The organism is uncultured Sphaerotilus sp. (assembly GCF_963924895.1).
Taxonomy (GTDB): Bacteria; Pseudomonadota; Gammaproteobacteria; order Burkholderiales; family Burkholderiaceae_C; genus Sphaerotilus.
The window spans coordinates 1-44,080 of record NZ_CAWURG010000011.1 but is presented as its reverse complement, the minus strand read 5'-3'; the positions used below and the strand labels follow the sequence as shown (position 1 = coordinate 44,080).

Below are 44,080 nucleotides of genomic sequence, written 5' to 3'. Positions count from 1 at the left end.
CGATCATCGGCGACAACAGCCAGCCGGTGAACGGGAACAGTACACCGGCGGCCAGCGGTACACCGAGCATGTTGTAGAGGAAGGCAAAGCCGAGGTTTTGCTTCATGTTGCGCACCGTGGCCACAGACAACTCACGTGCGGTAGCAATGCCGCGCAGATCGCCCTTGACCAGGGTGAGCTGCGCGCTGTTCATCGCCACGTCGGTGCCGGTGCCCATGGCGATGCCAACATTGGCCTTGGCCAGCGCCGGTGCATCGTTGATGCCGTCCCCCACCATCGCCACGATTCGCCCCTCTTTTTGCAGGTGCTCGACCAGCTGCAACTTGTCTGCCGGTTTGACCTCGCCATGCACCTCCTCGATGCCCAAACGCTTACCCACGGCCTGCGCCGTAGTCAGGCCATCGCCGGTGGCCATGATGATGCGCAGCCCCGACTTGCGCAGCGAATCCAAGGCATCTGCGGTGGTCGCCTTGATCGGATCGGAAACCGCCAACAGCCCCGCCAATTTGCCATCCACGGCCAGGTGCATGACGCTGGCGCCCTGCCCGCGCAATTCTTCGGCCTGGCTCGCCAATGACGTCACATCGATATCCAGCTGCTGCATCAGCGCCGGGTTGCCAATAGCCAGGGATTTACCAGCCACCACCCCCTTAACGCCGATACCCGATGCGGAGTCGAATTCTTCGGCTTTTTCCAGCTCCAGTTTGCGCTCTCGCGCCGCGCTGACAATAGCGGCAGCCAAGGGATGCTCACTGCCCTGATCGAGGCTGGCAGCCAGCCGTAGCACCTCGTCGTCGCTAAAGCCATTGACGCCTAGCGAGCGCTCAAATGCTGGTTTGCCCTCGGTCAACGTGCCGGTCTTGTCGACGATTAGCGTATCAACCTTGCACAGGTTCTCGATGGCCGCCGCATCGCGAAACAACACGCCATGCGTGGCGCCTCGACCCGTGGCGACCATAATCGACATCGGCGTGGCCAGCCCCAGCGCGCAAGGGCAGGCCACGATGAGGACCGCAACCGCGTTGATCAGCCCATGGACCCAGCTCGACTCGCCGGCGGACGAGGGACCGAAGAGCCCCCAGGCGAAGAAGGTCAGGAGCGCGATGCCGACGACGCTGAGGACAAAGTAGCCCGCCACCTGATCGGCCATGCGCTGCATCGGCGCGCGCGAGCGCTGGGCTTGCGCCACCATCTGCACGATGCCTGCCAGCACGGTCTGCGCCCCCACCTTGTCGGCGCGCATCAACAGCGCGCCCGTGGTGTTGAGCGTGGCGCCGATGACCGAGTCGCCCACGGTCTTGCTGACCGGCATGGGTTCGCCCGTGAGCATCGACTCGTCGACCGCGCTGCCACCTTCGAGCACCTCCCCGTCCACGGGCACCTTCTCGCCCGGACGTACACGCAGCTTGTCGCCGGCATGGACGTCGGCCAAGGGGACATCCTGCTCGGTGCCGTCGTCGGCCAGGCGGCGTGCGGTCTTCGGCGCCAGCCCGAGCAGCGATTTGATGGCCGCCGAAGTCTGCGACCGGGCCTTGCCTTCGAGCATCTGCCCGAGCAGCGTCAGCGAGATGATCACGGCCGCAGCCTCGAAGTAGACCGCCACATGCCCCATGGTGACGAACGAGGCCGGGAACACCTGGGGCGCGATGGTGGCGACGGCGCTGTAGAGAAAGGCCGAGCCCGTGCCCAGGCTGATCAGCGTCCACATGTTGGGGCTGCGGTGGACGATGGACTGCGCGCCCCGCACGAATAAGGGCCAGCCGGCCCACAGCACCACGGGCAAGGTCACGGCGAACTCGATCCAGTTTTGCGTGCCCCTGTCGAACAGGGCCAGGCGGTGCCCGAACATGGCCAGCACGAAGACGACCACGGTCAGCGGCAGGGTCCAGTAGAAGCGGCGCTGGAAGTCCAGGAGTTCCTTGTTCTCGTCCTCGTCCACGGCCGGCAACACCGGCTCCAGCGTCATGCCGCACTTCGGGCAATTGCCGGGTTGGTCCTGCCGGATTTCGGGGTGCATCGGGCAGGTGTAGGTGCGCCCGGGCTGGGCCGCAGCGTTCGTTGTGCCGGGCACAGGCTGCGGAGCGGGCTTGCCATGCCGGTGGGGCGGGTCGGGGTGCATGGAACTGTGGGTTTGCATGGTGGTCACTTGCGCCGTTGCATGACGATCCAAACCACCAGCCCGACGATGACGACCAGCAGGATCGGAACCCACATGCCACCGTACCCGCCCATCCAGCCGCCATACCAGCCACCCCCATTCATCATTGATCCGCCCTGCCCGTGAACAAGGCCGGTGCCAAGGGCCAGCGCCGCCACAGCGGCCATGTTGGATTTGAACTTCATGATGTCTCCTGCTTCGGACCGGGGGGCGTCGGACCCGACGCCACGGACATCACGCTGCGCCACGAAACCGGCCCTGTCTGTGCGCAGGCGAACGCAGCAGGAACTCGGTGACTTCCCGATCGACCGAGGGCAAGGACCGCCTCAGCCCGCGACCGCCGGATACGCCACATACGCAAACCGCTCGCTGTCCGGCGCCCAGCCGTTGACATTGAGCGTGCCCTGGCCACCAAACAGGTGAACAAGGTCGTTCGCTGGCCCACCCTGGGCGGGCGCGATGCGGATGATCACCTCCCGGTTCGCCGGGTGCCCGAGCGTGCCAGGCGGGTAGCTCAGGTAGAGCATCCAGCGGCCATCCGGTGACAGGTGCGGGAACCAGTTGACGCGCGCGTCGTGGGTCAGCTGCTCGACGCCCTGGCCGTCCGGGCGCATGCGGAACAGTTGCGAGTGTCCGGGGGTGCGGGCGCCGATCTCGCCGTTGAAGTAGATCCACGCGCCGTCGGGCGAATACTCCGGGCCGTCGACCGGCACGCCCGGCAGCAGCAGCGCCCGGTCTTGTCCCCCTTGCGTGGGCACGGTGTAGAGGCCATACGCGTACCCGACACCGTCGGTTGCAGCACGCAATCCGACGTAGGCGAGCAGCGCGTCATCGGGCGAGACGCCGTGCAGGTAGTAGTGGAACCCCGTCTCGACCAGCGCCTCGCTAGACACGCGCCGCGGCACGCCCCCTTCGAAGGGCACCGCCAGCAGCCGGCAGTCGTTGGTCGAGAAGTACACCGTGCACCCGTCCGGCGAGAGCACGTGGTCGTTGTTCGCGGCCGCGTGCGTGCCGGTGTCGATGCGCTCGGGCGCGGCCGAGCCATCGGCGCGGACCCGGAACAGCGCGCTCTCGCTGTTGAACAGCAGCCACTGGCCGTCCGGCGACCAGTTGGGCGCCTCGATCAGGTGTTCGGTCTCCAGGACGACGCGGCGGTGGCGCCCGTGGCGGTCGGCGGTGGTGAGCTGGGAACGCTGGCGGCCGGGGACAAACGCCGGGGTGCCGATGAGGTCGAGGGGCTGGTCCTGCATGGGGAGGGCCTTCGTGGACGGAGGAGGCCGCCAGTCTCGCAGACCCGGTGCCAGAATCCGCAGCCCCGCTGACAAGACACCGCCCGTGACTCCCCTGCTCCACACCCTCGCGTCGATGCCCCTGCCCACCGACGCCGCGCGCCTCTTCCACGGCCGCGGCGGCCTGCACGCCGGCTGCGAACACTGGACACTCGATTTCTACCCGCCCGTCTGGGTGCTGACCAGCTTCCAGCCGGTGCCGGACGAGGAACTGGCCACCATCGGCGCCACGCTGGCGGCCCGCTGGGAACAACTGGCGCCGGGACAGCCGCTGAACTGGGTCTTCCAGACGCGACTCGACGGCCGCGCCGACACGCGGCTGATGGCCGGTAGCGTGCCCGACCAGCACGCCGTGAGCGAGGACGGCACGCGCTACTTCGTCCACGTCCTGCGCGGCCAGAACCACGGCCTCTTCCTTGACATGGCGGAGGGCCGCCGCTGGGTGCGGGCGTTGGCGACGGAGAAACCGCGGCTGAAGGTGCTGAACCTGTTCGCCTACACCTGCGCGTTCTCGGTGGTGGCGCTGCAGGCGGGTGCGCGCCAGGTGGTCAATGTCGACATGAGCCACGGCGCGCTCGCCATCGGCCAGCAGAACCACCGGCTCAACGGCGTGGCGACGGGGGCGAGTTTCCTGCCGCACGACATCTTCAGCTCCTGGGGCAAGATCAACCGCAGCGGCCCCTACGACCTCGTCATCGTCGATCCGCCCAGCTACCAGAAGGGCAGCTTCGTGGCGGGCAAGGACTACGCCCGGCTGCTGCGCCGCCTGCCCGACCTGCTCGCACCGGGTGGCCACGCGCTGCTCTGCCTGAATGCGCCGGAACTCGGCACCGACTTCCTCACCGAGCCGATGCAGACGCTGGCGCCCGAGCTGACCCTGGTGCAGCGCCTGCCGAATCCGCCCGCCTTCGCCGACGTGGCCCCCGAGCGGGCGCTCAAGGTGCTGGTCTACAAGGCGCCGGGCTGAGGGGCGGCCTTGGGCTTGCGCGTGCGGCGCACCGGCTCGTCGCGGAGTTCGGTGTAGTCAGGCTCCACCAGCGGACCACGCGTGCGGGGTTCGGACAGCGCCAGCGCGGCGGCGGCGGTGAGCTTGGGGTAGCTGACCTTGCCGTCGGGGCCGAACTTGCCGAGCAGGATCTCGCCCTTGTTGGCGCCGGTCGTGTGCGAGATGTGCACCCACTTCGCCGCGCCGTTCACCTCGTAGATGATCTGGTCGAAGGGCAGCTGGAGCCGGATCGCCAACTGGAACAGCGCCAGCACCGAGAGGCCCGGCGACTGCAGATCGGCCGCTTCGCCGGTCAGGTGCTGGCTCTTGGCCGCGCCCTTGACGCGCCGGTTCAGTGCCGGGCCGCGGTAGCCCGAGGTCACCTTGATCGGCTGGCCGAGCGCATCCCGCAAGGGGTCGAGCACGGTGGTGCAGAGTGCCCGCAGCGCGGCGATCTCGGCCGGGGTGGGCTGGTTGTCGATGTGCTCGGCCTGGGCGGTCGTCGACGCGGTCAGCTCTTCCAGCGTGAAGTGGCGGGACAGGTTCATGCGCGGCTCCTCGGTTGAAACCACTGTAGAACGCCGCTGCGCCGACCGGGCCGCCGCCCGGACAATCCGTCCATCAAACGAAGGATGCCGAGGCCCCTGATGCAATTGACCGTGAACGGCCAGACCCACACCCTGGACCTGGAACCCGAGATGCCGCTGCTCTGGGTGCTGCGCGATGCGCTGAACTTGCCCGGCACCAAGTTCGGCTGCGGCATGGCGCTGTGCGGCGCCTGCACGGTCCATGTCGACGGGGCGCCGGTGCGGTCCTGCGTGACGCCGGTGGGCAGCGTGACGGGCCAGGTGACCACGATCGAGGGACTGGGCACGCCCGCAGCGCTGCACGCGGTGCAGGCGGCCTGGATCGCGCACCAGGTGGCGCAGTGCGGCTACTGCCAGTCGGGCCAGATCATGGCGGCGGCGGCGTTGCTGCAACAGAACTCCGCGCCGACCGACGCCGACATCGACGCCGCCCTGTCCGGCAACCTCTGCCGCTGCGGGGCCTACCCGCGCATCCGCGCCGCCATCCACGACGCGGCCAAGCGCCTGCAGGGAGCCGCCGCATGAGCCGGCTAACGACCATCGCCCGCCGCAGCTTCCTGGTCGGCTCGGTCGCCATGCTCGGCGGCGCTGCCTTCGGCGTCTGGCGCTACCGCCAGCCACACCCCAATCCGCTGCTGGACACCCTGCCCGAGGGCAGCAGCGCGATCACGCCCTATGTGCGCATCGACGCGCAGGGCGTGACCGTCATCACCCCGCGCGCCGAGATGGGCCAGGGCATCCACACCACGCTGGCCGCGCTGGTGGCCGAGGAGCTGGACGTCGACTGGGACCAGCTGCGTGTCGAACACGGCCCGCCCGGCGCGGCCTACTACAACCGGGCGATGCTGGCGGAGGCGGTGCCCTTCGGCGCGCTCGACCACAGCGCCCTCGCCGACACGATGCGCGGCACGATGGGCGTGCTGGCGAAGTTCGTGGGGCTGCAGGGCACGGGCGGCTCGTCCAGCGTGCCGGATGCCTTCGACAAGATGCGCGTGGCGGGTGCAGCGGCGCGCTTCGCGCTGGTGGCGGCGGCGGCGCAGCGGCTGGGCGTGCCGGCATCCACGCTGAAGACAGCGTCCGGTGCCGTGGTCGCGCCCGACGGCCGCCGTCTGCCCTACCGCGAACTCGCCGCAGACGCCGCCAAGGTGGCGCTGCCGGACGATCCGCCGCTCAAGCCGCGGGCGCAGTGGCGCTACCTGGGCCAGTCCATGCCGCGGGTGGACATGGTGGGCAAGTGCACCGGCACCGCCACCTTCGGCATCGACGTGCGCCTGCCCGGCATGGTGTTCGCCACCGTGCGCATGAACCCGGCGCTCGACGCCCCGCTGCAGTCCTTCGACGCCACCGCGGCCCGGGCGATGCGCGGCGTGCTGCAGGTGGTCGCGCTGCCCGGCGGCGTGGGCGTGGTCGCCGACAACACCTGGCGCGCCTTCCAGGCGGCGCAGGCCGTCCGGTGCGAGTGGGGCGCCCCGGTCTACCCGTTGACGACCGTGGCGCTGATGGAGGCGGTCGCCGCGTCCTTCGACCCAAAACACCAGGACAAGCAGTGGCGCAATGACGGTGATGCGGAGCAGGCGTTGACGCTGGCCAGGTCGGCCGGCCAGGTGCTGGAGGCCGAGTACCGCGTGCCCTACCTCGCCCACGCCACGATGGAGCCGATGAACGCCGTGGCCTGGCTGCACGACGGCCAGCTCGACCTCTGGACCGGCACCCAGGTTCCGACCATCGCCCGCGACCAGGCGGCGAAGCTGGCGGGCCTCGACGCCAGCCGGGTCCATGTCCACACCACGCTGATGGGCGGCGGCTTCGGGCGGCGGGCCGAGTCGGACTATGTGCTGCAGGCGGTGCGGCTGGCGATGGCGCGGCCGGGCCAGCCGGTCCAGCTCACCTGGCGCCGCGAAGAGGATCTGGGCCACGACTTCTACCGCCCGCCCGCCATCGCCCGCTTCCGTGGCACCACCGGGCAGGGCACGGTGCAGGCGCTGGACCTGCGCGTGGCGAGCCCCTCGGTGCTGGAGTCCCAGGTCGGGCGCATCGGCCTGGCGCCGCCGGGGCCGGACAAGCTGATCGCCGACGGCCTGCACGACCAGCCCTACGGCGTGCCGCACTGGCGCGCCACCACCTTCCGCACGCCGGCGAGCGTGCCGGTCGGCTCCTGGCGCTCGGTGGGCCACTCGTTCAACGGCTTCTTCGTGGAGAGCTTCCTCGACGAGCTGGCGCACCAGGCCGGCGCCGATCCGGTGGCGCTGCGGCGCACGCTGCTGACGCACGCGCCGTCACGCGCCGTGCTGGACGCGGTGGCGGCGCTCTCCGGCTGGGAGACGCCGCTGGAGCAGGGCCGTGGCCGCGGCGTGGCCTTCCACCTGTCCTTCGGCGTGCCGGTGGCGGAGGTGGTCGAGGTCACCGCGACGCCGGACGGCATCCGCATCGACCGGCTCAGCATCGCCGCCGACGTGGGCACCGCGCTGGACCCGCGCAACGTCGAAGCGCAGTTGCAGTCGGGCGCGCTCTTCGGGCTGAGCGCGGCCATGTTCGGCGAGATCACCTTCGCGGATGGCGCGGTGGAGCAGGGCAACTTCCACCAGTACGCCTCGCTGCGCATGGCCCAGGTGCCGCGCATCCAGGTGCAGGTGCTGGAGAGCGGCGGCCCGGTCCGCGGCATCGGCGAGCCCGGCACGCCGCCGGCCGCGCCCGCGCTGGCCAACGCGATCTTCCGCGCCACCGGCCAGCGCATCCGGGAGCTGCCGCTGCGCAAGCACATCGCCTTTGTCTGAACGCAGGCGGCGTGCGGGTGCGCAGGGGGTTCAGACCTCGGTGATGAACTCCGCGCGCGGGCGGCGCACCTTCTGCAGCTTCACCAGCCAGTCGCCTTCCGGCTGGCGGTAGCCCAGCGGCAGGATCACGGCGCTGCGCAGACCGCGCGCGCGCAGGCCCAGGATCTCGTCCAGCGCGGCGGGATCGAAACCCTCCATCGGCGTGCAATCCACTTCCTCGAAGGCGGCGGCGACCATCGCAGCCGACAGGCCGATGTAGGCCTGGCGCGCGGCGTGCTGGAAGCTCACCTCCGGGTCGCGCTGCGGGTAGTTGGCCAGCAGCATGTTGCGGTAGTTCTCCCAGCCTTCGCTGCGGAAGCCGCGGACCTCGTTGGTCAGGTCGAACATGTGGTTGATGCGCTCGGCCGTGTAGTGGTCCCAGGCGGCGAAGACCAGCAGGTGCGAGCCCTCGGTGATCTGGGCCTGGTTCCACGCGATCGGCTGGATGCGGGCGCGCACGGCCGGGTCGGTGACGACGAAGATCTCGTAGGGCTGCAGGCCGCTGGACGTGGGCGCCAGACGGGCGGCTTCGAGGATGCGCTCGACCTTGTCCTGCGGCACGACCATGGCCGGGTCCATCTTCTTGGCGGCGTAGCGCCAGTTCAGGCGCTCGATCAGCTCGGACGCCGGGGCGGTGACGGTGGGGTGCGGAATGGGTTGGTTCATGCGCGGACTGTAGAGAGTCTTCCGTTGCAGACAAAGCCTCAATCCAGGAATATATAGTTGCCTCAAACGGGACAATCCACCGAACCATCCGCCAATGCCCTCCCCCGATCCCCAGCTCCTGACCACGTTTTCCGCCATCGTCGGCGCCGGCAGCATCAGCGCGGCGGCCGTGCGGCTGGGCTGCGGCAAGTCGGTCGTCTCGCGCCAGCTCGCGCGGCTGGAGGCGGACCTCGGCGCCCGCCTGCTACAGCGCACCACCCGCCGGCTGACGCTGACCGAGGTCGGCAAGGTCGTGCTGCAGCAGGCGCAGCAGATCGATCGCGCGCTCGACAACGTCGCGCAGATCTCCGGCCAGTTCCAGCAGGAGGTGCGCGGGCCGCTGCGGGTGTCCTGCCCGCGCCCGCTCGGCCAGCGCCACCTGGTGCCGCTGCTCACCGCGTTCACGCGCCAGTACCCGCAGGTCGAGGTGACGCTGCAGGTGGACGACCGGCTGAGCGACCTGGTGGCCGAGCAGATCGACGTGGCCATCCGCGTCGCGCACCTGGAGGATTCGACCCTGGTCGCGCGCCGGCTGGCCGACAACCCGCGCGTGCTGGTGGCCTCGCCCGCCTACCTCGACCGCGCCGGCCGGCCCGACACGCCCGAAGCCCTCGCCGCCCACGAGAGCCTGCTGTGGACCCGCGACGGGCGGGTCTATGACGAATGGAGCTTCACCGCCGACACCAACGGCACCGGCACCAGCGCCACCCGGGTGCGCATGCAGGGCCGCCTCCGCGTCAACGATGGCCTGTCGCTGGTGGCCTTCGCCTGTGCCGGCGCGGGCGTCGCGGTGATCGACCGGCTGCTGGTGGAGGACGAACTCGCCCGCGGCACGCTGGTCGAACTGCTGCCCGACTGGCGCCTGCCGGCCGGCCCGCCGCTTTACGCCGTCTACCCGGCGCGCCAGTGGCTGGCGCTGAACACGGCCACCTTCGTCGAATTCCTGCTGTCCCGGTGCTTCACCGGGCACGCCTGAACCCGCCACCCCCTCCAACCTGTCTGGGAATCCTGCCCATGGACCTGCTGCGCATCCACCACGCCGCGATCATCGCGTCCGATTACACCCGCTCGCGGCACTTCTACGTCGACCTGCTCGGCCTGCACGTGCTGGCCGAGAACCACCGCGCCCAGCGCGACTCGTGGAAACTCGACCTCGCGCTGCCGGATGGCTCGCAGCTGGAGCTGTTCTCGTTTCCCGCGCCGCCGCCGCGGCCCTCGCGCCCGGAAGCCTGCGGGCTGCGGCACCTGGCCTTCTCGGTGCACGACGTGGCGGCTTGGAAGGCACGACTGGAAGCGCAGGGCATCGCCGTCGAGGACATCCGCCTCGACGAGTTCACCGGCCACCGCTTCGTGTTCTTCGCCGATCCGGACGGGCTGCCGCTGGAGCTGTACGAGTCCGCGCCCGCGACCTGACGGCCTGAAACCTGATCACCCGCTGCGGCGGGTTTTTTTGTGCCCGCAAACCCGTACTGAACATTTCATGTCGGGTCACGTAATGCTTTGCCAATATTTGGTAGCACTCTTCATGCAACATTAGTGAATGGTGCCAAAAATCACCTTGACTTTTTGCATGAATATCAATCTTGGAGGATTGAGCCCGGTGAACCTCGCAGTCTGGCATGGATGGGGGGGCGCGCGGCTATACGTTGGCTTACGCCGGTCGTGGCTAGTGGGTCTGCTGGCGGTGCTCAGTCTGTGGCTGGCGGCCATTCCCGTGGCGCGGGCCGCTGCGGTGTCCGGCCCGAGCGTGGCCTTGCACTACGGCGCGAAGCCACCGTGGAACGAGCTGTCGGCGTTCGACTGGGTCGTCCTGGAACCCGGCCACCACGGCAGCATCGCTGCACGCGCCCAGGCCGCACCGCACACCCGCTTCATGGCCTACCTGTCGGTCGGCGAGGTCAACCGCCAGCATCCGCAGCACGACGCCGTGCCGCCCAGATGGATGCTGGGCAGCAACAAGCCCTGGAACAGCACGGTGATCGACCAGCGCACGCCCGAGTGGCCGGCGTGGTTCGTCGAGCACGTCGCCCGGCCGCAATGGAACCTGGGCTACCGCGGCTTCTTCCTCGACACGCTCGACTCCTACCAGACCGTGGCGAAGACCCCCGAGGATCGCGCTGCGCAGGAGGCCGGTCTGGTGCGCGTGGTCAAGGCGGTCAAGGCGGCGTTTCCGCAGGCCAAGGTGATCGTCAACCGCGGCTTCGAGATCCTGCCGCAGGTGGCGCAGGACGTCGACATGGTCGCCGCCGAGTCGCTCTACCGCGGCTGGGACCAGGCCGCGATGCGCTACCAGGCCGTCAGTGATCCGGACCGCGCCTGGCTGCTGGGCAAGCTCACGGAGGTACGCACCCAGCACCGCCTGCCTGTGCTGGCGATCGACTACGTGGCACCCGCCGAACGGGCGCTGGCCCGCGAGACCGCCCAGCGCATCCGCACACACGGCTTCGTGCCCTGGGTGACGACGCCGGAACTGGACGCGATGGGCGTGGGGTCGGTCGAGGTGCTGCCGAGGCGGCTCCTCATCCTGCACGACGCACCCGTCGGCACCGCCACGGCGGAGCTGACCTACGCCGGCGCGCTGCGTTTTCTCGGCACGCCGGCGTACTACCTCGGTCTGGTGCCGGAGTACATCAACCCCGACGAGGGCGAACTGCCGCCGGTGCGCGCCGGGGAAGTCGCCGGCATCGTCACGCAGTTCAGCAATGACCGCACGCGCCCGCTGCTGGCGGCCTGGCTGCAAGCGGCGATCGCCGCGGGGGTGAAGGTGGTCAGCTTCGACCAACCGGGGGTGGGTGGCCCGGCCGTGTTGCGGGCGACGTTCGGACTGCAGCGCCGCGAGGAGAGCGTGCCGGCCCAGGCGCCGGTGGTGTTCTCGAAGCGCGATGCCGCCATCGGCTTCGAGACCGTGCCCGTGCCCGGCAAGCTCGACTTCAATGCACTCGGCGCGCCCGCCGGCTCCGATGTGCTGCTGCAGGCCCGCGACGGGCGCGGTGCCACGATGGACGCCGTGGCGATCACGCCCTGGGGCGGTTACGCGATAGCCGGCTACAGCCTGGTGCGCATGGCCGCCGGCGAGGACGAGTACCGCTGGGTCTTCGACCCGATCGCCTTCCTGCGCCGCGCGCTGGCGCTGCCGGCCATGCCGGTGCCGGACACGACGACCGAGACCGGCCGGCGCCTGCTGATGGTCCACATCGACGGCGACGGCTTCGCCAACCGCAGCGATCTGGTGCGTTCGCCGCTGGCCAGCGAGGTGCTGCTGCGCGACGTGCTGCAGCGCTACCGCCTGCCCACCGCGATGTCCATCATCGAGGGCGAGACCTCGCCACAGGGCCTCTACCCGAAGCTGTCGGCCGAGATGGAGGGCATCGCGCGGCGCATGTTCGCGCTGCCCTATGTCGAGATTGCCTCGCACACCTACTCGCACCCCTTCAACTGGGGCGATGTCGAGGGCGGCGCCTTTGGCAAGGGCTATGCGCTGGAACTGCCCGGCTACCACTTCGACGCCGAGCGCGAGATCCAGGGCTCGATCCAGTACATCCAGACCCGGCTCGCCCCGGCCGGCAAACCGGTGGTGCTGCTGCAGTGGAGCGGCGACACCAACCCGAACGAGAAGACGCTGGCCGCACTGGCCAAGTCGGGTGTGCTGGCGATCAACGGCGGCGAGACGCTCAGAACCAATGCGCTGAACTCGATGACACACGTCGCGCCGCTGGGCATCCAGAAGGGCCCGTACTTCCAGGTCTACGCGCCCAACCAGAACGAGAACGTCTACACCAACCACTTCACCGGCCCGCTCTACGGCTACGAGCGGGTGATCGAGACCTATCAGCTCACCGAGCGACCCTACCGCCTCAAGCCGGTCAACATCTACTACCACACGTATTCGGCCTCGCGGCGCGCCTCGCTGGAGGCCCTGCACCGCATCTACCGCTGGGCCCTGGCGCAGCCGCTGCACCCGGTCTACACCTCGGACTACGTGCGCAAGGCGATGAACTACGCGCAGATCGTCATCGCCCGCAGCGACGACGGTTTCCTGGTGCGCGGTGCCGGCCCGCTGCGCGAACTGCGTGCACCGCGCGCGATGGGCGTGCCGCAGATCCAGGGCAGCCGCGGCCTGGCCGGCTTCACCGCCGGCGAGCAGGAGCAGTACCTCCACCTGAGCGGCAGCGAGGCCTGGCTGGCCTTCGCCCCGAAAGCCGACAACGCCGCCTATCTGGTCGACGCCAACGCGCGGGTCGTCTCGATGGACCGCACCCCCGCCGGCACGCGCCTGCAGCTGTACAGCCATGTACCGCTGCGCCTGTCGATCCGTCACCCTGCCGGCTGTGCCATCAGCCTGGACGGGCGGCGTCTGAGTCCGACCGGCGGCGCCGACGGACTCTTTCACTACGCCAGCGACAAAGATGGAACAGAAACGCTCACGATTGGTTGCCCCTGACGCGACGGGACTGCGCGCACGCATCCTGTCCACGGGCGGCCTGCTCGTGGTGGCCGCGATGGTGCTGGTGCTGCTGGCGACGCTGTATCCGCGCCAGCAGCTGATCGACCGCCTGCGGGCCGAGCCGCGCAATGACGAACTCAGCGTCAGCTACCTCTCCAACCTGCTGGGCAGCGAGCCGGACAACGACGATCTGCGCATCCTGCTGGCCGAGCGCCATTTCGCGCTCGGCCAGACCGCGCGCACCGAGGCGACGCTGGAGCCGATGCTGCACAAGGCCATCGCCAGCGAGGACAACCGCCGGCGCCTGTACCGCCTCACCTACAACCTGCTGGAGCAGCGCGCCAACGCCGCCCGCCCCGGCAGCCCGGAAGCGCTCGCCCTGCGCACCCAGCTGATCGAGGCCCTCCAGGCCCGCCTGTCCATGGACTGGACGACCCCGCAGCTGCTGGAATTCGCCCGCAAGGCCACCGCGCTGGAGCAGCTCGGCCTGGCCCAGCGTTTCCACGCCCTGATCCGCTTCGACAGCGCGGGCGACCAGGCCCCCTGGTTCGAGGAAGCCGTGCGCACCGCCATCTGGGCGCAGGACTACACCGGCGCGGCCACGCTGCACCTGCGTGCGCTGCAGATCAGCCCGACACCGGAAGGCAAGCGCAAGCACCTGCACGAGGCGCTGCGCATCCTGCAGTCGGGCAACCTGCTCGACCAGGCCCTCACCGTGGCCGAACAGCACGCCAGCGTCGTCGGCAACGACCGCGGCCTGCTCGACTACCTGACCCGGCTGTCGCTGGCCGCCAACCGCCCGGCCGAGGCGCAGACCTATGCCAAGCGCCTGCTCCAGATGAGCCAGCGGTCCACGCCGCCCGGGCGCGACGCCGGCCTGCCCGCACCGGTGCGCTGGCTCGCACGCACGGTCGATCTGCTGGTCTCGCCCGCGCAGGCCGCCGAGCCGGAGGCGGCCAGTCCGGCGGCGTCGGCCGCAGGTGCCCCCGCGGCCGGCGATCCCAGGCTGCCCTTCGACGACGGCGCCTACCTGCTCGCCTTCCAGACCTTCCTGGCCAACCGCAACCAGTCGGACGCGTGGCGCGTCGCGGCCTCCGCCGTCCGCCAGGCGCCGACCAACATCGCCTGGCGCGAGCGGCTGGCGCAGGTCAGCGAGTGGGTCGGCAAGCCCGAGGACGCGCTGGAACACTGGCGCACCCTGGCCACGCTCACGGCCGGGCCGGGCGGTGACCGCACCATCCTGAACCGGGCGCTGCAGTCGGTGCTGCGCCTGGCGCCCAGCCTCAACGACGACGAGGTCATGCTGGCGACCTGGACCCAGGTCGGCACGATGCGCAAGCTGACGGTGGACGAGACCCTCGGCATCGTGGCGCTGACCGAACGCCTGGGCCGGCCGGAAGAGGGCATGCAGTGGCTGCTCGAGAGCGACCGCCGCCAGCCCGACCGCCGCTTGCTGGAAACCCGGGTCGATCTGGCCGAGCGCATGGGCGACCTGCCGGCCGCCATCGACGCGCTGCGCCAGCTGATCCAGCGCGACGGGACCACCATCCCCCGCGCGATGCGGCTGGCCCGGATGCACGGCGTGCGCGGCGAACACGCCATGGCCTACGAAGCGCTGGCCCCGCTGGCCGGCAAGGCCGCAGAGACCGACCTCGACTACTGGCGCCTGCTGGCCAATCTGGCCTGGACGCTGCAGATCGAATCGCAGGCGCTGGCCGCGCTCACCATCACGACCCGGCAAGGCGAACTCGACCCGATCGAAGCGGACCGCCTTGTGCAGCTGCTGCGCACCCGCAGCCCGCAGGAGGCCGCCCGTTTCGCCGAGACCGCCTGGGTCAAGCTGAAACAGCCGTCCTACCTGATCGCCGCGCTCGACCTGTGGTGGAACGCCCGGGAGATGAAGGAACTCGATCGCCTGTTCGGCAGCCTCGATGCCGAGACCGAGAAGGGGATGGCCTCGGAGTCCTATTTCTGGCTGCTGCGCGCCCAGTGGCACCAGTCCCGCAACGAGATGGCGGCCGCCATGGCGGACATGCGCCGCGCGCTGGCCGCCGTGCCCGACAGCGTCGACACCCGTGTCGCCTACCTGTTCATGCTGATCGACGCCGGCGAACGCGTCGAGTTGCAGCGCATGCTGTCCAGCTGGCACCAGCAGGCGGTGCAGAACCCGGCCTACGACCCGGCCTACGCCGCGGGCTACATGGTGCTGGAACAGCCCAAGGAAGCCTTGCCGTTCTGGCGCCGCCAGGCCCCGCTGCACCCGAACGACCCGATGTGGTCGGCCAGCTATGCCGATGTGCTGGAAGCCGCCGGCCTGCTGCGGTCGGCGCAGCAGGTCCGGATACAGGCGCTGGCACTGACCCGCCAGCGCCTGAACGACCCGGCGCTGCGCGACAAGATTCCGCCAGACCTGCTGCAGTCGCTGCAACTGCAGCTGGCCCGCCTGGATCTGGCCACCACGCAGGGCGACGACCAGTTGCGCGCCATCACCGTGCTCGCCGGCCGGCAAGGCCTGCTGGCCGATCCGGCGGTGTCGCCCGCGAACCGGGCCGCCGCCCTGGAGCTGGTGCTGGGCTGGATGCTCTCGACCGAGCAGCACGACCAGGCCCGTGTGTGGCTGTGGCGCCGCTATGCCACGACCGTCAGCAAGCCGGACTGGGCCGAGATGTCCCTGGCGCTGCACGACGGTGACCTCGCCCGCATCAGCGAGCTGTTCCGCCGTCCGGAAGCGGACCGCCTGCCGGACGGCCTGCGCATCGAGGCGCTGCAGGCACTCGGTCAGACGGCGCGCGCCCAGGCGCTGCGCATCGCCCTGCTCCAGCGCCACGACGACGACGGCCAGCACGAGGCCTACACCGACACCGCGTGGCGCCAGTCGCGCCGGGTCGAATACGGTGTGGACCTCGGCCGCGACGCGGTGCACGCCAACCGCCAGTCGCTGGCCCTGTGGCTGCCGCTGTCGCAGACGCTGCGGCTGCGCGTCGGCGCGGAGCAGTCCAGCCAGCGGGCCGGCCTCTCGCGCAGCACCGGCACGCCGGAACTCGGCCTCATCGCCACGCAGGACCGCGCGCTGTCGGCCCTGCTGCAGTTCGAGCCGGACCGCGCGCTGCAGTTCGAAGCCGCGCTGGGCCACCGCGCGGCCGAGCGTTCGTTTGTCACCGGCACGCTGTCGGCCACCGCGCAGCCGACCGCCCGGCTGCAGCTGCGCGCCGACCTGGGCTTCAACGCCCGCGCCACCGACACGGCGCCACTGTCGGTGGCCGGCCGCCAGCAGGAAGCCCGCCTGAGCGGCGACCTGCGCCTGACGCAGACCAACCCGGTGCGGGTCACGCTGCGCGCCGCACAGCTGGGCCTGCAGAGCGGCGAGCACCTGGGCTCGGCGCTCGGGCTGGACTGGGAAATCGGCCAGGTGCTGCGCGGCGCCACGCCCGACCTGAGCGTGCGCGCCTTCGGCAACTACACGCGCTACAGCCGCACCGGCAGTGCGCTGCCCGGCTGGACCGCCCGCCTGACGCCGGATGGCAGCCAGCCGGACGCGGCCTTCTTCGTGCCCGACAGCTTTGCGCTGCACGGCGTCGGCCTGAGCGCCGGCCTGGCCGCGCGCGACAGCTACACCCGCGCCTGGCGCCCCTTCCTCGACCTGAGCCTGACCCACCACAGCCGGCTGGGCGCCGGCTACGGCGCCACCGTCGGTGCCGCGGGCCGACTGCTGGGCAGCGACCAGCTGCTGGTCCAGTTCAGCACGTCGCGGTCCGGCTCCGGCAGCGATGCCCGTGCGCTGGGGCTGCGCTACGTCCTCCCGTTCTGACCCGATCTGACCCGGAACCCGCCAAGGAACCCACCATGCTCCCGTTCACCCCCTTCCCGAAACTCTTCAAGCTGCTGGCCCTGCTGCTGCTGGCGATCGCCGCCACCGGCTGCTCCGTGATGGACAAGACCCGCACGCCGGTCCAGCTCGACGCGGGCGCCAAGTGGGTCATCCTGCCCATGGCCAACCACACCGAGACGCCACAGGCCGGCCTGCGCGCCGAGGTGATCCTCGAATCGCTGCTGCGCCAGCGCGGCCTGCAGACGCTGGTGCGTCCGCCGACCCTGCAGACCGGCGACCTGATGGCCGACCTGCCTGACCGCAAGGTGCAGCAGGACGCCCAGCGCTGGGCCGCCGAGCAGGGCATCCGCTATGCGATGACCGGCGCGGTGGACGAGTGGCGCTACAAGGTCGGCGTGGACGGCGAGCCGGCCGTCGGCCTGGTGCTGCAGGTCATCGACCTCGGCTCGGGCAATGTGGTCTGGACGGCCACCGGCGCCAAGTCCGGCTGGAGCCGCGAAGCCCTGTCCGCCGTGGGCCAGAAGCTCATGCGCGACATGCTCGGCGATCTCTCGCTGCGCTGAGATCCGGGGTCCGCCATGCTGGTTTCCAAGTTCACGGCCGACGCGACCGCCCAGGACGGGCTGCATGCGCTCGCGTCCCCCCGGGTCCGGATGGGCTGGATCGCGCTCGAGATCGTCGTGATGACGCTGGGTGTCATCGCCATCGGCCACTGGGTCTCGCCCGACGATCCGCTGTTCACCCGCGCGCCGATTCCGTGGACCTGGTTCGCGCCGATCCTGGTCGGGCTGCGCTATGGCGTGCTGGCGGGCCTCAGCTCCATGGCGATGGTGCTGGTGGCGTGGCGGCTGCTGCAGGGGGCCGATCCCTCGGTGGCCTTCCCGGTGCTCTACTTCCTCGGCGGCCTGCTGCTGACCATGGTCTGCGGTGAGTTCAGCGGCCTGTGGCGCTCGCGCATCCGCCGCCTGTCGCAGGCCAACGCCTACCTCGAAGACCGCATCGAGCGTGTCACCAACCGCCTGTTCATGGTCCAGCGCTCGCACGACGTGCTGGAGCAGGACCTGCTGCTGCAGCCCTCGACGCTGCGCCAGGCGCTCGGCGACATGCGCGCCCGCTCGCTCGCCGGCCAGCTCGCTGCGCCGGCCGCGGCCAAGGCCTTCCTCGATTTTCTCGGCGTGCACTGCCAGATCGAGAGCGCGCAGGTCCTCACGCTCACCCCCGGCGCCGCGCACGGCACGACGCTGGCCAGCGTCGGCCAGCCGGTGCCGGTGAAGCTGGACGACCCGCTGGTCCAGTACGCGCTCGACCAGCGCCGCCTGGCCCACGTGCAGGCCGGCTTCCCGATCCACGAGGCCGCCACCAGCCACCTTGTCGCCGCGCCGCTGGTGCTCGGCACGCACCGCGAGCAGGCGCTGCTGGTGGTGAGCCGCATGCCCTTCCTCGCGCTGCACGACGAGGCGCTGGAGCTGATGGCCGTGCTGTGTTCGTCGTTCTCGGACGCCGCGCTGGTCAGCGACGAGGTGCCGGGCCTGCTGGCCCACCTGCCGAACTGCCCGGTCGAGTTCGCGGAAGAGGCCAGCCGCCTCGACCGCATCGCCCGCGAGTTCCGGCTGCCCAGCCAGGTGGTGGTACTGACCTTCAACGACCCGGTGCACGCCGCCAGCCAGCGCCGGCTGGCCGAGCAGCGCGCCCGCTCGCCCGACGTCGTCTGGCCCTATGCCCTGGAAGGTGAACGCGAACGCCTCGTCACCCTGATGCCGCTGGTCGGCCGCACGGCGGTCGACGGCTACCTGCTCAGCCTGGCGAGCTATGTCGCCGAACGGCAGGGACTCGCGCCGCACCAGGCCGATCTGGCCGTGCTCGGCATCCAGCACCGCGTGATGACCCTGGGCCAGGCAGCGCTGGCGCCGGCGCTCATCGGCATCCTCGGAGGCACCAGCGCATGAACCCGCTGCAGTTCCTGCTCGCGCTGGGGCTGGAGTTCGGCGCCGCGCTGCTGCTGTGGACCGGCGACCGCGACGTCCTGCAGCTGGGCGCCTACATCGGCGTGCATGCGCTGGCCTGTGCGGTGCTGGCCGTGACGCTGTTCCCGCTGCTGCCCGGGCGGCTGCGCCAGCCGCCGCTGGCGGTGCTGGCGCTGCTGTTCAGCCTGGCGTTCTTCATCCCCTTCCTCGGGCTGGTGGCGCTGCTGCTGGCGGTGGTGGTGATGCGGCTGATGCCGGTGCGCACACTCGACTCCCACTTCCGGCTGGCCGCGCCGCCGGAGTTCCTGCTCTCGGTGCGCGAGCCGGCGCGGCTGTTCCGCGGCCTGAGCATCCGGCAGCTGCTCACCGACGTGCACGCCGCCGCCCCGCTGCGCACCCGCGCCCTCAACGCCATCGCCAGCAAGCCCGCGCGCATCGCCGGCGACCTGCTGCGCAAGCTGCTGAGCGACCCGGTGGAAGACCTGCGCCTGGTCGCCTACGGCCTGCTCGACACGCAGGAAAAGGCGCTGCGCACCCGCATCTCCGAACAGGCCGCGCTGCTGGAGCAGTTCACCACCGAGCCGCACCGCCACAGCGCGAGCCGCATCGAGGTGCTCCGCCACCTGGCGGAGCTGAACTTCGAGCTGGTCTACCAGTCGCTGGTGCAGGGCGACGTGCGCGAGCACACGCTGGCCCGCGCCATCGAACACGCGCAGGCGGCCATCGCGCTCGACCCGGGCGACGGCGGTCTGCGCCAGCTGCTCGCGCGCATGCACCTGGAGCAGGGCGACATCGACCGCGCCTGCGACGACCTGGTCCGCGCCACCGAGGACGGCCTGCCCGACAACCGCGTGCTGCCCTATCTGGCCGAGATGGCCTACCGCCGCGGCGACTGGCGCAGCGTGCGCGCCCTGATGCTGCGCATCGACCCGCTGACCGTGACCCCGCGCATGGCCGCGCTGGTGCGCTACTGGCAAACCGCAGGAGAGCGGACTTGACTGAATTGCCCCGTGCCCAATCGGCCGACATCGCGCTGCTGCTCGAAGGCACCTATCCCTACATCTCGGGCGGCGTGTCGAGCTGGGTGCACCAGATCATCACCGGCTTTCCCGACCTGACCTTCGCGGTGGTGTTCCTGGGGTCGCGGCCCGAGGACTATGGCCCGATCCGCTACAAGCTCCCGCCGAATCTGGTCCACGTCGAGGCGCACTACATCTTCGACGCCGAGGACCGCCCCGCCCAGCGCACGCTGCGCACCGACCCGGCTGCCTTCGCCCACGTCAAGGCGCTGCACCGCTACTGGCAGGACCCCGAGAACACGCCCGCCGGCACCAACCCGCAGGCCCTGTTCGGCGCGGTGATCGACCGCTTCGACGACCAGCTCGGCGAGGCGCACTTCCTGCGCGGCGACCAGGCCTGGGAGCACCTCTGCGCGCAGTACGAGGAGCGCTGCACCGACCCGTCCTTCGTCGACTACTTCTGGACCGTGCGCACCATGCACGCGCCGCTGTGGAAGCTCAAGCGCATTGCCGACAGGCTGATCCCGGTGAAGGCCTTCCACACCGTCTCGACCGGCTACGCCGGGCTGCTGGGCGCCATGTGCAAGCGCAAGCATGGCCGCTCGCTGGTGCTCTCGGAACACGGCATCTACACCAAGGAACGCAAGATCGACCTGTTCGGCGCCCACTGGATCGCCGACAACCGCTCGGTGCTGCAGCGCGACCTGACCGAGCTGAGCTACTTCCGCGACCTGTGGATCCGCTTCTTCCAGGGCATCGGCAAGGCCTGCTACGAGTCGAGCGACCAGATCATCGCGCTGTACGAGGCCAACCGCCGCCGCCAGGTCGCCGACGGCGCCCGCGGCGAGCGCACCAGCACGGTCCCCAACGGCATCGACATCGCCCGCTTCGCGCCCCTGCGCGCGCTGCGGCCGGCCAAGGTGCCCCAGGTGCTGTGCCTGATCGGGCGCGTGGTGCCGATCAAGGACGTCAAGACCTACATCCGCGCGCTGCGCAGCGTCGTCAACCAGCTGCCCGAGGCCGAAGGCTGGATCGCCGGCCCCGAGAACGAGGACCCCGCCTACGCCGAGGAATGCAAGCTGCTGATCGCCAGCCTCGGCCTGCAGGACCGGGTGCGCTTCCTCGGCTTCCAGCAGCTCACCGAGCTGCTGCCGAAGGTGGGGCTGGTCGTGCTGTCCTCGATCAGCGAGGCGCTGCCGCTGGTGCTGCTCGAAGGCTTCGCCGCGGGCGTGCCGGCGGTGAGCACCGACGTCGGCTCGTGCCGCCAGCTCATCGAGGGGCTGGACGACGAGGACCGCGCGCTCGGCCCGTCCGGCCGCGTGGTCGGGCTGGCCGATCCGAAGGCGCTGGCGGATGCCGCCGTCGAGCTGCTGTCCGACTCCGCCGCCTGGCAGCGCGCCAGCGATGCCGGCGTGGAGCGGGTGCAGCGCTACTACTCGCTTGAACGCATGCTCGGGCGCTACCGCGCGATCTACGAAAGGGCCCTGACGTGGCAGGCATCGGTTTCGAGCTGAGAAAGCTCCTTCGGCGCGACAGCTTCGCCGGACTGTTCAAGGCCTACGCCTACGCGGGCATCATCAGCTCCGGGCCGTGGGTGCTGTCCATCCTGGGCATCCTGGTGATCGGCCTGGTCTCGGCGCTGACCGTGCCGGACCGCCAGATCACCCAGTTCCAGGTCTCGGTGACCTACCTGATCATGCTGTCGCTGGTGCTCACCGGGCCGATCCAGCTCTCCTTCACCCGCTGGGTGGCGGACCGGCTGTTCGAGAAGCGCCAGGCGATGATCGCGCCGAACTTTCTCGGCGCGCTGCTGATCGTCATCGTCGGCTCGGGCCTGCTGGGGCTGCTGGCGGTGGCCACGCTGTTTCCGGGGCAGACCAACCTGTTCCGGGTCTCCTTCGCCAGCGGGCTGGTGGTGATGAGCGGCATCTGGCTGGCGACGATCTTCCTGTCGGGCATGAAGCAGTACAAGACCATCGTGCTGCTGTTCGGCCTGGGCTACGGCGTGAGCGTGACCGGCGCGCTGCTGCTGAGCCGGATGGGCATGGAAGGCCTGCTGCTGGGCTTCGTGGTCGGGCAGTTCGTGCTGCTGGCCGGCATGCTGGTGATGGTGCTGCGCACGCTGCCGACCGAGCGGCTGATCAGCTTCGATTTCCTGAAGCGCGGGGCGATGTTCACCTCGCTGGTCTGGGTCGGGCTGTTCTACAACCTCGGCGTCTGGGCCGACAAGCTGGTGTTCTGGGCCGCGCCGGAAGTCAGCCAGGCCATCATCGGCCCGCTGCGTGCGTCGATCATCTACGACATGCCCGCCTTCCTCGCCTATCTGGCGATCATCCCCGGCATGGCGGTGTTCCTGGTGCGCATCGAGACCGACTTCGTCGAGTACTACGAGCGCTTCTACGACGCGGTGCGCGAGGGCGGCTCGCTGGGCAACATCCAGCGCCTGCGCGACGAGATGGTCTTCACCATCCGGCAGGGGCTGTACGAGATCCTGAAGATCCAGGGCATCACGGTGCTGCTGGTGATCCTGGCCGCGCCGACGGTGCTGGACTGGCTCGGCATCTCGCACCTCTACCTGCCGCTGCTCTACCTCGACGTGGTGGCCGCCAGCCTGCAGGTGGTGCTGCTGGGCCTGCTCAACATCTTCTTCTACCTCGACCGGCGGCGCGTCGTGTTCGGGCTGACCGCGCTGCTGCTGGTGCTCAACGTCGGGCTGTCGCTGGTGACGCTGCGCCTGGGCGCCTCGTTCTACGGCTACGGCGTGGCGCTGGCGATGATGATCACGGTGTTCGTGGCCATGCTCGCGCTGGAGAGCAAGCTGCACCGGCTGGAGTACGAGACCTTCATGCTGCAGTGAGGCGCACTGCGGCTGGAACCCGCTCGGCCAGCGTTCGGGCGATGGCGAAGGCCGCCCTCAGCGCGGCTCGCTGCGGTTCGAGCCCGCCACCAGATCAAACCGGAACAGCCGGCACTCGATCGGCCCGTTCCACATCGGCACGCGGCGCGACTCCTTCAAGCGCATCGCCTGCGGCAGCTTGGCGTCCGGGCTGAGCACCCAGGCGGTCCAGCCGGCGTACTGGCGTTTCCAGTGCGTGGCGAGCGCGGCGAAGAAGGCCTGCGACGTGCCGCCACCTTCAAAGGTTTCCCGCGAATCGCGGTAGCCGCCGGGGGCGGAGCCGGTGCCCTTGGCGTCGATGCGCTCGCCGTAGGGCGGGTTGAGCATCAGCACGCCGTGGGCGGTCGGGGCGTTGCGCTGCAGGGCGTCGACGGTCTTGAAATCGATGACGTGGGCGACCCCCGCGCGCTCGGCGTTGCGGGTGGCGAAGTCGGTCATGCGGAAGGAGACATCACCCGCGTAGACCCGCACGGCCGGTGCATGGACCCGTGCCCGCGCCTCGGCCTTCATCGACTGCCACGCCACCACCTCGGCGCGGAAGGGCGCGAGCTTCTCGAAGGCGAAGCTGCGCTGCAGGCCCGGCGCCATGCCGCAGGCGATCTGCGCGGCCTCGATGGCGATGGTGCCGGCGCCGCAGCAGGGGTCGAGCAGGTCGCCGTCCTCGGCGCGGCCGTGCCAGCCCGCGGCGGCCAGCATCGCGGCGGCCAGGGTTTCCTTCAGCGGCGCCTCGCCCTGCACCTCGCGCCAGCCGCGCTTGAACAGGGCCTCGCCGCTCAGGTCGACGTAGATCTGCGCGTAGTCCTCGCCCACGTGCAGTTGCACCGACAGGTCGGCGAAGCGCGGATCGACATCCGGGCGCTCGCCGGTCTGCTCGCGCATCACGTCGCAGATCGCGTCCTTGATGCGCAGCGAGGCGAAGTGCAGGCTCTGCAGCGGCGAGCGCACCGCCGAGGTGTCCACGCGCAGCGTCTGGCGCGACGTGATCCAGTCGGTCCACGGCACCGTGCGGGCGATGTCGTACAGATCCTCCTCGTCGCGGTAACGGCCTTCGGCGACCTGCCACAGCACGCGCGGGGCCAGCCGGCTCTCCAGGTTGAGGCGCATCGCGGTGTGGACACTGCCGATCAGCGAGATGCCGCCGCGGCCGAGCTGCACCGACTCGGCCGCGCGCGGCGCACCGGCTGCGGTCAGGATGGCGCGCACTTCGTCGGCCAGCAGGGGCTCGACGCCAGCGGCGCAGGGCAGGAACAGGGGGGTCGGGTTCAAGGCAGTGGTCCGTCGTCTTCGTGGTCAGGGGCCGGCAGGCGTCAGGCGCGATTGTCGCCCCGGATGCCCCGCCGATACAGCCGCACACGCACAGGCACCGCTCGTCACCTGAACGGCGTCATCGACACACCGCTTTCAAACGTTCAATACATCCGGACACTGTCTTAATGGATGGTGTGCATTCCGGTGCACTGGGCAGACTACGCTGGGTGCACCTCGACAACGGAGCTTTCCCACCATGATGCAATTCACCCCCACCCGTCCCCTGGTCCTGGCCCTGACGTCCGCTGCACTGCTCCTCGGCGGCTGCGCCGACATGAGCGCCCGCCAGAAGGGCACGGCGACCGGGGCCGCGGCAGGTGCTGCGGTCGGCGCAGTGCTGAGCAAGGTCACCGGAGGCAAGGCCGGTTCGGGCGCGGTCATCGGCGGCGCGGTCGGTGCGGTCGCGGGCAACCTGTGGTCCAAGAAGATGGAAGACAAGCAGCGCGCGATGGAGCAGGCCACCCAGGGCACCGGCATCGACGTGAGCCGCACGGCCGACAACCAGCTCAAGGTGAACGTGCCGAGCGACCTGTCCTTCGACAGCGGTCGCTCGAACATCCGCCCGGAACTGGCGCCGATCCTGACCAAGTTCTCGCAGGGTCTGGACGCGACGATGCACGTGCAGATCATCGGCCACACCGACAGCCAGGGCAGCGACGCGGTCAACAACCCGCTGTCGGTCGACCGTGCCGCCTCGGTGCGCGACTACATGGTGTCGCAGGGCGTCTCGGCCACGCGCATCTCGATCGAAGGCAAGGGCGAGCACCAGCCGGTGGCGGACAACAGCACCACCGACGGCCGCGCCAAGAACCGCCGCGTCGAGATCTTCCTGCGCGAGCCGGAAAAAGCCGGCTCCTGAGCCCGCGCAGCGTCCGCGGTCAGGCCGGCTGCCAGAAGATGTAGTCGGCCTGGTACTTGACGATCAGGCGCTGGCCGGCATTGCTCGGCGCGCAGATCTGGGACGGCGCCACGCCGCCCTTGGTCGCCGTGCGCTGGATGTAGCTCACGCCGGTCATCGCGCCAGCACCCATCGCCGGGTTGGCCTTGACGAGCTGGTGCGGGATGTTGCCCGCGCCGGCCGGTGCCACCGCCACCTGCGTGCCGGTCAGCTTCGAGCCATCGGCCGACTGCCACGTGGCGGGCGGGCCGAAGTACTTGCCGACCATCCGGCCGCCGCGGTCATTCAGCGCCGCATCCGGGCCGACGAAGACCCATTCCATCTGGTCCACCGCGCCAGTGCCCGCCTTGACGCGGCACTCGTAGGTGATCTCGCCCACGCCCACGGTTTCCATGGCCACCTTGTGCCCGTCCGGCACCTTGACGGCGTCCGGCAGCGCCATCTGGCTGTAGGGCGTCATCGGCGCCATCGTGGTCACGGAACTGGCGCAGGCCGACAGGAGGGCCACCGCAGCAGTCGACAGGATGAGCTTGGTATTCATGGACATCTCCAGCGAGGTTGATTGGGAAGTGGACCGTCTGATGCATCAACACAAGCGGTCCTGTCCTTCTCTACGCAGTCCATGCGGATCTGGATGCACTTTCGATGCAACCGGTAACAATTAACGTTTTTGCCGGTTTCGGCCGAGGCCGAGGCTCAGTCCCAGAGCAGCAGTTCGGCCAGCCGCCGCGTCACCCACACCGCCTCATCCGGCGTGAAGCCGGATTCGGGCGTCTGCAGCCCCGCCTCCATGCGCGTCAGCACCTCGTCCTCGGACACGCCCAGGTCGAAGTGGATGTGCTGCGCCTGCGCGACGAGCTGCTGCGCGAGGTCCTCGCACGCCTCGTAGCGCGCGCGCACCTCGGCGATGGGCGTGCGCAGCCGCGTGCGGTGGCGGTCGCGGTGCAGGTCGAGGAAGGACTCGGGGAGGAGGATCTGGTTCTCGTGGTCGTCGGACATGGTGGGGGTGCGTGCGGTCAGTGGGCCGGCGCCGACGACGCATGGGCCGCCTTCGCCAGGGTGAACCAGGTCAGCAGGCCGGCGACCAGCGCGCAGCCGCCGATGCCGCTGACCATGGGCATCGGCGAGCCGTCGACGAACTGCGAGATCACGCCCATCACGACGGCGCCGGTGACCATCTGCGTGGTGCCCAGCAGCGCGGACGCCGTGCCGGCGATCTCGCCATGCGTCTCCAGCGCCAGCACGGCCGTGGTCGGCACCACCAGCCCGAGGCAGCCGAAGCTGCAGAACACCAGCGCGCTCAGCACGTCCAGCCGGTCCACCCCGAGCGCGAACAATGCCCACAGCAGCAGCGCGATCGACGCGAAACCGGCGACACCCGCCTCCACCACGCGCACCAGCCCGTAGCGGGCGCAGAGCCGGCCGTTGAACTGCGCGACGCCGATGAAGGCCGCGGCGTTGACCGAGAAGAGGAAGCCGTACTGCATCGGCGTCACGCCGTAGTGGCCGATCAGCAGGAAGGACGAGTTGCCCAGGTAGGCGAAGAAGGCCGACATGCCGAAGGCGCCGATCAGCGTCAGCGCCATGAAGTGGCGGTCGCGCAGCAGCGTCCAGTAGGTCCCCAGCACACCGCCCAGCGTCGAGGCGGTGCGCGAGGCGGCGGGGCGGCTTTCCTCCAGTTGCGACGCCAGCAGCGCGATGCCCAGCACGCCCAGCGCCGACACGGTCCAGAAGATCCACCGCCAGCTCGCCACCGAGATCACCAGGCTGCCCGCCAGCGGCGCCAGGATCGGCGAGACGCTGAACACGAGCATCAGCATCGAGGTGAGCTTCGTCGCCTCCACGCCGGTGTGCAGGTCGCGCACGACGGCGCGCGGGATCACCGTGCCCGCGCAGGCGCCGACGCCGGCGATGAAGCGCAGCACGATCAGCGTCTGGATGTCCGGCGCGAGTGCGCAGCCGATGCTGCCGGCGACGAACAGCGCGAGTCCGAAGTACAGCGGCGGCTTGCGGCCGAAGTGGTCCGACAGCGGGCCGTAGAGCAGCTGGCACAGGCCGAGCGCCAGGAAGAACACCGTCAGGCTGAGCTGCACCTGGGCGACATCGGCGTGCAGGCTGTGGCCGATCTCGGGCAGCGCGGGCAGGTACATGTCGATCGCGAACGGGCCGATCGCGGAGACCAGGCCGAGCACGAGGGCGTGGCGGAAGAGGGAGGACTGCATGGGGGTGCGCCCCGGGGGGACGCGAGCGGGCAAGCGGATGATGGTAGCCGGTGTGGGTTGCAGGTGCAGCGGGGCAGTTTGTCTTGCATTCTGGACAATCTGCCTGAAAAGCCGGACTATGTCTTCCATGCAAGACAAAATCTACACCCTCTCCGATCTCGGCCAGCAGATCAAGGCCGTGCGCCAAGCCTCAGGCTTGGGCACCGTCGAGATCGCCGACCGCTCCGGCCGCAGCCGCGACGTGCTGTACCGGCTGGAGCAGGGGCGCGACGTGTCGGTGAGTTCGCTGCTGGCGCTGCTGCAGGTGCTGGGGCACGCCATCGAGATCGTGCCGGCGGGGCGGCCGACGCTGGAGGAGATGCGGCGGCGCTTTGCGTTCGACGAGGAGGATGAGGCGGAGGGTGGCGCATGACCACGGACATGGACACGCCAGGGCTGCCGGAGCGCATCAAGCGGCTCGATGTGACGCTGTCCAGCGCAGTGGCGGGCGAGCTGATCCGCGAATCGACCTACGTCTTCCGCTATGCACGCGACGACGAGGCGCAGCCCGCCGTGAGCCTGCTGTTGCCGGCGAGCCGGGCGCTGCACGAGGACGGCGACCTCTTCCCGTCAATGGAGATGAACCTGCCGGAAGGCTTCCTGTTCCAGCAGATCATCGAGTGGTTCCGCAAGGCGCAGATCACCAAGATGCACCTGCTGGCGCTGATGGGCGACGGCGGCATCGGGCGGGTCGGTTTCCGTCTGCCGGGCCGCGAGCCACCCACCACGCCCGCGCCGATGGAGCGCGCCACACTGCTGCGGGCAGACCCGGACCAGACGCTGTTCGGCGAACTCGTCCACACCTACCTGGCCACCGGCATGGGCGTGTCCGGCGTGCAGCCCAAGATCCTGGTGCCGAGCCGGGCGACGCTGGCGATCCCGGATCTGATCGTCAAGAAGGCGGGCGCGGCTTTTCCGGATCTGGCGGCGAACGAGTTCCTGTGCCTGAGCGCAGCGCGGCGGGCGGGAATCGAGGTGCCGGGGTTCGCGCTGTCCGAGGATGCGGGGCTGCTGGTGGTGGACCGCTTCGACCTCGGTAACCACGGCGAGCGGCTCGGCTTCGAGGACATCGCGGCGCTGATGGGCCTGCGGGTGCATGACAAGCTCTCGAACCGCAAGTACCACGGCAGCTACGAGCGGGTGGCCGAGGTGATCGGGCTGCTGTCCTCGAACCGGGCGCGGGATCTGGCGGCGTTCTTCGCACAGTTGACGCTGTCGGTGATGGTGCGCAATGGGGACGCGCATCTGAAGAACTTCGGGCTGCTCTACCGCGACGAGCGGGATGTGCGGCTGGCGCCGCTGTACGACGTGGTGACGACGACGGTCTACACCTACGAACGCCCCGGCGGATTCGAGGACATCGACCGCACCCTCGCGCTGAAGTGGCGCCACGGCCGGCACAGCAGCCGCGCTTACCCGACCACCGATGCGTTGATCCGCTTCGGGCGAGAGGTCTGTGGTGTCGCGCGGCCGCAGCAGGTGATCGAGCGGATCGCCGACGCGATGACCGAGACGCTGGCCGAGGCGCGGGGGGATGGGCGGATCGCGGCGGGGTTGCTGGAGAAGATCGGGCCGCAGTGGGCCGAGGGGCTGGCGCATGCAGGGCGGCGCTGAGTTGGGCTTGTTGGTATATCCCATACCGAAACCAGCCCGTGCTGACCATCCGGCAGAGTCACACCGAACGCATCGACATCACACAAGTGCGACGCGGTGAATCACAGCGGGCCTGGGCACAGCGGCTGGGCGTGTCGGTGCCGACGCTGATCTGGCTGGAGCAGGGAGATCCGGGCGTCGGCCTGGGCATCGTCGCCACGGCGCTGTGGCTGATGGGCCGGGCCGAGGCGCTGGGTGAGCTGGCCGCACCGCAGCATGACCGCGGCGGCGGTCGCGCTCACGGATCCGTTCCGCCGCGGCGGGCAAGGCGGATGACCCGACATGAACCCACCCCGTCATGCCCGCGAAGGCGGGCACCCATGCATGGAGAGGCCGGTCATGTGCTGGCGTGGGTCCTCGCGTTCGCGAGGATGACGAGAAGGTGATCGAGGGATAACGGGAAGGTGGCCGCGGGATGACGGCCGGGGCGATCAGGCGGCGCCACGCGCCCGCCGCGCCCGCACCGCCTCCGCCAGCCTCCGCAGCACCGGCTCCGTCTGCGCAAAACTGATGCACGCATCCGTGATCGACACCCCATGCCGCAGCGGCTCGCCCGGCCGCAGGTCCTGCCGGCCTTCCTCCAGATGGCTCTCGATCATCACGCCCGTGATGCGCCGCTCGCCGCCCGCGATCTGGCCCGCGATGTCCTCGGCGACCTCGATCTGGCGGCGGTGCTGCTTGCTGCTGTTGGCGTGGGACAGGTCGATCATCACCTGCTCGCGCAAGCCCGCGCCGCGCAGCATCGCGCACGCCGCTTCCACGTCCGCCGCGCTGTAGTTCGGCGCCTTGCCGCCGCGCAGGATGACGTGGCAGTCGGCGTTCCCCGTCGTCTCGAACACGGCGGCCACGCCCATCTTGGTCATGCCCATGAAGGCGTGCGGCGCGCTCGCGGCCAGGATCGCGTCGGTCGCCACGCGCACGCCTCCATCGGTCCCATTCTTGAAACCGACCGGGCAACTCAGGCCCGAGGCGAGCTGGCGGTGGCTCTGGCTCTCGGTGGTGCGCGCGCCGATCGCCCCCCACGAGATCAGCTCGGCGATGTACTGCGGGCTGAGCAGGTCGAGGAACTCGCTGCCCGCCGTCAGGCCCAGGCCGAGGATGTCGATCAGCAGCGCGCGGGCACGCTCCAGCCCCTCGTTGATGGCGAAGCTACCGTCCAGGTGCGGGTCGTTGATGTAGCCCTTCCAGCCGACCGTCGTGCGCGGCTTCTCGAAGTACACGCGCATCACGGTGACCAGCTCGCCGCGCAGCTCGTCCGCGAGCGGCTTCAGGCGCGCGGCGTATTCCATCGCCTGCGCATGGTCGTGGATCGAGCACGGCCCGACGACGACCACCAGCCGGTCATCGCGGCCGTGCAGCACGTCGGCGATCTCGCCGCGCACCTGCTCCACCAGCGCCTGCGCCGGCTCGCTCACCGGCAGCCGCTCGTGCAGCAGCGCGGGGGTGATCAGCGGGCGCACGGCGTCGATGCGGGTGTCGTCGGTGCGGGTGGTGTCGCGGGTGGAGCGGCGGGAGCCGGTCTCGCGGTCGTGGAGGGGGGTGTCGATCGTGCTCATGGCGCGATTGTCGCGCCGCTCATGATCTCACCGGTTCGCACCTTCCGCGACCTGCTCGCACGCCAGACAGCGCAGCGCCTGCGGCATGACCTCCAGGCGCGCCAGCGGGATGTCCGCGCTGCAGTCGAGGCAGACGCCATAGGTGCCGTGGTCCATGCGCTGCAGCGCCAGCCCGATGTCGGCCAGCTCCTGGCGCTCGTGGTCGGTGAAGACGAGGTCGATCTCGCGGTCGGAGTCGCGGGCGGGGGCATCGTCGCCGTCCTGGAGCAGCACCTCGCGGGCGTGCTGGACACGGGTGCCGCCGTCGGTGTGCAGGGCTTGCGAGGCCAGCAGGGCTTCCTGCCGCTGCATCAGGGCGGTGCGCAGGGCGGCGCGGCGGGGCAGGTCGAACTTCTGGGCGGTGGTCATGGTCTTCTCCAGACACAGGGGGAACCGGAACATCGTGGCACCCGCAGGGTCGGTCTGGCTTGACTGGCGTCAACCAGCGCCCCGGCATGACCCGACTGGCCGCCACCGCCCGCCGCAGGCACACTGCCGCGATGGACGACACCGACCGCCACCTGATCTCGCTGCTGCGCCAGGACGCGCGGCTGACCGTCGCCGCGCTGGCCACCAGGCTCGGCGTCTCGCGCGGCACCGTCACCAACCGGCTGCGCAAGCTCGAAGACGAGCAGGTGATCGTCGGCTACACGCTGCGCCTGCGCCCGGATGCCGAGCCGGACCAGATCCGCGCCTGGATGGGCGTGCTGGTCGAGGGCAACCAGACCCGCGAGGTCATCGCCAACCTGCTGGGCGAGCCGGGGGTGCAGGCCCTGCACGACACCAACGGCCGCTGGGACCTGCTGGCCGAGCTGCGCGCCGATTCGATGGCCGAGCTGTCGCGGGTGCTGGAGCGGGTGCGGCTGATCAAGGGGATCCGCACGACGGAGACGAGCATCCTGCTGGCGAGCTACCGCTGAGTCTGTCTGCGCGTCAGGCGGCGATCCGCAGCGCGTCCACCGGCGCCCGCAGCAGCCCGAACAGGTCCTTCGGATCCACCGCCTGCGGCACCAGATCGATCTCCCGGCCCAGGCCGAGCGCCCGCGCCGTGTCGTGCACGAAGCACAGTGCGGCGTAGTCCTCCAGCGCGAAGCCGACCGAGTCGAACACTGTCACCTGCTCGGCCGAGGTGCGCCCCGGTGCCTGTCCGGCGAGCACCTGCCAGAACTCGGTCACGGGGAAGTCCGCGGGCATCTGCTGCACGTCGCCCTCGATGCGGCTTTGCGGCGCGTATTCGACGAATACCGGGCCGCAGCGCAGCACGTCGGCGTGCAGTTCGGTCTTGCCGGGGCAGTCGCCGCCGACGGCGTTCAGGTGCATGCCCGGCGCGATCAGGTCCGGCGTCAGGATGGTGGCGTTGGTCTTGTCCGCGGTCACCGTGGTGACGATGTCGGCACCCTGCACGGCCTCGCGGATGCTGGCGCAGACCGTCACCGACAGGCCCTGTCCGTCGAGGTTCGCGGCGAGGTTCGCGGCCAGCTTGGCCGTGGCGGCGGGATCGGTGTCGAACAGGCGCAGCTCGCGGATGCCGACGAGGTCGCGGAAGGCGATCGCCTGGAACTCGCTCTGCGCGCCGTTGCCGATCAGCGCCATCACGCGGCTGCCCGGGCGGGCCAGGTGGCGCGCGGCAGTGGCAGACATGGCGGCGGTGCGGATCGCGGTGGTCAGCGTCAGCTCGGACAGCAGCCGCGGCACGCCGGTGGCGACATCGGCCAGCACGCCGAAGGCCATCACGGTGGGCAGGCCGGCGCGGGTGTTCTTGGGGTGGCCGTTGACGTACTTGAAGGTGAAATGCTCGGCGTCGGCGATCGGCATCAGCTCGATCACGCCGTCAGCGGAATGGCAGGCCAGGCGCGCACGCTTGTCGAAGTCGTTCCAGCGCAGGAAGGCGGCTTCGATGCGCTCGGCCACGCCCGCGATGCAGGCGGGCAGGCCGACACGCTGGACGAGCCGGACCATGTCCTCGACGCCGACGTACAGGGTGGGGGACAAGGTAGATGCTGTGATGGTGGTGTCCATGGACGTCTCCGGAAGTGCTGGGCTTGGGTAGAGTCTCCCGAAGGTCGGCGTCAGGCGGAAGCGCATGAACTGCCGCGTTTCGCTGCCAACCCTGCCGAAATGACAGTCTCCACTGCCACATTGCTGCACCACCCCACAGGACCATGCCCATGACCACGCACCCCATGCTCACCGCACTGCAGGCGCAGGCCAGTGAGTTCATCGCGCTGCGCCGCGACCTGCACCGCCACCCCGAACTCGGCCTGTCCGAACACCGCACGGCGCAACTCGTCGCCGAGCGGCTCGAAGCCTGGGGCTACACCGTGCACCGCGGACTGGCGACCACAGGCGTCGTCGGCCAGCTGAAGCGCGGCAATGGCCCGCGCCGGCTCGGCCTGCGCGCCGACATGGACGCGCTGCCGATCCAGGAAACCAGCGGCAAGCCGTGGGCCAGCGCGCACGACGGCGTCATGCACGCCTGCGGCCACGATGGCCACACGGCGATGCTGCTCGCCGCGGCGCACCACCTCGCGCACCACGTCGATTTCTCCGGCACGCTGAACCTGATCTTCCAGCCCGCCGAGGAATACCCCGGCGGCGCAAAGCTGATGATCGAGCAGGGCCTGTTCGCGCGCTTCCCCTGCGACGCCGTCTTCGCGATGCACAACATGCCCGGCATCCCGCAGGGCCGGCTCGTGCTGCGCGACGGCGCGGCGCTGGCCTCCAGCGACGACGTGACGATCACGCTGCACGCCACCGGCGGCCACGGCGCGGCGCCGCAGCTCGCCACCGACCCGGTCGTCGCCGCAGCCAGTCTGGTGATGGCGCTGCAGACCGTCGTATCGCGCAATGTCGATCCGCAGCAGATGGCGGTGGTCACCGTCGGCGCGCTGCACGCCGGCCGCGCCAGCAACGTGATCCCGGACCGGGCAACGCTGGAGCTGAGCGTGCGCTCGCTCGACCCAGGCGTGCGCGACCTGCTGGAGCGGCGCATCCGCGCGCTGGCGGTGGCGCAGGCGGAGAGCTTCGGCGTGCGCGCCGAGGTGGACTACAAGCGCGACTACCCGGTGCTGGTCAACACCCTGGCCGAGACCGACTTCGCCCGCCGCGTGGCGCTGGAGCTGCTCGGCCCGGACCACGTCACGCTGAACGGCCCCGCGCTCAACGGCAGCGAGGACTTCGCCGTGATGCTGGAACACTGCCCCGGCAGCTACCTGCTGATCGGCAACGGCGACGGGGAGGGCGGCTGCATGGTCCACAACCCTGGCTACGATTTCCACGACGACAACGTCGGGGTCGGCGCGGCGTACTGGGCACTGCTGGCAGAGCGGTTTCTGGTCGACGCCGCCCCCGGCCTTTGAGCCATCCACCAACTCCCTCACCCCACCATGCGCCTTCCCATACTCGCACTCTGCGCCCTGACCCTGCTGACCGCCTGCAGCACCGACCAGTTCTGGAACATCGGCCAGGCCTGGCAACGCGACCACTGCATGAAGCTGCAGGACCATCAGGACCGCTCGCGCTGTCTGGCCGACATGACCCGGTCGCGCGAAGACTATGACCGGCAGGCGGAGGGGCTGCGGCGGGCGAAGCCGTAGTGCACCAGACGTGCTCACTCAGAGCGTCTCGACCCGGATCCCCTTGAACTGCCCGGCCACCGGCACGCCCGTCCCCGCAGGCGGCGGATAGGCCACAGGATCGAAGCGGTGCAGCAGCTCCGCCTCCCGCACCTGCGCCAGCGCGAGGTTGGCGAGTTTCACGTGGCCGAAGCCGCGCACCGTGTGCGGCACGCTGGAGATCTGCATGGCCAGCGCACGCCGCCGGGGGGAGGCGTCCACCGCCAGCGCGGCGAGCAGCTCGCGCACGCGGGCCTCGTAGCGCCCGATCAGTGCGCGCTCCGTGCGGCGCTCGTCGGTGCGGCCGAACGGGTCGAGCGCGGTGCCGCGCAGCGCCTTGCCCTTGGCGAGCCAGCGCATCGCCGGCAGCAGCCACGCGCCGAGCCGCAGCTTGCGCGGCGGCTGACCGTCCTTCGGGCGGGCGAGCAGCGGCGGGGCCATGTGGAATTCGAGCTGGAAGTCACCTTCGAACTGGGCATCGAGGCTGCGGCGGAAGGTGGGGTCGGTGTAGAGCCGGGCGACTTCGTACTCGTCCTTGTACGCCATCAGCCGCAGCATTTGCGTCGCCACCGCGCGGGTCAGCGGCCGGTCGGCGCCGTCCGGCAGACCCGCTTCCACCACACCCACCTCATCCACCAGCGCCCGCCACCGCTGCGCCCACGCGGCGTCCTGATACGCCGTCAGGTGCGTCATGCCGCGGGCGATCAGGGCGTCCAGCGGCTCGACCGCAGGCGCGTCCTCCGCCGGCTCGTCCAGCAGCGCCCGGCACGCCGTCGGGTCCGCCGCCGCCAGCCGCCCGAGCGCGAAGGCGTTCTGGTTGTTCTCCACCGCCACGCCGTTCAGCGCGATCGCCCGCTGCATCGCCGCCAGGCTGACCGGCACCAGCCCCGCCTGCCACGCGAAGCCGAGCGCCACGATGTTCGACACGATCGCGTCGCCGAGGAAGTCCTCCGCCAGCCGCTGTGCATCGAGCGTGCGCACCTGCCCGGCGCCGGCGGCGTGCTCGATCTTCTGCAGCAGCAGCGGCGCCTTCAGGCTCGCGTCCGGGTTGCGCAGCGACTCGGCCACCGGCGTCTCGTGCGTGTTCGCCAGCACGCGGGTGCGGCCGTGGCGCACGGTCTGTAGCGCGTCGGCGGACGCGCCCACCACGAGGTCACAGGCCAGCAGCGCGTCCGCCTGCTGCGCGTCGATGCGCACCTGATGCAGCCGCTCCGGCCGGTCCGCCAGCCGCACGAAGCTCAGCACCGCGCCGCCCTTCTGCGCGAAGCCCATGAAGTCGAGCACGCTGGCGGCCTTGCCTTCGAGGTGCGCGGCCATCGCGATCAGCGCGCCGACCGTGACCACGCCCGTGCCGCCGACGCCGGTGACGAGCAGGTCGTAGGGCGCCGTCCAGACATGCGCGGCGGGCAGCGGCAGCGCGTCGATGCGGCGGCGGAACGGGCTGTCCGCACCCGCGGCGCCGACCAGCGCGCCGACGTGTTTTTTCAGCCGCCCGCCGACCACGCCGACAAAGCTCGGGCAGAAACCCTTGGCGCAGGAATAGTCCTTGTTGCAGCTCGACTGGTCGATGCGCCGCTTGCGGCCGAACGGCGTTTCCTCGGGCAGCACGGCGACGCAGTTCGATTGCACCGTGCAGTCGCCGCAGCCCTCGCACACCGACTGGTGGATGAACAAGCGCTTCGGCGGATCGACCAGCTCCTTCTTCTTGCGCCGCCGCCGCTTTTCCGCCGCGCAGGTCTGCTCGTAGATCAGCACCGTGACGCCGGGCACTTCGCGCAGGCGGCGCTGCACGGCGTCGAGTTCGCTGCGGTCATGGAAGGTGGTGCCGGGCGGGAACTGGGCGTGCTGGCCGTCGTACTTGCGGATGTCGTCGCTGAGGACCACGACCTGCCGCACGCCCTCGGCCTCGACCTGCCGCGCGATGCGGTCCACGCTGGTGACGCCGTCCACCGGCTGGCCGCCGGTCATCGCAACCGCGTCGTTGAACAGGATCTTGTAGGTCAACGTCGCTTTGGCTGCCACCGCCTGCCGGATCGCGAGGTAGCCGGAGTGGTAGTAGGTGCCGTCGCCGAGGTTCTGGAAGACGTGCGGCTCGCGGGTGAACATCGCGTGCGAGACCCAGTCCACGCCCTCGCCGCCCATCTGGATCAGGCCCTCGGTGTCGCGGTTCATCCACGTCGCCATGAAGTGGCAGCCGATGCCCGCCTGGGCGCGCGAGCCGTCGGGCACCTTGGTGGACGTGTTGTGCGGACAGCCGGCGCAGAAATACGGCGCCCGCCGCACGCCGTCCGCGTCGTTGTGCAGCAGCGCCGGCAGCGTGAAATCGACGACGAGGTGCCGCCGGTCCAGCGCCGGAAACCGCGCCGCCACCCAAGCGGCCACCAGCGCGATCAGCCGCGACGGCCGCAGCTCGCCGAGCGCCGACACCAGCGGCTGGCCGGCCGCGTCGCGCTTGCCGAGCAGGGTGGGGCGCTGGTCGGCGGGGGCGTTGTAGAACAGCTCGCGCAACTGCGTCTCCACCACCGGCCCCTTTTCCTCGATGACGAGGATCTCGCGCAGCCCGGCCGCGAAGTCGGTCAGCCGCGTCGGCTCCACGGGGAACGTCAGCCCCACCTTGTAGAGCCGCAGACCGGCCGCGGCGAGGTCGTCCGGCGACAGGTCGAGCCGGCGGAAGACCTCCATCAGGTCGACGTGCGCCTTGCCCGCGGTGACGATGCCGAACGTGGCGCGCTCGGACGCGATCACCGTGCGGTCGATCGGGTTGACGCGGGCGAAGGCGCGCACCGCGTCGAGCTTGGCGTGCAGCCGCGCCTCGATGGTCAGCGAGGGCAGGTCGGGCCAGCGGTAGTGCAGCCCGTCGGCGGGGGGTGTGTAGCCGGTGCGGGTGCGCACGGTGTCGGCGTCGTGCCAGGCGGACACGCGCTGCGCAAGTGGGTCGAGGTCGACGGTGGTGCCGCTTTCGACCACCTCCGACAGCGCCGTGAACCCGACCCACGCGCCCGAGAACCGCGACAGCGCCCAACCGTAGAGCCCGAACTCCAGCATCTCCGCCGCCGTCGCGGGCGACACGGTCGGCACGCTCCACGCCTGGAACGCCTGGTCGCTCTGGTGCGGCGTCGAGGACGAGACGCAGCCGTGGTCATCGCCCGCGACGACCAGCACGCCGCCGTGCGGGGAGGAGCCGTAGGCGTTGCCGTGCTTGAGCGCGTCGCCCGCGCGGTCCACGCCCGGCCCCTTGCCATACCAGAGCGCGAACACGCCTTCGACCGTGCGCTGCGGGTCGGATTCGACGCGCTGCGTGCCGAGCACGGCGGTGGCGGCCAGTTCTTCGTTGATCGCGGGCAGGAAGCGGATGCCGAGTTCGTCGAGCCGCGGCTGCGCCTTCCACACCTGCTGGTCGACCATGCCGAGCGGGGAGCCACGGTAGCCGCTGATGAAGCCGGCGGTGTGCAGGCCGCGCTGCGTGTCGAGCGCTTGCTGCATCGCCATCAGGCGGATCAGCGCCTGCGTGCCGGTGAGGAAGACCGTACCCGCCGTGGCCCACAGGTTGTCGGACAGGCGGTAGTCGGTGCGCAGGGCTGGGGCGGTGTTCATGCCGGAAACTTTAGGTGCCGGCGTGGAGTGATCGGTTCTTTTCTTCCCTCTGTTTGGCTGAAAATTGGAATGAACCAACCAAATGCTGCGGAGACACGCGAATGCATGAACTTGACCGCCGGGACGCCCTGATCCTGACCGAACTGCAGCGCGACTCGCGCCAGTCCATCGCCCAGATCGCCGAGCGCACGGGCCTGTCCACGACGCCGTGCTGGAAGCGGCTGCGCGAGCTGGAGGCGCGGGGTGTCATCACCGCCTACACCGCGCTGGTGGACCGCGAGCAGGTGGGGCTCGGCCTGTGCGTGATCGCCGAGGTGAACCTGTCGCCACACACCGAGGACACGGTGCAGCGCTTCGAGCGCGAGGTCGCCGCCTGCCCGCCGATCGTCAGCTGCTACAGCACGACGGGGCAGAGCGACTACGTGATGCGCGTGCTGGTGCGCGACATCAAGGCGTATGACCGCTTCCTGCACGACACCGTGTTCAAGCTGCCGGGGGTGACGCATGTGCGGTCGAGCATGGTGCTGCGGGAGGTGAAGGCGCAGGGGCGGTTGCCGATCGAGGTGCCGGCGGGTGGAACGGGAGGTTGATGGCGTAGCACTATTGTTAGCAATATGCGAACATCAGGCCATGCACTCGATCGAATTCACCCGCGAAGCCGCCAAGGCGCTGGACAAGATGCCGCGCAACATGCGTGATCTGGTGATGGGCAAGATCGAGGCAGTGGCGGGCAACCCTTACGCGGCACACCAGAACGTGACGCGGCTGCAGGGGCGCCCGGAGTTCCGGTTGCGCGTGCAGGACTGGCGGGTGATCTACCGTCTGCTCGATGACCGGGTCGTGATGCTGGTCATCAAGATCGGCGGAAGGGGTCAGGTGTACGAATGAGCAACCATGTTCAGGTGATCGAGCAGGACGGCAAGCCAGCGTTCTATGTGGTGCCGGCGGCGCTGTGGGAGCGCATGCGCGAGGCCGCAGAGGACGCGGAGGACATCGCAGACCTGGAGCGTTTCGAGCGCGAAGACGACGGCGTGCGCTACCCCGCCGCCGTGGCGCTGGCGATGGCCGACGGCGCCAGTCCGCTGCGTGCCTGGCGCGAGCACAGGGGCCTGACCCTGCAGGCGCTGGCCGAAACCGCGGGCTTGAGCCGCGCCTATGTCAGCCAGATCGAGGGGGCCAAGCGCACCGGCAGCGCCGCCACGCTGGCGAAGCTGGCGCAGGCGCTGGGGATCTCCGTGGCGGCGCTGATCCGGTAGGGTATTTCCAAACGCCGGCCCTGCTGTCCTAAACCCGGCCTGAGCTTGACCAATTCCAGCGCACACGAGCCGCTAATGACGACTGTCCGCAGTGCCCCGCGACGGGGTTTTGCTGCGCGTGCGGCCGCGCGGACGCACCTGCGCTCTTGATTGCGCCGGTCTGCACGAAGAGGGCAAGCCGTGTCCACCGCCCCGAACTCTTCGCCCACCTGATGCACAAGGCCGGACGGTGAACAACACCACCTCATCGAACTCGACCCCGGTCCTGGACGCCCAGCAACTGCCCGCCGCCCTGCAAGCGACCGCCACCAGCACCCTGGAGCGCAAGCGCCGCCTCGGACACTACGCCGTGGTCTGGCAGGACGGTCGACCAGTGGCGATCGGAGAAGACCGGCCCGACACGGATGCCGCACCGAGCGACAAGCCGGATCAATCTCCGTGACACCTGCCTGCAGCGCCAGCCCTGGGGCGGCAGCGTGAACAGGCCAACACCGCCGACGTACTGTGCTGTCGCCGATGGCTGGTGACTGGTGATACCAAAGGGCCATCTCACACACCTTGCGCAAGATCATCCTCCGCCCCACGCCAGTTCCCAGAATGGACCTCGCACAGGGAGATCTCGCATGTACAGGTGGCTGGTCGGAGGATTGGGCGTGCTCGCCGTGCTGACGGCGGTGGGCGTGGCGGCGGTGGCCGGGCTGTCGCGGATCGGCGCCACGCGCTGGGCAGAGGCCACGGCGGCGCTGCACCAGCAACTCGATGCCGCGCAGGTGGCGCCCGCCGCCGGCCGCCATTTCAACGCGGCCCGCGACCTCGACGGCCTGCCTCCGCCCGTGCAACGCTACCTGCGCGCCGCGCTGACCGACGGCCAGCGGCGGGTCAGCAGCGTGGACATGGCGCAGGTCGGCACCATGGACCTCGGCGAACGCACGCCCCGCTGGAAACCCTTTCACGCCACCGAGCGGTTCGCCGTCGACCGGCCCGGCTTCGTCTGGGATGCGGCCATCGCGATGTTCCCGGGCGTGCCGGTGCGGGTACACGACGCCTATGTGGCGGGTGAGGGCAGGCTCCATCCTGCGGTGTTCGGGCTGTTCACGCTCACCGACCAGCGCGACACCGGCGGCGAGCTGGCGCAGGGCGAGTTGTTGCGCTTCCTGGCCGAGGCGCCTTGGTACCCGACCCTGCTGCTGCCCGGCCCGCACCTGCGCTGGGAGCCGGTGGACGACCGCAGCGCGCGGGTCACGCTGCGCGATGGCGCAACCACTGTGGCGATGACCTTCCGCTTCGGCGACGACGCGATGGTCGAAACGATGCGGGCCGAGGCGCGAGGCCGCATGGTGGACGGGCGCAGTGTGCCGACCGTGTGGGAAGGCCGCTGGACGGACTACGCGGTGCGCGACGGGATGCGCGTCCCGCTGGCGGGCGAGGTGGCGTGGCGGCTGCCCGAAGGATTGAAACCCTACTGGCGCGGGCGGGTCACCCGGCTGCACTACACCTTCGGTGACTGACGGTGACGGAAACCGGGGCCAAAGTTCGCTACCGTACGGGGTTTGATTCCACCGAAGGAAGCCGCCCATGCTGATCCGACCCGCCCGCCCCGAGGACCACGCCCAGTGGCTCCCGCTCTGGAAGGGCTACCAGACCTTCTACCGCGCCGACCTCCCGGACGAGGTCACCGCCACGACCTGGCAGCGCTTCCACACGCCGGACGAGCCGATGCACTGCGCGGTCGCCGAGGTCGATGGGCAGCTGGTCGGGATCGTCCACTACCTCTTCCACCGCAGTTGCTGGACCACCGGCGACTACTGCTACCTGCAGGATCTCTACGCCGCGCCCGATCACCGCGGCCAGGGCATCGGCCGGGCGCTGATCGAACACGTCTACGCCGCGGCGACGCAAGCCGGAGCGTCGCGTGTCCACTGGCTGACCCACGAGACCAACCTCGACGCGATGCAGCTCTACGACCGGATCGCCGACAAGAGCGGCTTCGTGCAATACCGCAAGCTGCTGGGCTGAGCCGCTGAAGGACGTCCTGTGCGCGCGTAATCACGGGCTCGCCAAGCGGGGAGGGCTCCGGCACAGTGCAAGGCTGCCCCTGCGCCTCCGGAGCCTGCCATGTCGCCCTATGTCCCGGCCCCCATTCCGTCACGACGCGCCCACATCGCCACGGTGATGCAGGTGGCCGACACCGGCCTCGCAGCACCCGCCGCCGCCCGCCACGACGCCGTCATCCGCGCGAGCTGGCAGCGCTGCGTCCACGAACACCGGCTCGACCCGACGCGGATGCAGGAGGCCGTCATCCTGCCGCAGGCCCGCCTGCGTGAACACCAGGACCAGATGGACGCCTTCCTGCACATCGCCCGCCACGGGCTGGAGGCGCTGTATCAACAGGTCGCTGGGCTGGGCTATGTCGTGCTGCTGACGGACGCGCGCGGGGTGACGGTGGACTTCCTGGGCGACCTCGTGCTGGAGCCGAGCCTGCGCAAGGCGGGGCTCTACCTCGGCGCCGACTGGAGCGAGGCGCACGCGGGCACCTGCGGCGTCGGCACCTGCCTGAGCACGGGCGAGGCGCTCACCGTCCACCTCGACGACCACTTCGACGCCACGCACATCCCGCTGACCTGCACCAGCGCGCCGGTCTACGACGCCCGCGGCCAGCTCAACGCCGTGCTCGACATCTCGCAGCTCAGCAGCCACCAGCCCAAGGAGAGCCAGCACCTGGCGCTGCAACTGGTCAAGGCGTGCGCGCAGCAGGTGGAGAACGCCGCCTTCCTGCACCGCCACCGCCGCGACTGGGTGCTGCGGCTGAGCGAGGCGCCGCAGTTCCTCGACGTGAACCCCGACTACCTGCTGGCACTCGACAGCAGCGGGCGCGTGATCGGCCACAACCGGCGCGCGCAGCGGCTGTTCGAGCCGGCGGCGGGCGCGGCAGGTCGTCCGCCGGGCACCGTGTCCACGCTGATCGGACAGCCGCTGGGCCGGCTGCTGGACGTGTCGTTGAACGAGCTGGGGCGTTTCGTGCAGGGCAGGGCGGTCGACCAGCGCGCAGTGCTGCGCGCGGGCGGGCGGCACCGGCTGTTCCTCGGCGTGACGCCAGCACCGGTCAGCACGCCCTGGTCGCCGGCGGTGGACAGCACACCACGCCGGACGCTGCCCGTCGAACAACCCGTGCCGCCACCGCTGCAGGCACTCTCGGGCGGCGACCCCGCGCTGGACCGCCAGATCACCCGCGCCGCCCGGCTCGTCAACAGCCCCGTGAGCCTGCTCGTCACCGGCGAGACCGGCAGCGGCAAGGAGTTCTTCGCCAAGGCGCTGCACCAGAGCAGCCAGCGCCGCGCCGGCCCGTTCGTCGCGGTGAACTGCGCCGCCATCCCCGAGACGCTGATCGAAAGCGAGCTGTTCGGCCACCTCGCGGGCAGCTTCTCCGGCGCCGGGCCGCGGGGCAAGCGCGGGCTGATCCAGGAAGCCGATGGCGGCACGCTCTTCCTCGACGAGATCGGCGACATGCCGCGCGGGCTGCAGGCGCGGCTGCTGCGCGTGCTGGCCGAGCGCGAGGTGCTGCCGATCGGCGCGACGCGGCCGGTGCCGGTGAACCTGCGCGTGATCGCGGCGACGCACTGCGCGCTGGAGGCGATGGTGCGCGAGGGACGCTTCCGCGAAGACCTGTACTACCGGCTCAACGGCGCGCTGTTCACGTTGCCGCCGCTGCGCGAACGGCAAGACCTCGACTGGCTGATCGACCGCCTGCTGGCCGACGCCACCCGCCCGGCCACACCGCCGCGCCTGACCGCCGACGCCCGCGCCGCGCTGCACCGCCACGGCTGGCCCGGCAACCTGCGCGAGCTGCACAACGCGATCGACTACGCGCGCACGGTCTGCAACGACGGCGTGGTGCGGCTGGACGATCTGCCGGACGCGCTGACGGCGGGGCGTCGTGAAACCGCAGCGGCGGTGCGCACCGAAGCGACGCCGGGCGAGGAGGCCGAGCGGTTGTTGCAGGCACTGCGGGCGGCACGCTGGAACGTGTCGGCAGTGGCCCGCACGCTGGGCTGCTCGCGCATGACGCTGTACCGGCGCATGAAGCGGTTCGGGATCGTGTCGCCGCTCGACGACGCCGGGCCGCTGGCGCACTGAGCCGCAGCCTGGCGCGTGCTACTGCGCAGCCGCTGCGGTGGCCGCTTTCCAGGCGACGAACCCGCCGTGCAGGAGGCGCACGTTCTCGAACCCGGCCAGCCGCAGCGCCATCACCGACTGGGCCGCAAACGAGCCCGTGTTGCAGTAGGCCAGGATCAGCCGATCCTTGGGCAGCGACGCCCGCTCGGCGAAGACCTTGCGCCACTCGATGTTCACGGCACCGGGGATGTGCTCCTTGGCGAACTGGCCGGCATCACGCACGTCGAGGAGGTAGAACTTCTTCCAGTCCCCCGCCGGGATCTGCTCGGCCATGATAGTGCCGCTGTTGTAGTCGCTGAACTCGAAGTAGGTCTCCAGCGCCTCCGTGCTGGCCTTGTCGAGCTGGGCGTGGGCCAGGAGCGGCAGCCCGCCCAGCACGGCGGCACAGGTGGCGGCCAGGGCCAGGGTCTTGGCTCGGTGAGCCGCGGTCATCAGGTTCATGGATGGTCTCCAGCAAAGTCAGTCTTCCAGCACCACCGGGGCCGGATTGAGTCGCGGGTGGGTTTCTTCCCCCCAGCGCCACAGCACGGCCCCCGACAGGAACATCGCCACGGCCACGAACGAGAACGCGGTCTCGATGCGTCCACCCAGCGCCGCCGCGGCGCCCAGCCCTAGCGCGCCAAGGCCGTAGCCCAGGTCACGCCAGAAGCGGTAAAGGCCGATGGCCGAGGCACGCCATGTCGGGTGGGCGATGTCGGCCACCGCCGCACTCAGATTCGGGTAGAGCATGGCCATGCCCAGTCCGGCGACCGCGGCCGACGTGCTCCACCACCACGCGCCGTGGCCCATCGGCAGCAGGGCCACGCCCGCACCACACAGCCACATGCCCGCGACGTTGAGTCCGTGCCGACCGATGCGGTCGGAGAGCCGCCCGGTGAAGAACTGCGCGCCGCCCCAGGGTACGTATTCACCCCCCCGGTATCGGCCATAGCCAAGACCGCACCGGCGTCGAGTTCGACGGGCGCGAAAATTCTTAGATTGAGGGGTTGCCGAGCCGGTGAAGCACAAGCCCGGCTGGCGCAGCCTTCTCAGCCCGAGG

At 70.2% G+C, this 44,080-nt stretch carries 41 protein-coding genes; 26 read left to right on the top strand and 15 right to left on the bottom strand.

Going from position 1 to position 44,080, the window contains the following annotated elements:
• The 3 genes from AABN02_RS04175 to AABN02_RS04165 form a co-directional block, all read right to left on the bottom strand.
• Positions 1-2,170, bottom strand: a 2,170-nt coding sequence (locus AABN02_RS04175; protein ID WP_338413661.1) for a copper-translocating P-type ATPase, incomplete at its 3' end; no start/stop codon positions are given.
• Positions 2,143-2,343: a hypothetical protein gene (locus AABN02_RS04170; protein ID WP_338413660.1), complete on the bottom strand. Its 201-nt coding sequence runs from the start codon at positions 2,341-2,343 to the stop codon at positions 2,143-2,145. The genes AABN02_RS04175 and AABN02_RS04170, both read right to left, overlap by 28 nt.
• A 141-nt stretch (positions 2,344-2,484) precedes the next feature.
• Positions 2,485-3,408: a transporter gene (locus tag AABN02_RS04165; protein ID WP_338413659.1), complete on the bottom strand. Its 924-nt coding sequence runs from the start codon at positions 3,406-3,408 to the stop codon at positions 2,485-2,487.
• Between the two features lie 85 nt (positions 3,409-3,493).
• Between AABN02_RS04165 and AABN02_RS04160 the strand changes: the two genes are divergently transcribed.
• The gene (locus tag AABN02_RS04160; RefSeq protein ID WP_338413658.1) at positions 3,494-4,414 is read left to right on the top strand and encodes a class I SAM-dependent methyltransferase; all 921 of its coding nucleotides are present in this window, start codon (positions 3,494-3,496) and stop codon (positions 4,412-4,414) included.
• Here AABN02_RS04160 and AABN02_RS04155 read toward each other — a convergent pair.
• A complete protein-coding gene (locus AABN02_RS04155; RefSeq protein ID WP_338413657.1) occupies positions 4,396-4,980 on the bottom strand; it encodes a D-Ala-D-Ala carboxypeptidase family metallohydrolase in 585 nt (194 codons plus the stop codon). The two genes, AABN02_RS04160 and AABN02_RS04155, sit on opposite strands and share 19 nt — an antisense overlap.
• Before the next feature lie 99 nt (positions 4,981-5,079).
• On the opposite strand from AABN02_RS04155, the gene AABN02_RS04150 reads away from it, so the two are divergent.
• Positions 5,080-5,544 (top strand): (2Fe-2S)-binding protein, encoded by a 465-nt coding sequence (locus AABN02_RS04150; RefSeq protein WP_338413656.1) that lies wholly within the window; start codon positions 5,080-5,082, stop codon positions 5,542-5,544.
• The gene (locus AABN02_RS04145) at positions 5,541-7,793 is read left to right on the top strand and encodes a molybdopterin cofactor-binding domain-containing protein (protein ID WP_338413655.1); all 2,253 of its coding nucleotides are present in this window, start codon (positions 5,541-5,543) and stop codon (positions 7,791-7,793) included. Before AABN02_RS04150 ends, AABN02_RS04145 begins: the two co-directional genes overlap by 4 nt.
• 30 nt (positions 7,794-7,823) lie before the next feature.
• Here the strand turns inward: AABN02_RS04145 and AABN02_RS04140 are convergent, their stop codons facing one another.
• The gene (locus tag AABN02_RS04140) at positions 7,824-8,498 is read right to left on the bottom strand and encodes an NAD(P)H-dependent oxidoreductase (protein ID WP_338413654.1); all 675 of its coding nucleotides are present in this window, start codon (positions 8,496-8,498) and stop codon (positions 7,824-7,826) included.
• 94 nt (positions 8,499-8,592) lie between these two features.
• Between AABN02_RS04140 and AABN02_RS04135 the strand changes: the two genes are divergently transcribed.
• From AABN02_RS04135 to pelG, 9 genes are all read left to right on the top strand, one after another.
• The gene (locus AABN02_RS04135) at positions 8,593-9,513 is read left to right on the top strand and encodes a LysR family transcriptional regulator (protein WP_338413653.1); all 921 of its coding nucleotides are present in this window, start codon (positions 8,593-8,595) and stop codon (positions 9,511-9,513) included.
• 38 nt (positions 9,514-9,551) lie between these two features.
• A complete protein-coding gene (locus AABN02_RS04130) occupies positions 9,552-9,950 on the top strand; it encodes a VOC family protein (protein ID WP_338413652.1) in 399 nt (132 codons plus the stop codon).
• A 256-nt stretch (positions 9,951-10,206) separates the two neighbouring features.
• Positions 10,207-12,978, top strand: coding sequence for an endo alpha-1,4 polygalactosaminidase (locus AABN02_RS04125; protein ID WP_338413651.1), 2,772 nt, complete (start codon positions 10,207-10,209; stop codon positions 12,976-12,978).
• Positions 12,965-16,789 (top strand): tetratricopeptide repeat protein, encoded by a 3,825-nt coding sequence (locus AABN02_RS04120; RefSeq protein ID WP_338413650.1) that lies wholly within the window; start codon positions 12,965-12,967, stop codon positions 16,787-16,789. The genes AABN02_RS04125 and AABN02_RS04120 overlap by 14 nt, the downstream gene beginning before the upstream one ends.
• A 35-nt stretch (positions 16,790-16,824) precedes the next feature.
• Positions 16,825-17,373 carry a penicillin-binding protein activator LpoB gene (locus AABN02_RS04115; protein ID WP_338413649.1) on the top strand — a complete coding sequence of 183 codons (549 nt, stop codon included), beginning with the start codon at positions 16,825-16,827 and terminating at the stop codon, positions 17,371-17,373.
• A 15-nt stretch (positions 17,374-17,388) separates the two neighbouring features.
• Positions 17,389-18,756, top strand: a complete 1,368-nt coding sequence (locus tag AABN02_RS04110) for a PelD GGDEF domain-containing protein (RefSeq protein WP_338413648.1) — start codon at positions 17,389-17,391, stop codon at positions 18,754-18,756.
• On the top strand, positions 18,753-19,772 hold the full coding sequence (locus AABN02_RS04105) for a tetratricopeptide repeat protein (RefSeq protein ID WP_338413647.1): 1,020 nt from the start codon (positions 18,753-18,755) through the stop codon (positions 19,770-19,772). Before AABN02_RS04110 ends, AABN02_RS04105 begins: the two co-directional genes overlap by 4 nt.
• On the top strand, positions 19,769-21,307 hold the full coding sequence (pelF, locus tag AABN02_RS04100; RefSeq protein ID WP_338413646.1) for a GT4 family glycosyltransferase PelF: 1,539 nt from the start codon (positions 19,769-19,771) through the stop codon (positions 21,305-21,307). Before AABN02_RS04105 ends, pelF begins: the two co-directional genes overlap by 4 nt.
• Positions 21,283-22,650, top strand: a complete 1,368-nt coding sequence (gene pelG, locus AABN02_RS04095) for an exopolysaccharide Pel transporter PelG (protein ID WP_338413645.1) — start codon at positions 21,283-21,285, stop codon at positions 22,648-22,650. Before pelF ends, pelG begins: the two co-directional genes overlap by 25 nt.
• Positions 22,651-22,707: 57 nt before the next feature.
• Here the strand turns inward: pelG and AABN02_RS04090 are convergent, their stop codons facing one another.
• Entirely contained in the window at positions 22,708-23,955 is a 1,248-nt protein-coding gene (locus AABN02_RS04090) for a THUMP domain-containing protein (RefSeq protein WP_338413644.1), read from the bottom strand.
• Positions 23,956-24,193: 238 nt separating this feature from the next.
• On the opposite strand from AABN02_RS04090, the gene AABN02_RS04085 reads away from it, so the two are divergent.
• On the top strand, positions 24,194-24,856 hold the full coding sequence (locus AABN02_RS04085) for an OmpA family protein (RefSeq protein ID WP_338413643.1): 663 nt from the start codon (positions 24,194-24,196) through the stop codon (positions 24,854-24,856).
• A gap of 19 nt (positions 24,857-24,875) precedes the next feature.
• On the opposite strand, the gene AABN02_RS04080 is transcribed toward AABN02_RS04085, so the two are convergent.
• The 3 genes from AABN02_RS04080 to AABN02_RS04070 all read right to left on the bottom strand — a co-directional run bounded on the left by AABN02_RS04080 (position 24,876) and on the right by AABN02_RS04070 (position 27,117).
• Positions 24,876-25,436 carry a DUF3455 domain-containing protein gene (locus AABN02_RS04080; RefSeq protein ID WP_338413642.1) on the bottom strand — a complete coding sequence of 187 codons (561 nt, stop codon included), beginning with the start codon at positions 25,434-25,436 and terminating at the stop codon, positions 24,876-24,878.
• Positions 25,437-25,591: 155 nt separating this feature from the next.
• Positions 25,592-25,894, bottom strand: a complete 303-nt coding sequence (locus AABN02_RS04075) for a hypothetical protein (protein ID WP_338413641.1) — start codon at positions 25,892-25,894, stop codon at positions 25,592-25,594.
• Between the two features lie 17 nt (positions 25,895-25,911).
• Positions 25,912-27,117: a multidrug effflux MFS transporter gene (locus tag AABN02_RS04070; protein ID WP_338413640.1), complete on the bottom strand. Its 1,206-nt coding sequence runs from the start codon at positions 27,115-27,117 to the stop codon at positions 25,912-25,914.
• Between the two features lie 127 nt (positions 27,118-27,244).
• On the opposite strand from AABN02_RS04070, the gene AABN02_RS04065 reads away from it, so the two are divergent.
• From AABN02_RS04065 to AABN02_RS04055, 3 genes are read left to right on the top strand one after another with little or no spacing between them, the layout of a single operon-like run.
• Positions 27,245-27,529, top strand: coding sequence for a helix-turn-helix transcriptional regulator (locus AABN02_RS04065; protein WP_338413639.1), 285 nt, complete (start codon positions 27,245-27,247; stop codon positions 27,527-27,529).
• A complete protein-coding gene (locus AABN02_RS04060; protein WP_338413638.1) occupies positions 27,526-28,770 on the top strand; it encodes a type II toxin-antitoxin system HipA family toxin in 1,245 nt (414 codons plus the stop codon). Before AABN02_RS04065 ends, AABN02_RS04060 begins: the two co-directional genes overlap by 4 nt.
• Positions 28,771-28,808: 38 nt before the next feature.
• Positions 28,809-29,195 (top strand): hypothetical protein, encoded by a 387-nt coding sequence (locus AABN02_RS04055; RefSeq protein ID WP_338413637.1) that lies wholly within the window; start codon positions 28,809-28,811, stop codon positions 29,193-29,195.
• A gap of 45 nt (positions 29,196-29,240) precedes the next feature.
• On the opposite strand, the gene AABN02_RS04050 is transcribed toward AABN02_RS04055, so the two are convergent.
• The gene (locus AABN02_RS04050; protein WP_338413636.1) at positions 29,241-30,365 is read right to left on the bottom strand and encodes a 3-deoxy-7-phosphoheptulonate synthase; all 1,125 of its coding nucleotides are present in this window, start codon (positions 30,363-30,365) and stop codon (positions 29,241-29,243) included.
• Positions 30,366-30,392: 27 nt separating this feature from the next.
• Positions 30,393-30,773, bottom strand: coding sequence for a TraR/DksA C4-type zinc finger protein (locus AABN02_RS04045; RefSeq protein ID WP_338413635.1), 381 nt, complete (start codon positions 30,771-30,773; stop codon positions 30,393-30,395).
• 131 nt (positions 30,774-30,904) lie between these two features.
• On the opposite strand from AABN02_RS04045, the gene AABN02_RS04040 reads away from it, so the two are divergent.
• A complete protein-coding gene (locus AABN02_RS04040) occupies positions 30,905-31,324 on the top strand; it encodes an Lrp/AsnC family transcriptional regulator (RefSeq protein ID WP_338413662.1) in 420 nt (139 codons plus the stop codon).
• 13 nt (positions 31,325-31,337) lie between these two features.
• On the opposite strand, the gene AABN02_RS04035 is transcribed toward AABN02_RS04040, so the two are convergent.
• Positions 31,338-32,423 carry an ornithine cyclodeaminase gene (locus AABN02_RS04035; protein WP_338413634.1) on the bottom strand — a complete coding sequence of 362 codons (1,086 nt, stop codon included), beginning with the start codon at positions 32,421-32,423 and terminating at the stop codon, positions 31,338-31,340.
• Positions 32,424-32,572: 149 nt separating this feature from the next.
• Between AABN02_RS04035 and AABN02_RS04030 the strand changes: the two genes are divergently transcribed.
• Both AABN02_RS04030 and AABN02_RS04025 read left to right on the top strand, forming a co-directional pair.
• Positions 32,573-33,763, top strand: coding sequence for a M20 aminoacylase family protein (locus tag AABN02_RS04030; RefSeq protein ID WP_338413633.1), 1,191 nt, complete (start codon positions 32,573-32,575; stop codon positions 33,761-33,763).
• Between the two features lie 27 nt (positions 33,764-33,790).
• Positions 33,791-34,000 (top strand): hypothetical protein, encoded by a 210-nt coding sequence (locus AABN02_RS04025; protein ID WP_338413632.1) that lies wholly within the window; start codon positions 33,791-33,793, stop codon positions 33,998-34,000.
• An 18-nt stretch (positions 34,001-34,018) separates the two neighbouring features.
• Here AABN02_RS04025 and AABN02_RS04020 read toward each other — a convergent pair whose 3' ends face one another.
• Positions 34,019-37,612, bottom strand: coding sequence for an indolepyruvate ferredoxin oxidoreductase family protein (locus AABN02_RS04020; RefSeq protein WP_338413631.1), 3,594 nt, complete (start codon positions 37,610-37,612; stop codon positions 34,019-34,021).
• Between the two features lie 101 nt (positions 37,613-37,713).
• On the opposite strand from AABN02_RS04020, the gene AABN02_RS04015 reads away from it, so the two are divergent.
• From AABN02_RS04015 to AABN02_RS03985, 7 genes are all read left to right on the top strand, one after another.
• Entirely contained in the window at positions 37,714-38,202 is a 489-nt protein-coding gene (locus AABN02_RS04015) for an Lrp/AsnC family transcriptional regulator (RefSeq protein WP_338413630.1), read from the top strand.
• A 40-nt stretch (positions 38,203-38,242) separates the two neighbouring features.
• Complete coding sequence (locus AABN02_RS04010) at positions 38,243-38,500, top strand: type II toxin-antitoxin system RelE/ParE family toxin (protein WP_338413629.1); 258 nt, start codon at positions 38,243-38,245, stop codon at positions 38,498-38,500.
• Entirely contained in the window at positions 38,497-38,868 is a 372-nt protein-coding gene (locus tag AABN02_RS04005; RefSeq protein ID WP_338413628.1) for a helix-turn-helix domain-containing protein, read from the top strand. The genes AABN02_RS04010 and AABN02_RS04005 overlap by 4 nt, the downstream gene beginning before the upstream one ends.
• Before the next feature lie 229 nt (positions 38,869-39,097).
• Entirely contained in the window at positions 39,098-39,310 is a 213-nt protein-coding gene (locus tag AABN02_RS04000) for a hypothetical protein (RefSeq protein ID WP_338413627.1), read from the top strand.
• Positions 39,311-39,491: 181 nt separating this feature from the next.
• Entirely contained in the window at positions 39,492-40,376 is an 885-nt protein-coding gene (locus AABN02_RS03995) for a DUF6544 family protein (protein ID WP_338413626.1), read from the top strand.
• Between the two features lie 67 nt (positions 40,377-40,443).
• On the top strand, positions 40,444-40,884 hold the full coding sequence (locus AABN02_RS03990) for a GNAT family N-acetyltransferase (protein WP_338413625.1): 441 nt from the start codon (positions 40,444-40,446) through the stop codon (positions 40,882-40,884).
• Between the two features lie 99 nt (positions 40,885-40,983).
• Positions 40,984-43,002, top strand: coding sequence for a sigma-54-dependent Fis family transcriptional regulator (locus AABN02_RS03985; RefSeq protein WP_338413624.1), 2,019 nt, complete (start codon positions 40,984-40,986; stop codon positions 43,000-43,002).
• Positions 43,003-43,020: 18 nt separating this feature from the next.
• Here the strand turns inward: AABN02_RS03985 and AABN02_RS03980 are convergent, their stop codons facing one another.
• Positions 43,021-43,482 carry a rhodanese-like domain-containing protein gene (locus AABN02_RS03980; protein ID WP_338413623.1) on the bottom strand — a complete coding sequence of 154 codons (462 nt, stop codon included), beginning with the start codon at positions 43,480-43,482 and terminating at the stop codon, positions 43,021-43,023.
• A gap of 18 nt (positions 43,483-43,500) precedes the next feature.
• Positions 43,501-44,080, bottom strand: a 580-nt coding sequence (locus AABN02_RS03975; RefSeq protein WP_338413622.1) for an MFS transporter, incomplete at its 5' end; no start/stop codon positions are given.

Coding starts and splice junctions, on each gene's coding strand:
- AABN02_RS04165 (WP_338413659.1), bottom strand. CDS start 3,408: ATGCAGGACCAGCCCCTCGACCTCATCGGCACCCCGGCGTTTGTCCCC.
- AABN02_RS04020 (WP_338413631.1), bottom strand. CDS start 37,612: ATGAACACCGCCCCAGCCCTGCGCACCGACTACCGCCTGTCCGACAAC.
- AABN02_RS04115 (WP_338413649.1), top strand. CDS start 16,825: ATGCTCCCGTTCACCCCCTTCCCGAAACTCTTCAAGCTGCTGGCCCTG.
- AABN02_RS04005 (WP_338413628.1), top strand. CDS start 38,497: ATGAGCAACCATGTTCAGGTGATCGAGCAGGACGGCAAGCCAGCGTTC.
- AABN02_RS04155 (WP_338413657.1), bottom strand. CDS start 4,980: ATGAACCTGTCCCGCCACTTCACGCTGGAAGAGCTGACCGCGTCGACG.
- AABN02_RS04085 (WP_338413643.1), top strand. CDS start 24,194: ATGATGCAATTCACCCCCACCCGTCCCCTGGTCCTGGCCCTGACGTCC.
- AABN02_RS04060 (WP_338413638.1), top strand. CDS start 27,526: ATGACCACGGACATGGACACGCCAGGGCTGCCGGAGCGCATCAAGCGG.
- AABN02_RS03985 (WP_338413624.1), top strand. CDS start 40,984: ATGTCGCCCTATGTCCCGGCCCCCATTCCGTCACGACGCGCCCACATC.
- AABN02_RS04010 (WP_338413629.1), top strand. CDS start 38,243: ATGCACTCGATCGAATTCACCCGCGAAGCCGCCAAGGCGCTGGACAAG.
- AABN02_RS04170 (WP_338413660.1), bottom strand. CDS start 2,343: ATGAAGTTCAAATCCAACATGGCCGCTGTGGCGGCGCTGGCCCTTGGC.
- AABN02_RS04140 (WP_338413654.1), bottom strand. CDS start 8,498: ATGAACCAACCCATTCCGCACCCCACCGTCACCGCCCCGGCGTCCGAG.
- AABN02_RS04045 (WP_338413635.1), bottom strand. CDS start 30,773: ATGACCACCGCCCAGAAGTTCGACCTGCCCCGCCGCGCCGCCCTGCGC.
- AABN02_RS04075 (WP_338413641.1), bottom strand. CDS start 25,894: ATGTCCGACGACCACGAGAACCAGATCCTCCTCCCCGAGTCCTTCCTC.
- AABN02_RS04040 (WP_338413662.1), top strand. CDS start 30,905: ATGGACGACACCGACCGCCACCTGATCTCGCTGCTGCGCCAGGACGCG.
- AABN02_RS03990 (WP_338413625.1), top strand. CDS start 40,444: ATGCTGATCCGACCCGCCCGCCCCGAGGACCACGCCCAGTGGCTCCCG.
- AABN02_RS04135 (WP_338413653.1), top strand. CDS start 8,593: ATGCCCTCCCCCGATCCCCAGCTCCTGACCACGTTTTCCGCCATCGTC.
- AABN02_RS04130 (WP_338413652.1), top strand. CDS start 9,552: ATGGACCTGCTGCGCATCCACCACGCCGCGATCATCGCGTCCGATTAC.
- AABN02_RS03980 (WP_338413623.1), bottom strand. CDS start 43,482: ATGAACCTGATGACCGCGGCTCACCGAGCCAAGACCCTGGCCCTGGCC.
- AABN02_RS03995 (WP_338413626.1), top strand. CDS start 39,492: ATGTACAGGTGGCTGGTCGGAGGATTGGGCGTGCTCGCCGTGCTGACG.
- AABN02_RS04150 (WP_338413656.1), top strand. CDS start 5,080: ATGCAATTGACCGTGAACGGCCAGACCCACACCCTGGACCTGGAACCC.
- AABN02_RS04080 (WP_338413642.1), bottom strand. CDS start 25,436: ATGAATACCAAGCTCATCCTGTCGACTGCTGCGGTGGCCCTCCTGTCG.
- AABN02_RS04070 (WP_338413640.1), bottom strand. CDS start 27,117: ATGCAGTCCTCCCTCTTCCGCCACGCCCTCGTGCTCGGCCTGGTCTCC.
- AABN02_RS04025 (WP_338413632.1), top strand. CDS start 33,791: ATGCGCCTTCCCATACTCGCACTCTGCGCCCTGACCCTGCTGACCGCC.
- AABN02_RS04015 (WP_338413630.1), top strand. CDS start 37,714: ATGCATGAACTTGACCGCCGGGACGCCCTGATCCTGACCGAACTGCAG.
- AABN02_RS04145 (WP_338413655.1), top strand. CDS start 5,541: ATGAGCCGGCTAACGACCATCGCCCGCCGCAGCTTCCTGGTCGGCTCG.
- AABN02_RS04050 (WP_338413636.1), bottom strand. CDS start 30,365: ATGAGCACGATCGACACCCCCCTCCACGACCGCGAGACCGGCTCCCGC.
- AABN02_RS04105 (WP_338413647.1), top strand. CDS start 18,753: ATGAACCCGCTGCAGTTCCTGCTCGCGCTGGGGCTGGAGTTCGGCGCC.
- AABN02_RS04110 (WP_338413648.1), top strand. CDS start 17,389: ATGCTGGTTTCCAAGTTCACGGCCGACGCGACCGCCCAGGACGGGCTG.
- AABN02_RS04065 (WP_338413639.1), top strand. CDS start 27,245: ATGCAAGACAAAATCTACACCCTCTCCGATCTCGGCCAGCAGATCAAG.
- AABN02_RS04035 (WP_338413634.1), bottom strand. CDS start 32,423: ATGGACACCACCATCACAGCATCTACCTTGTCCCCCACCCTGTACGTC.
- AABN02_RS04030 (WP_338413633.1), top strand. CDS start 32,573: ATGACCACGCACCCCATGCTCACCGCACTGCAGGCGCAGGCCAGTGAG.